Consider the following 55,284-nt stretch of genomic DNA (forward strand, 5'->3'; position numbering starts at 1 on the left):
AGCGCGCCCACCGTGATGCGCGCCTCGCCCGGATCGGTGTACGAGCCGTTTGATCGCGAGACTTCGCTATGCGCGAGGTAAAGCTCCGCATCCTTCTTGGTGCGGAAGCCCTTCTTCTCGACCTGCTTCTGCTGGTCGTTGCGCCACCGGACCCGATAGCGCCGTCCTGCCTCTATCTCGTATGCCGTGATGCTTCCCATAGGTCCCTCGCGGCCAGAGTAGACCTGGGATGGCGGTTGTGGGGCGGCACGAGCGCCAGCTGGGTGTGTCTAGTGGATAACTGTCGCCCGTTGTCGTTTGTGAGGAACAGACCGACCCGCGCTGCGCGAGGACGGCGCGATCGGCAACGTTCCGTTCGGCACTTCGAAGCTGTATCCACCTCCGCTCAGCTTCGTGCGTACTCCACGGTCACCGCACTGCGCAGCGCCGATCGCGCAGGTCAGGCAGGGGCGCCGGCGCGGCACGGTCCCGACGTCGCAGCGTGCATCCTTGCGAGCTGTGGCGAGCTCGTCGGTCACTTCCGCTATGTCCGCCCGAGTAGGTGTCGTGGCCAATTGGCCAACAACGCGTGCCGAACAGACCGTCCGTGAGCAGACGCGCTCATGGACCAGAGTCGCAGGTGGTGGTGGTCCCTGCGCTAGTATCCTGCCTATGACAGGGGGAATCGAGACCACGAAGGACGTGCCTCTGATCGTCGACCGTGCCGGCTACGCGATAACCCTGGATGACTTGGACTTTCTCGGGCTCACTGTAGATCAGGCTGCGGACATGAAACGCGGGGCTTTGCCGTTGGGGATGAGCGCTGCCGTCTATCAGGAGTTTGTAGAATCGTTGCGCGGGGCTCTTCATGACGAAGGGGCGACAGACGCTGACGTTCGAATTCAGGGTAGTTCGGTGAAATTCTTCTCTGGTCACCACAAGGCTATGCCGTGGGACCGCGACGAGATCGAAGATGAGTACCTCAAGGCCAACAGTTCAACGACACCGCTTTCGGCCTATTCTCTGAATTCAATCCTGGAGAACTTGACGGGTCATTGGCCGGACAACTCCAATCGACCTGAGGCGCGGCCGTTCGACGCGTTGTACCGCGTTGGGTTGCACGGCGAGGCAAGCGATTACGACGTTCAGATTTCGAGCCACATCTTGGTGGACAAAGTCAGGGATCAGATCCGCCGCAGAGGGGTGAAGCCCACTGACCTGCGCGTGAACAAGCCGACCTACAACTTCGTGAAGAAGGAATACTCGTCACAGTTGGCCTATCTTGCTCAGTGGGCTGCGAAGGCCTGCGAACTCGCTGGCCGGCCTGTCACCGTCGCGGTGTTCGACGGTGGCGGACCCCCGGACGTCCGGGAAGAATTCGGAGAGTTGTCGAGCCATTTTCGTAACGACGACGACTGGATCATAGTTTCGCCCCGGGACGGCTCGTAGTGGCCGTCGTCACGATCCGCCAGCTGCTCGACAGCGGCGTGCACTTCGGGCACCAGACCCGCCGGTGGAACCCGAAGGTCAGGCGCTTCATCCTCACGGAGCGCAGCGGCATCCACATCATCGACCTGCAGCAGTCGCTGGCGTACATCGACAAGGCGTACGAGTTTGTCAAGGAGACGGTTGCCCACGGCGGCACCGTGCTCTTCGTCGGCACCAAAAAGCAGGCGCAGCAGGTCGTCGCCGAACAGGCCACGCGCGTGGGTCAGCCCTACGTCAACCAGCGCTGGCTCGGTGGCCTCCTCACCAACTTCTCGACGGTGTCCAAGCGCCTCGCGCGCATGAGAGAGCTCGAAGAGCTCAACTTCGACGACCCGGCTGCGAGTGGCTTCACCAAGAAGGAACTGCTCATCAAGAAGCGCGAGCTGGACGGTCTGCACAAGTCGCTGGGCGGCATCCGCAACCTGCAGAAGACGCCGTCGGCGATCTGGGTCGTCGACGCCAAGCGCGAGCACCTGGCCGTCGACGAGGCGACGAAGCTCGGCATCCCGGTGATCGGCATCCTCGACACCAACGCCGACCCGGACGAGTTCCAGTACCCGATCCCCGGCAACGACGACGCGATCCGCTCGGTCGCCCTGCTTACCCGCATCATCGCCGACGCCGCCGCGGAGGGTCTGATCCAGCGCCACCAGCCCGCCGAGGAGTCGGCCGACGCCGAGCCCCTCGCCGATTGGGAGCGCGAACTGTTGGAGCAGGCGACCGCCCCAGGGGTCCTGGACGTTGTCGGCGATGTTCCGGTTCAACGCGCAAGCCCGGACGCGTCACGAACCCCAATGCCTTGGCTCAGCCACCTTGTCGAAGTAAGCGACGAGCCGATCGTCACCCTCTTCCAGTCGGAGTCACCCATCGAAGGCGCTGTGAAGGAGTTGCTCGAGCAACGATTGGGTCTCACGTTCTGGACAATTCATGACCCCGACGAGTGGGTCCTGGGCTCAACTATTTTCGGCCGAGACACCGCGCACCCGGTCGTCGTCAGAGCTACGCGAAGATCAGGTGGTGAATCGGGCTATCAGCTCCAACTAGTAGATCCGCGAGGTTCTAGCCTGCTCCGAACAGAGATCATTCGGCTGTTCAGCTCGTTGCACGAAGAGCTGGAGCCCTGGGGCGTTCAGGCAGGCGAGCTTCCGAGGCACTCTGATCTGAAGGGTGAACTAATCGGCGAAGGTGCTGAGGAAGCCATTGCGGAAGCAGCCGAGGCAGAGGCCGACTGGAGTTGGCAATAGCGAGATCTGCCGAAGTCGATCCGAATGCCGGGACCAGGCGACGGCGTTCGCAACTGGCGACGGAGCGTCGTGGAATAGGCCCGACGCTTCACCGACACGCAGCTCAGCAGTGCCGGAGCCTGGCGACCTGCTAGCTCGCGTCAGAGCCGAAGTCCACGCCGACGGCTACCAAACATCTCAATCCTCGGACGCGGGAACGAGCTACGAGTCCAAAGACTGACCGACCGGCCAGGCGCAGAATCGAAACAACCGCAACCGCAATGCACGCAGGCATCCGTGGATGAGCCTGCCTGACCGAGCGCATTAGGCACCATCTCGCTACACGTACCTACAACGCACAAAAATACCTGGATAACCGGCAAAACGCGACGTACTCTGGCGCCATGCGAGGCGGGTTGGAGCGGTGGAAGCGGGGTGCTGATTCCCGAGGTGTCCGGAACGCGATCTCCTATGCGTTCGAGGGCACCTGCGACGCGCACCTCCACCACGGAAGCGGTGTGGACGCACTCGACCGGTATGGCGAAGCATCCGATTCCAGCGTCTCTCGCTTCATCGTCTCGGATGGTGTGATCACGAGCGACGAACTCGCCGCCGGAGGTCTACGGGTGTGGCTCACCGGCCATGATCCCGTCACAGGGGAGGAGCGGGGGCGCTCACGGCTGAGCCCCGACGCGGACCTCGTTCTGGACGGGACCATCAACCATGCGAAGTCGTACAGCATCGCCGCGCTGCTCCACCCCGACCTCGCCGAAGAGTTCGAAGCACTGCAGGACCGCCTTCGAAGGCGCATCCTGCTCACCTGGCAGCGGGAGCTCAACGTCCGCCGCGGCCACAACGGCCTCGTCCGCGAGGACGTCACGCGCCTCGAAGTCGTCGAGCTGCTGCACCGGCGCTCGCGTGCGCTCGATCCTCACACCCACCGGCATCTGTGGCTCAACGTGAAGGTGTTCGGGGCCGATGGGAAGTGGTCGAATCTCGACTCTCGCGTCGCGATGAAACTCCACACCGTCATCAACGCTGAGGGTGAACTCGCCGCCCGCACTGACCCGAAGTGGCTCGCGGCGCTGGCCCGCCACGGGTACACCGTCAACGAGGCCGGCGAGATCGCCGAACTGTCAGCCGCGGTGCGCCCGCTGTCTCGCCGGTCCGCGCAGATCGAAGCCAGCCGCGCACCCCTCATCGCCGAATGGTCGGCAGCGCACGACGGCGCCATTCCGAGCGCCGAGGTGATGAATCAGATCGACCGGCGGGCGTGGGCGTTGTCGCGCCCGAACAAGCCGGGGCACCTTGATGAGGAGTCCTGGGCGGCGATGGTCCGCGATGAGATCGCCGCGATCGATCCCGATCTTGTTCATGAACGCCCCGCGGTCGCGATCAGGTCGACCCGGCTGGACGAGATCGACGTCGACTTGCTCGCGGCCATGGCGGTCGTCGACGCCGACACTCGCGCCGCCACTTCGGGCGGGCGCTTCAGCGCATTCGACCTGCGGGCCGGCGCGATCCGGGCTCTCTCCCGCTCAGGCGTTGTCAGTCAGCGCGACGGACTGGATGAGTTGATCGCCACACTCGCGGGGCGAGCACTTCGCGGCTGCATGCGACTGAGCGGCGACGCTGATGCGCCCGGTCACGTGAAGAATCTCATGGCGACGGAGACGATGCGGTCTAAGGTCGTCTTGTCGCAGCGGCTCGACCGCCTTGCCACCCCCGGACACGCGTTGATCTCGAACGAACTGCATCGGGGTGCCGGCACGATCGACGGCTTCGACGAGCTGGATGCCTCGCAGCTGGCCGCGGCATCCGCAATCGCTGGCACACACGGGCTCGTGACAGTCACGGGCCCCGCAGGTGCAGGGAAAACCACGATGCTGCGGATAGCGTTCGGCGCCCTGCTAGATCAACGCCGTCGCATGATCGTGGTCGCACCCACCCGAAAGGCCGCGTCCGTCGCTACGCGCGAGGTGGGCGCCCCGGCGACCAGCATCCACTCACTGCTCGCCGATCACGGCTACCGGTGGGGAACGGACGCCGCGGGAGCGCATTCGTGGCGACGACTCTCGTTCGGCGAACGCGACACCGAAAGCGGAGTGATCTACAAGGGCCCGAGCGCGTACCCGTTGCGACCGCGTGACCGGATCGTGGTCGACGAAGCCGGGATGCTCGATCTTCAGACAGCGAACGCCCTTGCCGAACTAGCCCACGAACACGGCGTCGGAGTCGCGATGGTGGGCGACCCGCACCAGGCGCTTCCCGTCGGACACGTCGGTGCGATGGCCGCCGCCGTCCGCCTCGCGGGCGCTGCCGTTGAACTCGACACCGTGCACCGATTCCGTGACCCGGCGTATGGCGCGCTCACCCTTCGCTTGCGGTACCCGGGCGACGCCCAGCACGCCTCCTCAGTGGCCCATGAGCTGGCGAAGAATGGGCACATTGCACGCGTCGACCACCTCGATGCCGCGCGCGAACACATGATCGACGCCTACTTCGCCTGGCATGCCCGAGGCAAACGTGTCGCCCTCGTATCGGCGACGAACGGCGAGGCGAACGCCATCAACGATGCGATCCAACAGCATCGGGTCGACCGTGGCGAGCTCGACGCCAGGCACACGGCCGTGGGGATGGGGGAGCAGCGCATTCTCATCGGGGACACCGTGCAGACCCGCCGGAACGACCCACGCACTGGAGTCGAGAATCGTGCCATGTGGGTGGTGAGCAGCATTCGCGAGCGCACCCTCATGCTCGTCTCCGCCAACGACAGCGGCGAGTTGCGTCAGGTCACCAAGGACTACGCGCTCGAGCATCTGCAGCTCGCGTATGCGTCGACGGTTCACGGCATTCAAGGAGAGACCGTGGATGCTTCATTCGTCGGCCCCGGCGTCGATGCCGCCGGACTCTACGTCGGCCTCACCCGGGGCCGGATACACAACGAGGTGGTCGCAGTGGCCTCGACCGACCGCGCCGCCCAGGCAAAGATCGCTGCCAGCATGCTTCGCGGCGGAACCGAGCTCACCGTGCAGGATGCCGTCCGCGCAGCAGACGTCGAACTGCGGCGTGCGGCGAGAGCGCGCCACGAGGCCGCGATCGCTGGCCCGTTCGTCGCCCCGGGCTCGGCGATCGGGTTGTCCCGTTAGCCAGCGCGCACAGCGGGACGATGAATCGATGGTTCGCCCCGACCGCAGAGATCGTAGCGGTCATCGACGCCTCCGTTCCCGTGCGCTCACTCTTTGCAGACTCCGCTCTCCGCTCCGCTCCGAGCTGCACTTAGCAACCGCTCCCTTCGGGTACTGCGTCCCCGCTGACCGCTATGTTGCTGGTTGTCGGAGCGAACGACAGCTCTGATCTCGTTGGCTTGGAGCCTTGCTCGCGCGGAGCGGGACTCATGGGCGGCCGCCAGCGTCGACGAGCGCTGGAACGTCCTCGGTCGCGCTTGGCCGGGCCCCGTCCAGGAGGGGTGTACCTCCCCGGCTGAGGTTTTGGCCCTGGGAAACCTCGATTCCTGGTGAGATGCCTTGCGAGGAGGAATTGGAGTCCGGCGGGAAGATGTCTAGATCGGTGAACCTGCGATGTCGGTCTGGTGTTGACGGATGTGGTCCGCGACTTCGCGCCGGGAGCTCACACCCCACTTGGCGTATATATGTCGGATGTATGTCACGACGGTGTGGGGGGACACCAGGAGTTCGTTGGCAATCTGCTGGGTTGTGAAGCCAGCGCCGACGAACTCCGCGACTTGACGTTCTCGATGCGAGAGCCCGGTGGCGTCGGCAGCGGAGACGAGTCGCTGGTTTATGCCCTTTGCTCTGAATCGCTGCAGCACTCTGCTGACGTCTCTTGGTGCGCCGCATGCGTTGTAGATGCGCATCGCCTCTGTCAGTGCGCGCGTGCCGACGTCGCGATCTGTCGCGAATAGTCCGGCAGCTTCGAAGAGAAGGGCTGCCACCAGCGGACGGCAACCGCTTCGCACCTGTTCGGCGGCCGCGAGGAGGTCCGCGGAGGAATGGTCGCGCACACCTCGTACCGCCGTTGCAATCGCCGAGACGAAGAGATTGCCGGGGTTGAGTTCGGCGCGTGCCCGCGTGACCTCGACGACGACTTCCAGGGATGATCTGTCTCCAGCGACGTCGCAGAGATACGCCAACATGAAGTCGTCGGCAAAGTCAGATGGCGTCGTCATCGACGGGGCCGCTTCCCGCATCGTGTCGATGGCCGTTGATGCGTATTCGTAGGCCTCATTTGGTCGACCGCGTTCCATGGCTTCCATAGCGAGACTCCACCGGCCGGTGCGGGTCAGACCGACGCCATTGGCAAGCTGCTCGATCAGCGGTCGAGCCCTCTGGCGGATGTCGACGTCGCCTGTGCGGAGACCGATACGGTGCAGAACGACACCCGCGGTGGCGTTCATGAAGTCACCCAGCCCGAGTTGCTCTCCCAGGTCGAGGACGGTTTCGGCTTGCGTGCGTGCGTCTTCAAGACGTCCCAGGTGGTACAGCGCCGTGGATCGGACCATCATCCAGAATGCTTCAGCGATCACATTCTTGGCGGCTCGCGCTTCGGTTAGGCCCTCATCGGTGAGGACGACTGCTTCGTCGCAGCGTCCGGTGGTGTTGCGCATGAACGCCATCCACAGGCCTTCTGGGAGCCAAAGGCCTGTCGGGGTGCCTGTCTGCGCGACCCTTTCCATCGCTTTGCGCTGTAGATCTTCTGCGGCGTCGAAGCGTCCTTGGTAGAACGTCAGCACCGACTCGGTGGCATCGAGCGTGGCGAGAGCAAGCGTGTCGCGCTTCTCGTCGGCCACCTCCCGCGCCAACCCCAGAGTCTCGCGCACGCTTCTTTCATCAGCCTTGTTCGCGAAGTTGAGAGCGCGAACCGAAAGAAGCTGCACTCGCATCTCATCGGAGATCCCGGGAACGGCCAGCCCGGCCGCCGTCTCCCGAATCGCGCCGTCGAAATCGCTTTCAGTGAGTTGGCGGGATACGGCGAGGTTGATGCGGGCCCGGTCGTCGGGGCCCAGCAGAGGCCTGAGTGAGCGGCTGATCTCCATCGCGTCCTCGACGCGTCCGCTGGCAAGGACGAGGGGAAGGAGCGCGGCGGTTCGATCGGCATGGACGGGGTTGCCGGAGGAGAGCTGAGCGCCGAGGATGACGAGGCCAGCCGCACCCGCCATGTCCGTGCGCGAGAGTTGGTTGGCGGCCAGGAATAGCAACTCCAAGGATTCGGCGTCGCCGGCTTCGGCGACAGATGCAATCGTTGACGCGAGCGTGGCTACCCCCTCACCACCGCGAAGACGCCGATGGATGACTTCACGGGCCATTGCCCGCCTGAGCGTGGGGGAGAGACTCTCCGTCGCAGCGGTCTGCACGCTGTCGTGCCGGAAAGACAACGTCCGGCCGGTGTCTACGATGAAACCCAGATCGAGTAGTTCTTGGACCCCTGGCGCAGCCTGAGTCGCGGTCTGACCAAGGACGTCCAAGACGCCACTCAGGGGAAAATCGCGCCCATAGAGGCTTCCGACCTGAGCAATCCGGAGGGCATCTCGACTCACCTGCTGTAGGCGGTCACCTGCGGATGTCCCGAAGCGGACAGGCAGCGAATCGTCGTCAATATCGACCACGCCGTTCGTGGACTGCAGAAGTCCGTCCTCTTCGAGTCCTTGCAGGATTTCGAGGATCAGAAGGGGGTATCCGGCGGCGCGGCCGATGGCATTCGTCACCGACCGCCCCGGCATCGCCCCCAGGGTGTCGCGTGCGATCGCTTCTGCTGCGGTGTCGTCCAGCGGGTTCAGATCGAGTACCGTTCCGAGCTCGCCGATCTGTGCGATGAACCGTTGGTGGGCAGCGCTGTACACACCGCTGCGGGTTGCGAGGATCCAGTACACCGGGACACCCTGCAGGTCGTGGATGAGCGCGGTGACGGAGCCGAGCGAACCTGCGTCGAGCCACTGCAGGTCGTCGACGACGACGAGTACTCCGGACTGAGCCGCAGCCAGCTCCAGGCCCTCGGCAATTACACGTGTCAGCAGATACTTGGGCGCGACGCCCTGCATGATCGGGGCTACTTCTTCTCTGTGAAGCAGCGGGGGACTGGTACGGGTTGCCGCGCCGATGAGCGCGCCGAGAGGTGACAACGCTGAGTCGATATCGGGGGCGACCACCATCGTCGACCAGCCGTGACTATCCACGAGCTGCAAGGCGTGCTGCAGCAGGCGAGTCTTCCCAATGCCCGGCTCTCCGGAGAGCAGCGTGACGGAACCGTCCCCCGAGAGTGCGGCCGTGATCCCACGTGCGATTTCGGTCGACTCCGGCACTCGGCCTCGGAGGGGCGCGAGCGATCGCCCGGCGCTACTTCCTGAAAGCGCATCGAGGCCGGCTCGGCGCGCCGGCCGGCCTTTACCAAGCACCCAGCAACGTTACCGCGCTTCAGACCGCCGTGGATGACGCTTCCGTTGCCACCTCGACAACATGCGATGTCGGTGAGCAAGGCGGGGGATGTAGCGGAATTGGACCCCATCTACCGTTCCAGATGCGGGCCTCAGACCCGATGACGTGGCCCCACGTCACGCATCCTCGCCGGGCACCCGGCACTACTGGAAGGAAAATCCGATGAGCGTTATCGTTCGCGACGACCTCGTGCTTTCGCACGCGGTGGTCACCGCAGATGTCACCGCCCCGTTCGAGCACGTCGACATCGAGCAGTGGCTGAAGACCCTGCCGACCCACGAGTACCAGCGCTGTGCGCCCGGCGACCACAAGGCCGCCGGCTACACGGTCGACGATGACGGCACCCCTATGTCGATCAACGTCGAGATGATCGGCTCCGGCTTGGTGATCCAGCAGTACCGCTACGAGGTCGCCAGCCCGCACTACTGCAAGATGGTCTCCATCTCCGACGTGTACTCGCCCGCCGGCTGGACCACCACCCAGGTGATCTGGGAGCTCGGCATTGAGCAGCTCGAGGGCGACCAGCTGCGCTACGTCAACACCGTCACCTCGCACCCGACCGAGGACTTCCTGAAGTTCATCATCGGCAGCGGCCAGACGTTCGAAGACGCCGCCGCCGCCCGCCAGCACGCCTCCGGCGCGCACTGCGAGGTCGAGACGCCGCACTACGCGCAGAGCATCGCGGCGTTCGCGAACGCCCGTGCCGCCGAAGCCGCCAAGGTCTGACCTGCGTCGAGGGTTCAGCAATGACCACCCACGAGGTACACGCAGAACATCACACCACTGACGCGCACGAACACGGTGATGGATGCGGGCACGAGGCCGTCGATCACGGCGACCACATCGACTACATCCACGACTCCCACCGTCACGCGCGGCACGGGGATCACTACGACGAGCACTGAGTAGCCAGTTGATCGAAGGGGGCCACAAGCCCCCTTCGATCACGGCGGCGCTAGAAGGGACCAGCACCTCGATGTCCTCCGCGATCCGTTTCGCTCACCCGGGCCCACCCGACGTCCTGCACCTGGCGCAAGTCGACCGGCCCGTGCCGGGACCGCACGATGTGCGCATTGAAGTTGCGGCGGCGGGCGTGAACAACGCTGACCTTCTCGAACGGCGAGGTCACTACCCGGTCCCGCCTAACGCGCCGCCTGGCTTGGGGCTGGAGGTTGCCGGGATCATCACCGCGGTAGGCGGTGAGGTCACTACCTGGCGGCTCGGTGACCAGGTCTGCGCTCTCGTCGCCGGGGGCGGTTACGCCACAGAGGCGATCGCGCCGGCGGCGCAGGTGATGCCGATCCCGACCGGGTTGACGATGATCGAAGCAGCAGCGCTGCCGGAGGTCGCCTGCACCGTCTACTCGAACCTCGCCATGATCGCCCGCCTCACCGCCGGGCAGGCCGTCCTCATCCACGGCGCCGGCGGGGGCATCGGATCGTTCGCGATCCAATGGGCCAACGCGATCGGCGCCCGCGTAATCACCACCGCCGGCAGCGCGGCCAAGACGCAAGCCGCGCGGGACCTGGGTGCCATGGAAGCGGTGAACTACCGCACCGACGACTTCGTCGCCGCCACTCTCGACGCCACCGACGGCCGCGGCGTTGACGCGATTCTCGACATCGTCGGCACCACCTATCTGCGCCGCAACATGGAGTGCCTCGCTGACGACGGGCACCTGCTGATCATCGGGGGCTCGGTGGGCCCGGTCACTTTCGACCTGTGGGACCTGCTGTCGCGACGCGCCAGTATCTCAGCCACGCTCCTACGGGCCCGGCCCGCTCACCAGAAAGCGGCCATTGTCGCCGGCGTCACCCGCGATGTGCTGCCTCTGGTCGAGGCAGGCAAGATCCGTGCGGTCGTCGACACCGTCTTTCCGCTGGCTGAAGCGTCACTCGCTCATGAGCTGCTCGAGTCGGGCCGGACGGTCGGCAAGGTCGTCCTCGAGACAAGCCGCCACCAGCCCTGGTGAGAGGACCGAAACCATGGCTGACATCGCGGCCGGCACCAGCGCCGGCACCGACCCTGTTCGGGCGCTCGCGCCGTTGACGGTGCCGATCTTCCGCGCGCTCTGGATCGCGGCCCTGGTGAGCAACATCGGCAGCTGGATGCAGACCGTCGGCGCGCAGTGGTTCATGGTCGAGCAGAACAGTTCTCCGCTGCTCATCGCGCTCGTGCAGACCGCGTCAGCCGCGCCCGTGCTCCTGCTCGGAATCCCTGCCGGAGTTCTCGGTGAGCTCCTCAACCGCCGCCGCCTGCTGATCTGGGTACAAAGTGCGCAGGTGCTCATCAGCGCCGGGCTGGTCGCCTTGACCGCAGCCGGCGAAATGACCCCGTACCTGTTGCTGGTGCTGACACTGCTCCTCGGCGCCGCATCAGCTGTGCAACTGCCGGCTTACGGGGCGATCTCCGCCGAGATCGTCCCGACCCGGATGATCCCGAACGCGGCATCCCTCAGCGCGATTTCCGTGAACCTGGCCCGCGCTATCGGGCCGGCCATCGCTGGACTGCTCCTGTTTCGCCTCGGCGTTGCCTTCGTGTTCGCCCTAAACCTCATATCGTTCGCGGTGTTTCTGCTGGTCCTCATCGGCTGGCGCACCTATCGCCCGGATCCCCACGAGCCGGAAGGGTTTCTCGCTGCAACCCGTGCAGGCGTGCGCTACGTCGCTCACTCAGGCGTCGTTCGCCGGATCTATGTGCGGCTCGGGTCGTTCGTCGTTCCCGGTAGCGTCCTTTACGCTCTGCTGCCCCTGATCGCGACCGATCAGCTCGGGCTGGGTTCTACCGGGTACGGCGTGCTCCTTGCGGGGCTTGGCGTGGGTTCTGTCGCCGCCGCCTTCCTCGCTCCGGTCGTTCGCGACCGTATCGGCCCCAACCGCACCGTGTTCATCTCCTCCGCGGTGTTCGGTGCAGGAACTCTCGCTGTGGCGCTCTCTCCGGTCATCGCCGTGACGTTGCCGGTCCTCGCGGTTGTCGGCGCGGCATGGATCGGAGTCGTTGCCACGCTCAACGGCGCCGTTGAAGCATTCCTTCCCGTGTGGGTGCGGGCGCGGGGCCTATCGATCTACCAGATGGTGCTGTTCGGCTCCTTGGCGGTCGGCGCTGCGGTCAGCGGGGTCATCGCCCTGTGGATCGGCACCGTCCCCACGGCCGCAGGCGCGGGTGTCCTGGTCATCATCGTCGCCGCAACACAACTGGCCTGGCCACTACTGTCCACAGCCGAAAAGAAGCGGCCGACCGCACCGTTACCTCTCGCGGAGAACCAAGGCGCCGACATCGATATGGAACGGCAGACGCTCGTCCTCGTCTGGTACGACGTGACCGCGGCCAACAGACCAGCGTTCATGGACCAAATCACGCTCGTTGAGCGCAGCAGGCGGCGCACCGGCGCGCGCACATGGGCCCTCTACCAGGACCGTGAAAGTCCGCAAGACGTCGTCGAAGTCTTCAGCGTCGGCAGCTGGCAGGAGCACCTGCAGCAACACGCCACTCGTCCCACTCAATATGACGACGAGACAATCCGCGCATCCAGTGAGATCGCCGACTCGATCGCCGTCCACCACCTTGTTCAAATCGATCCCGACCAAACCCCCCGCGCGTCCAGCTCAACACACCGGCGACAGCACAAGAAGCAGGAGAAACCGGCATGACAACCACCATCAACGACCTCATCGGCGCCTGGAGATTTGTCAGCGCAGACGAGATATTCAGCGACGGCGATTCCCGACCACAGTTCGGCCCGGAAGCCAGCGGCTACCTCAGTTACAGCCCCAACGGCATCGTGACCGCAGTCCTCGGCAGCATGCGGCGCCCTGCAGGGAGCGCACCCGACCCGCGTAGCGCGAGCGACGCGGAGGTTACCGCCATGGCGCGCGACTTCATCGCCTACGGCGGACCATTCACTCTCGACCCCGAGACCAACACCGTCACCCACCACATCGACATCGCTCTGTTTCCCGGATGGCAGGGCGGCAACCAAGCACGGCACTTCACAGTCGACGGCAACATGCTTCACGGCTCGACGCCCCCTGCGACCTCCCCCGACGGGCGCACCTTCCACGTCGAGCTGACCTGGGCTCGGTTCTAGCCAAGGCCCTCGCCTTCACGCCGTGCTCGCGCGAGCACCACCCGGGCACCCGCAGCCTCAGCGCCGGCCGACTCCAGCCCTCGCTCGCATCGCAACGCAACTGCAGCACTAACCCCATCGAAAGGAACACCATGCCGTACTTCACCACGACCGACGGTGCCGAGATCTTCTACACCGACCAGGGAACGGGCCAGCCCATCGTCCTCAGCCACGGCTGGCCGCTGTCCTCCGACGCCTGGCAGGTCGAGATCAAGCGCTTCTACGACGCCGGCTACCGCGTGATCGCTCACGACCGCCGCGGCCACGGTCGCTCGTCGAAGGTCGCGACCGGTCATGACATGACCACCTACGCCAAGAACCTCGCCGAGCTGATCGAGCACCTCGACCTTCACGACGTCGTCGTGATCGGTCACTCCACCGGCGGCGGAGAAGTCGTGCGTTATGCCGCGCAGTTCGGAAAGGGCCGCGTGGCGAAGGTCGTGACCGCCGGGGCCGTGCCGCCGATCATGCTCAAGTCCGAGTCGAACCCCGAGGGCACCCCGATCGAGGATCTCGACGGCATCCGCACCAACGTGCTCAAGGATCGCTCGCAGTTCTGGCTCGATCTCGCGGTGCCGTTCTACGGAGGCAACCGGCCGGGCGTCGACGTCAGCGAAGGACTCAAGGAGGACTTCTGGCGCCAGGGGATGCTCGTGAACCTCATCGCCGCGTATGACTGCGTGAAGGCGTTCTCTGAGACCGATCAGGCCGACGACCTCAAAGCCATCGACGTACCCATCTTCATCGCCCAAGGCGACGACGATCAGATCGTGCCGATCGCCGCTGCGGCGAAGAAGTCGATTGAACTTGTCAAGCACGGCACCCTCAAGGTCTACCCCGGCGCCTCTCACGGCATCTGGGGCGCCTACCAGGACGAACTCGACCAGGACATCCTCGCGTTCATCGCGAAGTGACGACCGAGAACCGTCATGAGTACCCCATCCCGCCACGTCGCCTCCCTCGTCGACGCCGCACCCGCCTTCGAAAACGACCTCGGCTTGGTCGCTCAACTCAGCACCGGCAACTTCCCGATCCTCGACGGCATGACCCTCAAGCGGATCGTGCTCGAGCCGGGAGCGATCCGCGAGCCACAGTGGAATGTCAACTCGAACCAGATCGCCTACGTCACCAACGGCACCGTGCTGGTGTCAATGCTCGCCACCGGCAACGAGTTCGCCACCTTCCTCGTCAAGACCGGGCAGATGTACCACGTCGCCTCCGGTGCGGTCTATCACATTGAGAACGTGGGAGAGGAGACGGCCGAGATCATCGCGGCGCTGCGCACCGGCGACCCACAGCATTTCTCCTTCCAGAACAGCGTCAACGTGATGAGCAACGCCGTTCTCGGCAACACCTACGACCAGCCAGCCTCCGCGTTCGACGGCTTCCCGCGCGGTGACGCACCGCAAATCATCCGCCGCACCGGCAGCGCGAGCATCCCCGACAACGTCGGGCTGCCCAACGCCCACCTCTTCGACGCCGAGGGGCAGATCGCACCGCTGGCCTACCCCTACGGGCACGCCAAGCTGGCCCGCAAGCAGTTCTGGGCGGCGCTGGAAGACCTGTCGATGTACTCCCTGAACATCGGCGGCGGTGGCATGCGGGAACCGCACTGGCACCCCATCACCGCCGAGCTCGGGTACGTCAAAAGCGGTCACGCCCGCATGACGATCCTTGATCCGGACGGCACCGTCGACACCTACGAGCTCAACCCGGGACAGGCGTACTTCGTGCCACGCGCCTACCCGCACCACATCGAAGCGCTCAGCGAGGAGGGAATCGAGTTCCTGATCTTCTTCGACCAGTTCGTCCCCGGCGACGTCGGCTACCGCGCTACCGCCACCGCCTTCTCCCGCGAGGTCCTCGCCGCGACGTTCCAGGTGCCCGAACGCGACCTGCCGCAGTTCCCGTTCACCCCCATCGACCCGCTCATCGTGTCGCGGAACAACCCCCGCGACCCGATCGCCTGACCGATGACAACCCCTCCCGCCGCGATGACGCCGGCGCGACGATCAAGCCGCACAGCGCTGGTCGCCGTGGTGCTCTCCTTCGCGGCGGGAGCCACCGACGCCTTCGCGTTCCTCCAGCTCAGCGGCGTCTTCACCGCGAACATGACCGGCAACCTCGTTCTCAGCGGCCTCGTCGACCGGCCCGGCTACGGCTCCACCATCGCCGGAATCATCACCGCCATCGTCGTCTTCGCCGCAACCTTGTTCCTCGCACTGCGGTTCATGCCCTCCGATAGCCCGACAGAACGGACCGTCATCCTGCTCGTGTTCGCCGCCATCGCGCAGGCGGCGATCTTCGGGATGTGGGCGGTGCATCCGGGCGCCGCGTCGACGGTCGCGGTCGTCGCTCTGATCGCGCTGTCCTCGATCGCGATGGCTTGTCAGACCGCCGTCGCGAAGCGCATCGACGGCGCCTCGGGCGTCACCACCACCTACGTCACTGGCACCATCACCAGTCTCATGACCGATGCCGCTGATCGGAGACCTCAACCCGTCGGCATCCGTCTCGCCGTCATCGCCGCGCTTGTCCTCGGGGCACTCAGCGGTGCCGTCCTCATGCGCGCCGACACGCTCTACGGCGCAGCGCTTCCCATCCTTCCCGCGATCGGCGCGGCCGTCCTCACCGCAACGACCATCACGCCTGGCGGGTCCTCCGCCCGCCCTGGATCAGAACATCTGCCGGCCGGTGCGCCAAACGAAGCGGCCCGCGATGAATCAGCCCCGCCGTTATCTGCTCCCGACCCTCCTCCACGGAAGCCGATTCCTCGCCGCCCGGGCCGCACGAGCCCACAACCCTCAGAAGCAGGTCTGAAGTGAACGACAACTCCCATCCGGACATCGACGCAACCGCGCCACCCAGCGGCACGGGGTGCGTCGACTGCGACCGCGAGAGCAGCTGGTGGGTGCATCTGCGACGGTGCGCAAAATGCGGCCACATCGGCTGCTGCGACGAATCCCTGAACCAACACGCCACGAAGCACGCCGCCGCGACCGGGCACGCCGTGATTCAGAGCTTCGAACCGGGCGAGGACTGGTTCTGGGACTACCGCGCCAACGACTACACCGACGGGCCACGCCTAGCCCCGCCAGAAAGTCACCCTCACACCCAGACCGTCCCGGGTCCGGCAGACCGTCTGCCCCGGAACTGGAGAGCGCTCCTGGAAGAGCGCGAAGGCCTCATCTGACCCACCACCACCCACCACCACAGAGGAGGTTCCACCATGAGCACCACCACCATCGACCAGAACCCGCCCGCAGTCTACGCCGACGTCCCCGTGGGGATCGACGCAACCGGGGAGCGCACCGAATTCGACAGCATGGGCACTATCGACGTTCCCGCCGACCGGTACTGGGGAGCCCAGACCCAGCGGTCGCTGCAGCACTTCTCGATCGGCAACGACCACATGCCCATCGAGGTTTACCGCGCCTACGGCATCGTCAAAAAAGCCGCCGCCCTGGTCAACCAGGAAGCAGGAAGGCTCCCGGACTGGAAGGCGAAGGTGATCGTGCAGGCCGCCGACGAGACCATCGCCGGCAAGCTCGACCAGGAGTTCCCGCTGTACGTATGGCAGACCGGCTCGGGAACGCAGAGCAACATGAACATCAACGAGGTGCTCTCCAACCGCGCCATCCAGCTGCTCGGCGGCACCCTCGGCTCGCAGCACCCGATCGGCCCGAACGACGACGTCAACATGGCGCAGTCCAGCAACGACTCCTTCCCGACCGCGATGCACATCGCCGCGATCACCGAGATCGACGACCGCCTGCTCGCGCGGCTGCGGGCGCTGCACGCCGAGATCGACGCGAAGGCGAAGAAATGGATGGGAGTTGTGAAGATCGGCCGCACCCACCTCGAGGACGCGGTGCCGCTCACCGTCGGCCAGGAATGGTCCGGGTACGCCGCGCAACTCGAGGGTGTCATCCGCGAGGTCGAGCACTCCCGCGAGGGCCTGTTGCAGCTCGCCCTCGGCGGCACCGCCGTCGGCACCGGCCTGAACGCCCCCGCGGGCTTCTCGGAGAAGGTCGCCGCGAAGATCGCGGAGCTCACCGGCAAGAAGTACGTCACCGCCCCGAACAAGTTCGAGGCGCAGGGCTCGCTCGACGCCATCGTCCGCGCCCACGCGGCCCTCCGCGGGGTTGCGGTGGCGTTGATGAAGATTGCGAACGACATGCGCTGGCTAGCCTCCGGCCCCCGCACCGGGTTTGCCGAACTCGTGCTGCCCTCCAACGAGCCAGGCTCGTCGATCATGCCGGGCAAGGTCAACCCCACCCAGTGCGAGGCGATCGTGATGATCTCCATCCAGGTGCTCGGCGATGACTCCGCGGTCGCGTTCGCCGGGTCGCAGGGCAACTTCGAGCTCAACGCCATGCGGCCGATCATCATCAACAACTTCCTGCACTCGGCCCGCATCCTCGGCGACGGGGTTGAGAAGTTCCTCACCTACTCGGTCAAGGGCACCGAGCTGAACGAGAAGAAGATCGCTTCTTACGTGGGGGAGAGCCTGATGCTCGTCACTGCGCTCAGCCCCGTGATCGGCTACCAGAACGCCGCGCACATCGCCGAGAGCGCCCTGGCCAACGACCAGACCCTCCGCGAAGCGGCGCTGGCATCGGGGAAGGTCACCGCGGAACAGTTCGACGCGATCGTCGTCCCCGCGACCCTCGTGGGACACGGCGTCGGCGGCGCCTGATGAGCGACGCGACGATGCGGGCTGCGGTACCGGGGACAAGCGAATCCGATCAGGATCTCGTCGCCGGCGCCGCAGCCCTGCTGCAGGCCACCGGGGAGTCCACCTCGGTGGCCCTCGCCGCCGTGCAGCGGATGAACCGAGGTCTGGGAACCACCTTCGAGCTCGTTCCGGCGTGGACGGCGGTGGCCATCACCGACCCGTCTTCTCCGACCGCTCCGCCGCCGCGGATCGTTGCGGCGGCACCAACAGGGATCTCGATGCGCGCCGTCGCCGTGTTGATGAGGACCGTCGACCAACTCAGCGAGACGACCGCGGGCCGCACCGAACTCGTCACGGCCCTCCGCGATGCTCGAGCGTCACGCCCGGCGAACTTCTGGATCTTCCTGCTCGCCTGCGCGACCGGGGCCGGGTCCCTGGCGATCATCTTCGGCGCCCAGGACGCCACAGCGGTGCTCCTCGCCGCCGGCAGCGCCGCCCTCGGTGGTGCCATCCGCCGGCTGCTCAGCCGGGTCCACATCGGACCGATCGGTCAGGTGTTCGCCGCCGCGTTCCTCGCCGGCATCATCGGCGGACTGGCAGTTCAGGCGGACCTCAGCTCGTCGCTCCGGCTGATCGCGGTGTGCCCGGCGATGATCCTGGTACCCGGCCCGCACATCCTCAACGGTGCCCTCGATCTGCTCGCGATGCGCATCCCGCTCGGCTTCGCCCGCCTCGGCTACGCAGGCCTGTTGCTGCTGTCCATCGGCACCGGTCTGGCGATCGCCCTGGCGATCTTCGGCACTGATCTGCCGACCGACCCTGCCGGCCGCACCGTACCGTTCTGGCTCGACGTCGCCGCCGCTGCAGTTGCGGCAGCGTCCTACCCGGTCTACTTCTCGATGCCCTACCGGCTCATTGTCTGGCCGGTGATCGTCGGCGCCATCGCGCACGGGCTTCGCTGGTGGGCGATGAGTGTCTGGGGGATGAACATCGTCATCGGTGCGTTCCTCGCCTGCCTACTGGTCGGGATCGTGCTGGCACCGGTCGCGCACCGGCTCCACATCCCCTTCGCCGGCATCGGCTTCGCCGCCGTGGTCTCGCTTGTCCCGGGCGTGTTCGTGTTCCGGGCGATCGACGCCCTGGACAGCCTGCCGTTCGGCGGCGCCGACCCTCAACTGCTCGGCGGCATCTCCGACGCCACCACCGCCGGCCTCATCATCATCGCCATGGCCGTCGGGCTCGCCATCCCGATGCACCTCTACGGTCAGCTCGGGCAGAAGGCACGCACATGAACCGGGCAATCCTGCTTCCCACCGTGCTCAGTCTGATTGCCGGGGTCACCGACGTCACAAGCTGGCTTCTGCTGGGCGGATTCTTCTCCGCCCACGTCACCGGAAACCTCGTCGTGGTCGCCGCCGACCTTGTGACCGGCACGACGCCCGACATCGTCGCGGTCTTGGCAATCCCGGTCTTCATCCTCACCACAGCAGCTGCGACAGTCGTCGCACGACGCATCGGGGCGCACTCTCCGAACGTCACCACGGTGCTCTTTGCGGCACAGGCCGCATTCCTCGTAGCTGCCGGCATGCTCTCATTCACCACCCACGCGTCTGCTCACCCCAAAGAGGGCATGGCCATCGTCATCGGGCTTTGCGCCGTCTGCGCGATGGCAACGCAGAACGCCTACCTCCACATCGTTCCCCCGCGGGCACTGTCGACCGCCGTCATGACCGGCAACCTCGTCGCCGCGACCGTCGCCGCCACTGACATCCTCCGCACCCGCGGCGAAGCCCCCGCGGCCCGCGCCAAGTGGACGGCCAGCTGGCCGCTCCTCGCCGGCTTTATCGGCGGGTGCCTCATCGGGGCTGTGGGAGCGACACTGTTCAGTGACCAAGCAGCGCTGATCCCCGCAGCACTGGCAGTCATCTTGCTCTCCGCGCAACTTGCTCGGAGGCACATTCATGCGTCTTCACGAACCGTGATCCGGTAGCGCTTCTCGCCGCCCCCATCACCACGCGAGATCGTCGCCGAGTCATCGGATGTGCTGTGCGACCCGCGACTGCCGCCGTCCCATCCGATCACCCGTGACCGGCCCCCATCCGCTGGCTGCTGACTACATCTGGAAGGTGCACGACATGGCCAATCTCACCGAAACTATCGGGGACGCAGCTACTGCACAGCGTCGCACCGGTCCAAACCCGGCGCGCCGGCAAGCGGGAACACGATCAGATCGCTACGGGCTCGCCGCGATGACGATCGTCCTCTTCCTGTTCTTCGCCGCGGCGGCAGCACCGTCACCACTGCTGCCGCTACTGCTGAGGAAGTGGCAGTTCGAGCCCTGGCTACTCACATTCGCGTTCGCGGTCTACGCGCTCGCAATACTCGTGGCTCTGTTGGTCGTCGGGCGACTGTCAGACCACGTCGGCCGCGGACCCGTCATTCTCGTGGCCACGGCCCTCGAGCTCGCCGCGATGATCCTCTTCCTCGTCGCCGACAACATCTGGGTATTCGTCGTCGCACGCACCCTGCAGGGCCTCGCAACTGGCGCCGCCACCGGGGCGATTTCCGCGGCCATCGCCGACTTTGCCGGAGAGCGGCGGGTACGCCTCACCTCGACTCTGGGTAGTGTCGGCCCTCTCGCCGGTCTCGCGACGGGCGCGGTCTTTGCCGGCGCCATCGCCGAGTACTCGGCCGAGCCTAAGCCGGTGATCTTCGCCACGCTCGCCTTCCTTTTCGCCATCGGGCTTGCCGGAGTCGCGATGGTGCGGGAGTCCTCTTCGCGGCGACAAGGGGCGGCCCGGAGTCTCATCCCCCGGGTGGCGGTGCCTCCAGCGGCACGACGCGCGTTCTGGAAAGCCGTCCCCGTCGCAGCGAGCGTCTGGATGGCCGGCGGGTTCTACCTCTCCGTCGTCGGCGAGATCGCCCGCGACCTTTTCGGCATCAGCGACGAGTGGGACACCAGCTTGCTGATCGCCGGGCTGTCTGCCATCGGAGCGGTCACGGTCGTCCTCAGCCAACCGCTGCACGCCCGCACCGGGGCGACGATCGGGGTGCTGCTGATTGGTCTAGGAATGCTGACCGGCATCGTTGCGATCCACACGGCATCCGCTCCACTCCTGATCATCGGGACTGTTGTCAGCGGTGCCGGATTCGGTATGGCATTCGCCGGCGCCGTCGGAATCGTCATCCCACACGCCCACGCCCACGAACGCGGGGAACTGTTCTCCGCTATCTACGTCGTGAACTACCTCGCATTCGGTGTACCGGCGATCGCCGCAGGCCTCCTCATCACACCCTTGGGCCTATCGACCGCCGTACTGCTCTACGCAGCCGCCGTCGTAACTGTCGCCTTGGGCGGCGTCGTCGCGCAATCCCTACCCGCTCGAGGGCCCCGCCGCATCCCACGGCGCGCCCCCCACGCTTCCAGAAAGAGACAGGATTCATGATCGGCACCCACCACCCTGTTCCCACCGCCCCGAAGCCGGCCGCTGCCAGCCATCACCCCGTTATCGGCGGTATCGCGGATCCTGCAGCGTTGGGCCTGGGGGCATTCGGGATGTCGACAGCATTGCTCAGCTTCGGGAACGCCGGGATCGTCCCTACTGCCGCGACGGCCGTCCTCGGCCTTGGGCTGTTCTACGGCGGCATCGCCCAACTCATCGCCGGGATCTGGGAGTTCGTCCAAGCCAACACCTTCGGCGCGTTGGCGTTCGTGTCCTACGGCTCGTTCTGGCTCGCCTACTGGTGGACCATCACCAACCCCGACATCGTGAAAGAAGCCGGGGGAGCGGGGATGGGCACCTTCCTCATGCTCTGGGCCGTATTCACCACCTTCATGATCGTCCCCTGCACCCGCATCTCAAACCTGCTCACTGCACTCTTCACCGCGGCCGCCATCACCTTCATCCTGCTCGCGATCGCCGAGTACACCTCGTCCGAAATCCTCAGCCGGATCGCCGGCTACATCGGACTGGTCGTGGGAGCACTGGGCCTCTACGGCTGCTTCGCATCTGTCGTGAACGCAACCTGGCGTCGATCGATCATTCCCCTCGGCAGCCGCAACACCTGACCACAACCAACACCCATCGAAAGGCACTGACATGACCAACGACCCCAACTGGAAGCTCCCCAGCGTTCCAACGTTCACGCTTTCCAGCCCCGGCTTCACCGACGGTGGAGACTTGCCGCTGTGGGTGCGCGGCTCCGCAGCGGGCGGCAAAGACCGCTCCCCAGAACTCCACTGGCACGGCGCACCATCCGGCACAAAGAGCTACGTGCTCACGGTATTCGACCCCGATGCTCCAAGCGGATCTGGGTTCTGGCACTGGACGCTCATTGACATCCCCAGCGACGTGACATTCCTGCCTAGCGGTGCCGGCACCGATGACACGCTGCTTCCCAAGGGTGCCGCTCGACGCCGAAACGAATACGGTACCGATCTCTTCATCGGCGCAGCCCCGCCCGCCGGCACCGGACCCCACCGGTACGTCTACACCCTGAGCGCTCTCGACATCGCCACGCTCGAGGTCGCGGCTGATGCAACACCCGCGATCATCGGTCTGAGGCTACGACCGCACATCATCGGACGTGCCCAGCTGATCGGACTCACGGAGACCGTATAGAGATCCCCCGCCGATGAGATCAGCACAAGCCTCGTAGAAACCCGGGAGGCCTATCGTGCGCCGCGTTCGATAAGTGCGAGCATCGATCGTCACCCGATCAGAATGTAAGAGCGGACTCGTTGCAGGTGTCGGACGCCTTACCCAGACCCGAGATGCTCGCTTAGCCTGCCCGTGGAGATGCCCGCCCGGGGTGGACGGTGCGCGGCGTAGCCTGGGGAAGAGCCTGTCATGAGCTCCTCGAAGTGCGCCGCGATGCCACTGTCGCCCCGCGAATCGATGTCGAGGTTCCCCTCCGCCGGATCGCCCACAAATCGCCCGCATCTGCTCTGACTGTGGGCGATGGTCGATGCCTCTGCTTGTCACTGCATGGCCCTGCGGGCCGCGTGATTCCGCGGATTTTGCAGGTTGATGTGGAAGGGGGAATCGCCCACAGCGTCATTCGATTCCCCCCATCTCCACAGCCGTTGTCACGGAGTTGAAGCCCCGCGATCCCTTGGAAACATTGGCATCGCGGGGCTTTCCCTTTCCTCGGCAGGTGAGTGCCATGCCGTGGGCACCAGGGGGTGCCGTTTCCATCGGAAGCGCTGAACGGAGGGCGGTCGATCACCGAGCGACCTCCGCCGGCTGACCAAGCTCGGCCGCGGACGGTGTCGCACTTCGCGCCCACCGATTGCGATCTTTCAAACAGACACGTTGTTGCATTCCTCGAGCACCATGTCGTGCGCATCGAGGAACTCCTGATACCTGGCCGAGTCGAAGCCCGCGTCCATCCCCGCCTGGAATGTCAACGCGACGAGCTCGATGATCGCGCCCGCTGTCGGCGCTGCCTCGGCCGCGATGTCCTGCCATGCCGTCAGCAACTCATCGCGCGCGGTTAGGAGCTCGTCTTCGGATCTTCCGGTCGTCCGAGCGATCTCCTGGAACTCTTCGTAGGCTGTCGCGAACCTATCGCACTGTTCCGCAGTCAATCGCTCGTTCGATGGTGAAGGCGTCGGCGCCGGACCCGGGCCCGGTGTCGAGGCGGTGCATCCGGCTATCGACAGCATTGCCAACAGCGTCACTGCGGCGATGGGGCCTCTCACTGCGCAGCACCGATCTGCCGACGATTGAGGACCACAGTGTCGACGCTTGCCTTCGCCACGAGCCGTGCGTCTCGTTGCCAGGCACGCGCCGAGGGGCTACTCAAGCGTCGATGACCAATCACACGTGAAGCCTAGGGGCAACGGCTTCCGAATCGTTCGCAGGTGGGTCGGTCAGCGCGCGGATACCCGTCCGTGTGGGCATTTGGCACCCCGGGGGCGAATTGGAGGAGCCGCACGCATGCATTCGCGGGCTAAGACTCGCGCGCGGCTCGAACTTGAGATTCATCGCTGCGCCTGGGCGGGTTCGCCGCCGGAACGCCATGGATGGGGTCGTATCCTGACGCTGTGTTGGTCATCCTCGACGCGAATGTAATCGTCTCCGACCCCATGTTGAGAGGGTCCATCTGGCCCCAGCTGACCGACGCGATCTCCGGGGGCAGAGTGGAGGTGCTGCTGCCCCGCCTAGCGCTGGAGGAAGCGATCGCCGCCTATCGGAGGCTGCGCGAGGCGAAGGCGGTTGAGATCCAAGCGGCGGGGCGAAGAGCGTCGCGAGGGGTTCAGAAGCACTTGGACCGAGCAGTTGCCGCGGCGTTGAGAGAGGCGAAGAGGTACCCGAAACGAGTGCGGGACGCCCTCTCCGAGGTCGGCGTCACGGTGCTGGATGCGCCGCAAGTTTCTCACTACGAGGTGGCGCGGCGAGCAATTGACCGTAAGCGACCGTTCGACGACGCTGGTTCTGGGTATCGCGACGCTCTCCACTGGATGTCGGTCTTGGAGATCGTGGATCGGCGCTACGAGGACAACGACTCATTTTCATCAGCGCGGATCGGCGGGCGTTCGGTGGGAGCGGAAAGTCGAGCGACCGCCTCCATCCGCACTTGGTCCGGGATCTCGAAGAGCGAGACGCCAAGGAGCCCTGGTTCCGCTGGCTTCAGAACCTCGCACAACTGACAGTCCCGGGCGTCTTCCACGACGAGATCGAGCCTGGGTACGGGATCTCTGTCACGCCTGGAGAGATCAGCGGGTACCTGCACGCTGCCCTCTGGGAGCTCAATCTCGCCCCGCTGCTTCCGCGGCAGATAGGTCCTGACGGCGAAGCCGTAGCGGTTTCCATCTTGGATATCGGAGAGCCACTGGTGGGAGAGATCGGACTTCGCCAGTACTGGGAGCATGGCGACTTCCGCGCGGACTTCTTGACCACTCTGGACATCGAGCTCGCTCTGCAACGCGTGCAATCGTCGGACGTGGCGGTGGACGTTCAAGAGGAGCGACTGACTCTTCCGTTCGTGACAGCGGGTCAAGTCGATATCGCTGCATCTCGCGACGGCCTGACGTTCAGCAATCTCGAGCTCGAGCCCTTCGTCGTGGTGACGCCCGACTAGGGGTCCCCCTGCGCACAGCGTAGAGCGACTGCCACCGGTCGCTGCTTCGCGTGACGGTCCTGGCGCTACCTGAGGAAGAAGTAGCACACCAGGGGTATGGCCGGGAGGCTCGCCTGCCCGATCGCACTGAGGAGAAGGCGTCTCTCCGTGATCCACAACCAGATGCCCAGGAGGACCTGCGCGGCGCAGCAGAAGAGGACGATTGCTACGCCTGCGGTCTGGTCTGCAAGATTGACCATCCAAAGTCCAGCGATGATCCCCAGGGCAAACGTGATGTTGTATGCGCCGATGTTCATCGCCCACATCCGCACCGCGCGAACGTCTTCCGGTTCGATCAGGAACAGTGAATGAAACCGTCGATCGCCGTGGAAGAAGATCTCTAGCACGCCCACACCGAGCAGTGCCACCGCTGTTACACCTGCGAAGATTTGACTCAGGACGTTCATCGCTCCCCGCAACAGTCCGACCCGCCTTCGGGTGAAGGATATTGCTCGGGACGGAAGGCCTCAACACTGCCCATTGGCAGCGGTGCGCGCGCCTCCAGCAGAACAACCGCGGGACCATTCGGGTGTCTTGGTGTACCGAGTCGCTCTGTGCGCTCGTTCGCGTCGACGTGTCAGCGCCCGCAAGCCGGTCCCTGTGCGTGCGGGTCGACGCTGTCGTTGGGCGACTTCCGCCGCGAACGCCCGAGACCTGACAGGCCCCCGACACCGTCTCGCTGCGCCGTAGTCTCGTTGTCATGCGTGCTGTCAGCGGTGTCCTACTGTGGTTGATTGCGACGATCATCGGAATTGTCGGTGCCGCTTGGTTCGCACTGGCCGGTGTGGGATGGTCCGGAGGTTTCACCCAGAAGTACTACTGGGAAGAGGGCGAGAGTGAGATCGGTATCGGCTTCGCCGTGATCTCGCTTGCGGTCTGGGTCGCTGTCCTGGTGTGGTCGGTGTTCGTGCTGCGAGGCGGTTCGCTCGCGGACTCCCGAAGTGCTCGCGCGGCGTCGACGGTCCTGGCTGGGATCAGTGTCGCCGTCGTCCTGGTGCTGTGCGTCACGACCATCGGTTGGCCGGAACCACCGAGCGAGCACCCCTCGCCGCCGTGGAACCGCGCCTAGCCTCGGTCTCGGCTGCGCCGCTCCAGCCAGTTGCCTTCCCAGATCACTCGAGCAGCGCCGTCGCGCGTTCAGATCGGGTCTGCTCGTGGGGACGTAAGAGAGTCGCGCTTCCGGACAGAGGGAAACGATCGCTAAGCGGTCGCTCAGCGCGCGCTCCCGATGGTTCGTAGCTCATCGAGCAGTTCCGTGGTGGCGTTTGGACGCCCGAGGTCGGGATGGCGCGCGATCGAGGGTTCTGTTTCGGCAGCAACCCGGAGAGCCGCGTCGGCGTACCCCCGCGCCCGGGGCGCGTCGCCACGGGCGATCGCGACGCGAGCCCTGGCGACAAGATGGCGTAGGACGAGATTGCGGAATATGGCTGCTTGCTCGACGGATTGTTCGCTTCGGTCTAGCCAGCGATCGGCCTCTTCAAGGGCAGCCGGAGTTCTGCGGAGAAGCAGCATCTCTGCCATGGTCAAGTCGAGGTCCGTGCGAGCTCCACGCCATGATTCGGGGTCGGCGTCCCGGCGCCGGACCAGTTCCCGCGTAGCGCTCTCCGCGCTCTCGAAGTCTCCCTCCAGCGCGAGCGCTTCCGCGAGGTTTTCGGCTGCCCAGGTCGCCTGCAACCGATCTGCCTCACCGTACTCGTCAATCACGCGCTGCAAGAGTGCGCGGCCGGCGCCCCGCGTCGCTGTATCGTCCTGCGCGATCAGGTGCACACCTTGGATCCGCAGATACTGTGCTCGACTTGTCGACCGAGCGCGTCGAAGCTTTGACTCGAACGCAAACTCGACCGACTCGTCCCAGGTCGACGAACGAAACCAGTCAGAGTCGTCATACTGCGAAGCCATCTGCCTATTGTCCCGCGTCGAATGCGATCAGCCGAGTACCCGTCAAGCGCCCCTGACGGTCGGGGAGCGGGCGCCGTAGGTGCCATGAATCCCCTAGACGTGCGGCTCACGGCTGGGGTGATTCGACGACGAGTGGGACCTCGTGCTCGTAGTCATCTCCAACGATGCGAAGAGTCACGTCTCCCTTGACGGCGTCTGCGGGGACGGTCACGTCGCCTCGGAACTCAAAGTTCTCGATCGCGATCGTCCCTATCTCAACGCTCTTGCCGGATTGCTCCCATTCGATGGTCACGAACGCCCAAGGCGCGAGCGTGGCTTGATTGGTGTCATTGCATGGTCCCCAGTTGACTCCCGCGACGGTGAGCGTCTGGTCGGGCGCGACCGCCTTGGGGAGTTCCTCCACAATTGGTGCGGCGCACGCCGCAGCTGCGCCTCCGCCGCCAATTGACGGTGGTGATGTGCAGCCCGCAATGCTCACCGTTGCCAGGGCGAAGGCGACGATCATGGCGGGAGTTCTCACGTGCATGCCCCATTGCTACGGCAACAGTGTGGTGATTGCTGAGGTCGACGCCAATCCGTGACCCGGCGGCATGGCGCGCCCGCATGTCGGTCCGGTCAGGGGCAGTGCGCGAAAGCGGTCCGGCAGTGGGCGGTTTCTGGCAGGATCCGTCTATGGTTGGCCAGCTCCGCGCTTCCTTCGACGAATGCTCTCTGGAGATCGCTCGTCGTCGCGAGGAGGCGGAAGGGCTTGGCCTATGCTCGATCGCCCCATTCGGCCAGGAGAGCCCTCACCGTTCCTTCGTATTGGGCGCGATCGAACGTGATGCTGAACGATGGCACCTCCTCGACGTTGACAGCCTCGGTCATCCCGTCATCACTGATGCCACCCCCCTGGTAGGCAATGTCGCGCCACTCAACTGTGGTTTCCGTATACCTCACGTCCGCGCTCACAGCCCCGCAGGCGAGGTCGCCGCACCCAGCACAGAAATAGATTCCCGCCCTGCCGTCCGTGAACTGCACCCATGGATCAAACCCCGACTCACTCTCGAGCAGGAGCGCTCGCAGGCTTTCGATAACGAACGGGTCGCCCTCGCCGCCCTCGGTCATAAAGGTGATGTCAGGGCACTCGGTGCCGTCCGGAAGCGTTAGTCGGTCACGCAAAGGTACGCCGTCAATCGTCCAGTCGAGATACCGCAGCGGAGGAGTTCGAACGAACTCCGGACGCATGCGGAGGAAACCCCGCCACTTCGTTTCCCACTGTTCACACTCTGTCCAGTGGGTGCCGAGCACCGCCAACGGTGCGGTCGTGTCGGCGGGCATGCCCTGAAGCGTAGCTCGCCTTTCCCGGTGTCCAAGCGTCACAGGGTCGGGGTCGCCAGCGATCCTCGTGACGTTCCCAGAAGGCATACCAACCCGCCATGTCCTCCGAAAGTCCTGCGACGGGCAGACGCTAAGCGTTCACTTTCGGCGGACGTTAGTGAGGAAGCGGGTCACGCGGTTCCCCAGCAAGGACCTCACGAGACCACGCACGGCCCGGGAAAGCCCGCCCGCTGTGAATAGTTGGGTGGCTCCAGAGCGGTCCTGGCCGAGAATGGACGACGTGACCCAAGCGCCCGACGTGTACCGCTCGAAGACGTGGCGGGTGCGCCTCTGGATTCAAGCGGGCTGCGTGCTCCAGGCGGTTGGCTGGGTCGCGTTGTTCGGCGTCCTCGGCATCAGGGGCAACGAGGGCCTGCTGACGTGGGCGGCCGCGGTGGGGTTCGTCGTCGTTGTGCCGTTCCTCGCGCTGTGGCCCGCCATTCGCCTGCGGCGAGACGGTGCGCTTGTCCTCCGTGGCTGGACGCAGGTGAGACGGGCCCACGTAGCGGAGATAGCGCGGCTGTCGATGACCGAGTACGGGCTGCGCTTCGAGTTCGAGGACGGCAGGACGTTCACCAGCGTCATCTTCCAGGCGACGCACTATTTCAGGCGGCCGCGCGTCCTGGAGTTCATCGACGCTCTGCGGGGTGACGGTGAGACGCTCTACGACCCCTGGGACGTGCTGAAGCCCGGCGGAATCGAACTGTACTCGCTGCCCGGTGATGACCGTCCCGGTGATTAGGAATCGTCTGCGGGCGCCCTGGTGAGCATCGCGCAATTCTCGGCGTGGCCTTTCGCACCGAGCGTTCGTCGGTCCTTCATCGAGGCGAAGTGAGTTCAACACCGAGCGCTCCGAGGAGCGCATAGATCACACCCATCGCCATCACCACGTAGCTGCCGATTCGAAGCATTAGCGCGACCTGGTCAACCGACTGGCCTCGCCAGAATGCGGTTCTGTAAACCCTGCGTGCGACCCAAAGGGCGCGCCAGCGGAGCAGCGTGCCGATCGCAACTATCGCCAGGCCGTAAAGGAGCGCGGCAAGGTGCTCCGGGTCCATGCGGCAACTCTAGGTCTAGCCGCGGGATCAGGCATCCAACTTGCTGTGCTGCGAACCTCGCTCGATGGCGGTCCCTCATTGCCGTCCCACGGTGATTTTCGAGCTTTCGGCGTGCTACCTCGGGTAGCTGACGTAGAACGAGCCCGGCGCGCATGAGTAAGTCGCGTTGCCGATGGTGTGAACGCCGTCGCCGAGGCGTGCACAGGTTTGGGCGGCGTCAACGAGCGCGCCGCCCGCTACAGCAACGATGACCAGCGTCAGCAGCACGCCCAGGCCAGCGACCACAACACCCGCTAGCGCGAACCGATTCCGGAATCCAGCGCGCCTGGAGCGGACCAGGGCGATGATGCTGATGACCAAACCGGCGAAGTTGAGGATCGCGAACAGCGACAGCACGAACCCGACGATGCCGAACACGCGGAACGGATCGCTCCCACCAGGAACCGCGACGAAGTCGGTGCTCGACGGAACATCCGTGTTGGCAGTGTCATCTCCAGCAAGCGTCGACATAGCCAAGACCCTAGTGGGCCCTCACTGCCCACAATTGTTATCCACAGGCTGGCGATGATGCCCCCGTGGGGTCGCCAAGCGGTCCATGCGCGGAAGCGGCCCGTCGATGTTCGCGGTTCGCGACGCGCGATCACCGGTCGACGAGCGGTCAGCCAGGGCCTCAGGTGTGTTGGCGGCGCGCTGGACCATCAAGGGCAGGACGCGGTCTCGAGGATCGGAAGGCCGAAACCGGGACCGCCGGGATACGAGATGCCGATCTCTCCGCCGCTGGCTTGGACCGAAGCTGTCCCGGTGGAGAACGGCATGCCGAAGTCATCGGCCCAATACTCGCGCACCTTCACCATCTGGACGCCCTCGCGTACGCCTACGAAGTTGCCGACCCCGCCGAACCGCTCGACCGCCACGTACCCCGTCTCGCATCCACCAAGCTGGATCGGAACAAGCGTGGTTGCGGTAGGGGAAGCAAGACCATCGCGAGCACCAGGATCAGGCCCGCTCCCACGCTGCTAGGGATTGCGACAATCAACCACCAGCGGCTCGACGACACGTTCCATAGAAGGACGACGAACGCGACGACCACGGCCATGCCGGCGACAAGACCGATCTGGAAACCGGAGGCATCGCCGAGCAGGAGCAAGGACGTCGACGACTCGGCAGCAGCCCAGCTGAAGACGGCGATCGGGACCGCTTCCTTCGCGGCACTGCGCCGCCGTCAACCGCTGAGCGGGGCTGATGTCGCGGAAGAGGGCCCGAGAGCCGCTGAATCACGCGGATCTCGGGCTCTTTTCGGTTGTCGGGAGAGAGGCGATCGTGTCCATGTCGCGTGGACCGAGATCTCCTCGCCGTCCGGCGTGCGGCGTACGCTACCAATGCGGCCGACGGAAGGAATGCCCGTGTCCAGCTACGACGCACACGCCGCTCCGAATCACGTTCCTGCTCCTGGCGAGTCGAGCATCCCGGAACTCGAGGTCGACGAGACCGTCGCCCCGCGCCCGGAGGAGGAACTCGCAGACATCATGCGCGCGCAACCTGACGTGAAAGACCACACACGCGGGGATTGACCGACTTCTCGCCACTCGGACGCGGCACGTCTCGTACTGCGCGCGGTCCCGTGGCGTGCGCGTTCACATGGGGTGATGTCCGACCCGCCACGGGTGTATCGTGCGGCTGTCTGCGCCCCTCGTTGCTGACGAGCCCGGCGTCGGCGGGGGAACTGGGGGTACGACATGGCTGCCAAACTGCCGTCGTCGGGAGCACTGCCTGAAGGCCAGCACGCGGGGTGCGACACGTCGGGTCTGATTCTCGTGCATCGCATCCTGCGTTGGCTCTACCGCGAGCTGCCGCTGCTGATCCGCGAGGTGGATGCTGGGGATGTCGAGCGTGCGGCGATCGTCGGCCGCTACGCGCATCTCGATTTCTACGCGCTGCACATGCATCACGAGACCGAGGACATCGCGCTGTGGGACCGGCTCACGTCGCGGGATCCGGGGTGTGCGCTGCATGTCGATCAGATGCGCGCCCAGCATGCCGAGGTCGCTGCACAGCTCGCCCGCATCGAGCCGCAGCTGGCGCCCTGGGTCGCCACCGCCGATCCCGGTCTTCGAGATACGTTCGCCGGCGACATCGAGACGCTGCGCGACACCTTGAAAGCGCACCTCCAGCAGGAGGAGGACGACATCATGCCGGTCGCCGGCGTCGTGATGTCGCAGCAGGAGTGGGACTGGATGGAGAAGCACACGCGCGAGACCCTGGCCGCCCACCGGAAGGAGCTCGGCAAGGACGTGATGGCGCTGCAGGTCGGGCTGCTCATCGCGAGTGTGCCGGAGGACGAGCGCGAAGAGTGGATGCGCGAGAACATCCCCGCGCCGATCCGCCTGCTGTATCTCGTGCTGATGAAGCGCAAGTACGACCAGGCGATGCGGGAGCTCTATCCCGACCGCCCGGTGCCCGAGATGGTGTGACGACGATGTGGCGGCGCGTGAGCCTGGACGTGCGGCTCTCCCATCCTCCAGCGCGGGTGTTTCCGTACCTTGCCGACCCGGCACGCTGGCCGGAGTTCGCACCGGCCGTGGAGTTCCGACAGCGGATCGGCGAGGGGCTGCCCGAGATCGGGAGCCGCTGGTGGGCGGTCGACCGCATCTTGGGCCCGTTCAAGGTGCGTTTCGCCGACGTGCTCGAGGTGATCGAGCCCGAACACCGCGTGGTCTGGCACTCGACGTCACCGTGGAACTCGCGCGTCGAGTACGTGTGCGTGGCAGAGGGCGAGGGCACACGCGTTCTCGCCGACTACGCGGGCGACGTCGCCGGCTGGCTCCGGCTGGTAGCCCTGCTGCCGACTTTCGTCCTCAGGCGCATTCTGCTGCGGGACTTCCGCGGGCTGACGCGGGTGCTGGAAGCGGAAGACCGAACGACCGCCGCTTCGTCGGCGGAGATCAGCTCAGCGGGGCTACGGCCAGCGTGAATCGGTGAGCCCGCAACCGCTCCGCCAGCCTCTCGCCCATGGCGACCATCGGTGTCAGCACGCCGGCGCGATCGGGCAGTTCGTCGAGCGTCAGGCTCAGCGCAGACTCTGCCAGCATGATGCCCGTTCCGCCGTAGCCCGGATCGAACGGCGCCGCGACCCGTGCGCGTACCGGCTCGCCTTCCACGGGATAGACGTCCACATCGAGGACGAAGCGCCCGCGCTCGACGGCATCCGAACCAGGGCCGGCGCCCGGTGCGGGAAGCGCACGAGCGAGGATCGCGCGGGTCGGTGCGAACGACATGGCGCCCACGAAGGCCGCCGTGCCGAGACCGATCGCCCCCGCCGAAGCGAAGCCGGCGACGCCGCGTCCCGTCGTCACCACCTCGCGGTACCGCATGAGCTGGCCATAGCTCCACCCCGTCAGGTAGTTGCTGCGCTGGACGATCTGCTGGTTGTAGGCGCCCATGATGAAGGGTGCCTGCCAGGTGCCTCGCTCCTTGCCCCACCCGCTGCCGGCATGGCCCGGCAGGCGGACGGACGGCCCAGGTGTCAGCGCGTAGGGGTTCCCGATGAGGCGCCGGACGGAGGGATCCGTCTTCGCCTCTCTCATCTGCTGACGCAGCGATTCGATCGTCCCGCCGCTGATGCCCCCGCGCAGGGACCGCACCCGCAGCGTCGCTGCGACGATCGGCACGCCGCCGGCGGCTGCATGGGCGAGGCCGACGCCGAGGTCGGACGGGATCGAGTCGAAGCCGCACGAATGGACGATCCTCGCGCCGGTCTTCTCTGCAGCGTCATGGTTGCGCTGGATGCTGCGCGCGACGAAGATGCTCTCGCCGGACAGGTCCGCGTATGAGGTGCCCTCGCGTGCGCACGCGGCCGCGACCTCCATGCCGTAGCGCAGGTAGGGGCCGACGGTCGTCGCGACGACGGACGTCGACGCAGCCATTCGCGTGACGGCCGTCTCGTCGGTCGTGTCCACCTCGATGATCGGCCAGTCGACGCCCAGCTCGCGGCGTACGTCTTCCAGGCGGGAGCGTGATCGCCCGGCGAGCGCTATCCGCACGCCGTCGGGCGCCGATCGTGCCAGGTGTCGCGCGGTGAACGTGCCGACGAATCCCGTGGCGCCGAGCAGGACGATGTCGTGGTCGCGGACGTTCACGCTCATGTCACGCGAGCCTAGGTGCGCTCGAACGGCGCCGACACCCGGTTGCGCCCGCCCGACGAGCCACCTACGACGGCCGACGGATGCCGCGCCCTGCGGCGTTCCTCACCGACCGAAGCGAGAGACCAGCCGGATCACCGTCGGCAGCCCCCGAGAAGTCGCCCGGCGCCCCGTGAGGCTCTCGAGCACGGGGGTCGCGTGGCCTTCGCCCTCGACGACGTTGCGGACGAGAGCCCATCCCTTCCCGGCCGCGACGATGGAGCACCGATGCTCCGTGGCGAGGCTGACGACTCCGGCATCGTCCGGGTCGATGATCGCGCCGCTGTGCAGCGTGAACTCGAACCGGCGGGGTTCCGGCGTGGCGCAGTAATCGTCGACGATCGCCGCCAGTTCGGACAGCGGGATCCAGAGGATCTCCCGCTCATGGCCCGACCGCGCCGCGACGGCGTCCGCTGCCTGTTCGACCACCGATGCGGGCTCGTCGGAGTCGAACAGGATGGTGCCGTTGCTCTGGAAGGTCTGGACGTCGGAGCATCCCGCGTCGGCGAACCCCGCCACGATGTCGCTCGTCGAGGGATGGCCGCGCTGACCCTGATTGACGTTCCGCATGAAGGCGACGCACCGCATGCCCCGAGCGTAGACGGCGGCAGCGACGGAACAGACGACGAGAGCCGTGACGCCCCGATGCCGGTGTCGGTGTACGCCGTGGCACGTGATGCCTCAGATCGTGCCGCTCATGAGCGCACCTGGTCGGTCGGCCGCACCAGGATCTCGTTCACGGAGATGTGAGCCGGCTGGCTCAGTGCGTATACGACAGCCTCGGCGACATCCTGCGGGGCAAGCGGGCGCATCGACTGACCGATCTCCGCAGCCGCAGCCCGCATGACGGGATCGGTGATGTGGTCGGTCAGCTCGGTGGCGACGAAGCCGGGCTGGATCACGATCACCCGCACGCCCAGCGCGGTCACCTCTTGCCGGAGCGACTCCGAAAATGCAGTGATGCCGAACTTGGTGGCGGCGTAGGCGCCGCTGCCGAGAGACGCCGTGCGGCCCGCCGTCGAAGAGACCTGCACGACCGCGCCCTTCGAGGAGATCAGGTGAGGGAGTGCCGCGTGCACAGCGAACATCGAGCCGAGCAGGTTCGTCTCCACCATTCGCACCCACTCGCGGGTGTCGGCACCGACGATCATGCCGCTCTGCATCAGCCCGGCGTTGTTGACGAGGGCGTCAAGGCGGCCGAACTTCTCGACGACAGCGGCGACGGCATCCGTGATCGACTGCTCGTCGGTGACGTCGAGATGCACGGCGAGCATCTCCCCAGGCGCGGACTCGACGAGTTCCTTCAGCCGGTCGACCCGGCGAGCCCCGACGGCGACCGTCGCCCCGGCGCGTGAGAGGGCGAGCGCGGTGGCACGACCGATTCCAGAGGAGGCACCGGTGACGAGTGCGACCTTTACGTGCAGATCCGATGACATTGCTTCTCCTTCGTGGTCAGGGGGTTCCGGCGCCGTCGCCCGGCGGCTCGGCGACGTCGAGGACCGCCTCGGCGAATGCGTGCGGTGCTTCGGCGGGCAAGTGGTGTCCCGCTTCCGGGATCTGCCGATGCCGGCGTGGGCCGGTGAAGAACCGGTCGTGCTGCGAGCCGTCGGTCGCAGGGAAGTTGCCGTCGGCGGTGCCGTCGAGCGTGATCGTCGGAACGGCGATCGGTGGCAGCGCGGCGAGGCGGCGCTCGAGGTCGACGTGCTGAGGGGCACCTGGTTCGAGGCCGAGCCGGTGGCGGTATGAATGGATGACGACGTCGACGTAGTCGGGATTGTCGAACGCAGCAGCGGCGCGCGCCAGGGCGGCGTCGTCGAACGTCCACGCCGGCGAGTTGCGGCGCCAGATGACGTCGGCGATCCCGCTCGGGTCCTGTGAGAGGCCGGCGCGGCCTCGCTCGGTCGCGAAGTACCAGAAGTACCAGAATCCGGCTTCGAGACCCGGCGGGAGCGGAATGCCGGCTGCCGAGATGTCCTGGATCAGATAGCCGTTGACCGACACCAGTCCTGCCACACGCTCGGGCCAGAGAGCGGCCACGACGCAGGCCGCGCGGGCGCCCCAGTCGTAGCCGGCGAGGATCGGCTGCTCCAGGTGGAGGGCGTCGATGAACGCGAGCAGGTCGGCCCCGAGGGCTGCCTGCTGCCCGGAGCGGATGGTGCGGGCCTCGCGGAACGCCGTCGCACCGTGCCCGCGGAGATAGGGGACGAGCACGCGGTAGCCGGCATCCGTCAGCAACGGCACGACGTCCACGTAGCTGTGGATGTCGTACGGAAAGCCGTGGAGCAGAACGACCGGCTCGGCGGCGGGGTCGCCGCCGTCGATGTAGCCGACGGTGAGCTCGCCGGCGTCGACGGTGCGCAGGGGAGTGCGGAATGGGGTGAGCATGCGGGTGCCTCTCGAGTGGGGCGGCGCCCCGGAGACCGGACCGTCATCCGGGGCGCCGCGGATCTGTCACGCCGCCGCGGAGAGGCTCGCGACGTAGGCCTTGGCCGCCTCGGCGATCGTCGCCGCGACCGCAGCGGGCTCCGACACCGAGATCGCGTGCGAGGCGCCGGCGATCTCGTGCGTGCCTCTGGAGGCTGCGCGCTCGGCGCCGGCGCGGTGCACGGCGACCGGGATGTTGAGGTCCTTCTCGCCGAAGACGTGCCACGAGGGGATGTCGCGCCACGCCGGGCGCTCGGTCGGCAGACCCTCCGACAGTGCGGCCTGGGTGACCGGGCGCTGCGTCGCAGCCATCAGAGCGGCGACCTCCGCCGAGACGTCGGCGGCGAACTGGTGGTGGAAGAGCTCCGGACGGATGGCGAACTCGTTGCCCCCGCTCGACACCGGGTACGCGACGAGCGCGTCGCCGAGGGTGCTGCCGGGCGCGCTGTTCGAGAGGTCGAACGCGCTCTGGCCGGTCTCGGGCACGAACGCGCCGACGTAGACGAGACCGACGACGGCGTCGTTGCCCGCGGCCGCCTCGGTGATGACCAGCCCGGCGTAGGAGTGGCCGACGAGGATGATCGGGCCGTCGATCGATGCGAGCACATCGCGCACGTAGCCGGCGTCGCCCGCCAGACTGCGCAGCGGGTTGGCCACCGCGACCGCGTCGACGTCGTGCTGCTGCAGCTGCGCGATGACGCCGTTCCACGAGGATGACTCGGCGAACGCGCCGTGGACGAGGACGATGGTGGGCTTCTGCTCGGACATGTCTGTTCCTTTCGAGGGTGGACGTGCGGTGTTGTCAGCCAAGACCGACCGCCGTGGGCGGATGTGACCGTTGAACCGAAATCCGCCGAAACGCGCAGAACGTGTCACAGATGGTCGTGGCATCCGGTCTCAGTTGGAGACGTGCGCCTCCCGCGCGCGATGAACAGAGAGGGTTCGACATGAGGATCGCTGTCATCGGGGGAACCGGGCTGATCGGCTCACGGGTCGTGGCCGGACTGCTGGCGACCGGGCACGACGTCGTCGTCGTCGCACGCGCGGTCGGCGTGAACTCGTTCACGGGGGAGGGACTGGCCGACGCGCTCGCCGGAGTGGAGACCATCGTCGACGTGTCGAACTCGTCCTATACCGACGAGGCGGGCGCCCGCGAGTTCTTCAACGGATCGACGCTGAATCTGCTCACCTACGGCGCGGCGGCCGGCGTGCGGCACCACGTCGTCTTGTCGGTGGTGGGCACCGACCGCCTCGCCCTCTCGGAAGGCGGGTACTTCCAGGCCAAGGCCGAGCAGGAGCGCCTTCTGACAGCCTCGGGTCGCCCGTTCTCGATCGTGCACGCGACGCAGTTCTTCGAGTTCATCCGCAGCATCACGGATGCCGCCACCCGCAGTGGCATCGCTCACGTCTCCGATGCCCTCATCCAGCCGATGGCCGCCGACGATGTCGCCACGGCGGTCGCCCGCGCCGCCCTCGCGCGCCCGACCGGCGGGGTCACGGAGCACGCCGGTCCCGAGGTGTTCGAGCTCGGCTATCTCGCCGAGCGTGAGCTGCGGTTCCGGCGCGACGAGCGGGAGGTGGTCGCCGACCCGCTTGCGACCTACTTCGGCGCGCAACTCGATCGCTGGGAGCTGCTTCCCGGCCGCGATGCGGCCATCGCCCAGACGCGCTTCCACGACTGGCAGGTGGCTCCGCGTGCGGGGGACGAACTGCTGCTGCCGTCCGCCGCGGGCGTACGCTGAGCGCGGCGAAAGGGACGGCGGATATGACGGGACAGACGGCTGGAGCCGAGGGCGACGTCGACGGCATCGCGGCGGCGGTCGCCGTGTTCGACGAGCACCGGCGCCGGATCTTCGGCATCGCCTACCGCATGCTCGGGACGGTGGCAGACGCCGAAGACATCGTCCAAGAGACCTGGATCCGATGGCAGAACGCCGATCGCACCGACATCCGTGAACCGGCCGCGTTCCTCGCGACGGTCGCGACGCGGTTGTCGATCAACGCGACCCAGTCCGCACACGCTCGTCGTGAGACGTACATCGGGCCGTGGCTGCCGGAGCCCGTCAACACCGACGCCGACCCGGCCCTCGGCGCCGAACGCGGCGAAGCACTGCAGTTCGCGATTCTCCTCGTGCTCGAGAAGCTCACGCCGACCGAACGCGCCGCCTACATCCTGCGGGAGGCACTCGACTACCCGTACGAGCGCATCGCCGACGTCATCGGCGCCACCGTTGCGAGCGCCCGCCAGCTCGTCAGCCGTGCGCGCAAGCACCTCGCGTCCGCCCGCAAGGCGGAAGTCGCCGCCGCCGAACAGCGGCGCCTGCTCGAGGCGTTCCTGGTCGCCGCGCAGAAGGGCGACGTGACCGATCTCGAGCGACTCTTCGCCGAGGACGTCATCAGCTACACCGACGGCAACGGCGTCAAGCTGGCGGCACGCATTCCGGTCGCCGGACGAAGCCGGGTCGCCAAATTCGTGGCGGCGTTCTCCAGTCATTTCTGGAGGGGCAAGACCATCGACTGGGTCGAGGTGAACGGCCAGCCCGCAGCGTCCCTGTCGGAGAACGGTGAGGTCACGACGATCGTCACGGTGACGGCGGCGGAGGACGGCATCCGTCAACTGCTCTGGGTGATGAGCCCGGACAAGCTCGGGCACGTCGCCCAGGTCGGAGTGTGAGAAGGCGACCCGGCGCGTCGTGGCTGCATCGCTCACCGCGGGGCTCGAGGTCGAGCGCCGTGCAGCACGAGCGCGTCGTTCGGGCGCTCTTCTCGACCGCTGAGGCCGAAGACACACGCGGAGTGGAAAGGATGCTCCATCCCGGAGTGAGGCTCACTGTCGACGGTGGCGGCGTCGTGGCCGCGCCACCCGTCGCGCTGGAGGGAGCATCCGCCGTCCGGGCGTACCTGGTGGAGGTGCTGGTGGATCCCGGCTGTGTGCTGCGCGTCGATTCGGTGAACGGTGCGCCGGGCATCGTCGTATGCCGGGAGGGACGGGTGACAGGAGTGCTCAGCATCTGTGTGCGCGGGCGCCGCATCGTAGAGGCCTGGCTCGTCGTGAACCCTGAGAAGCTGACCCGCTGGAGCTGTTGACGGCTGGCTGTCACAGATCGCACGCCTGCCCTGTCGTAGCTGATGAGCGCACAGCTCCCCGCGCTCCTCGAACGAAAGGCACATCATGGCAAAGATCGTCGTCATCGGAGGCTCCGGGCTCATCGGCTCGAAGGTCGTCGCGAAGCTCACCGAGCACGGGCACGACGCTGTGCCGGCGTCGCCGAACTCCGGCGTGAACACGATCACCGGCGAGGGTCTCGCCGACGTGCTGCGGGGTGCGGATGTCGTGGTCGACGTGTCGAACTCGCCCTCGTTCGCGCCCGACGACGTGATGGAGTTCTTCACCACCTCTACGAACAACCTCGTCGCGGCATCGCGTGAGGCGGGCGTCGGACACTACGTGGCCCTGACGATCGTCGGTACCGACCGGCCCAACGACATCGACTACTTCGCGGCCAAGGCGGCGCAGGAGAAGCTCATCCGCGAATCGGGCATCCCGTACTCGCTCGTGCACGCGACGCAGTTCTTCGAGTTCATCGGCGGCATCGCCGCGGTGTCGGGCAAGAACGAGGGCATCCACCTGCCGAACAACCTCATGCAGCCGATCGCCGCAGAGGACGTCGCGACGGCCGTCGCGCGCACCGCCGCCGGTGCGCCGCTGAACGCCGACGTGGAGATCGCCGGTCCCGAGGTCATGGGACTCGACGAGCTGGTCCGGCGCGGCCTGGCGTTCCGCGGCGACCCGCGCGAGGTCGTGACCGATCCCGAAGCCCCCTACTTCGGCGCGCGCATGCAGGAGCGCACGCTCATGCCGGTGGAGGGTGTGCAGGTGTTCGACACGACTCTGGACGAGTGGCTGCCGGCGAACCCGCCGCGCGACTGATCCCCGGCGGCCGGTCGTTCGACCGCAGGCAGACGAAACGCCCCGATCATCGGGGCGTTTCGTCTTGCCCGTCCCTCAACGGGCGGGGCGACGTCTCAGCGGCCCGCCGAGAGCTGCTGCGTGCCGATCACCGAGAGCAGCTGCAGCCGGTCGTAGCTCTCGGTGCCCGGCGTGGCGGTGAGCACCAGGAGGGTCTGACCTTGCTCGGGATCGACGAGGAACTGGCACTGCATGTCCATCACCCCGACTTCGGGGTGCTGCAGCCGCTTCTCGCGCGGGTGCGTGGAACGCACCTCGTGCGCCTCCCAGAGCTGCGCGAACTCCGGACTCTGGGCGAGCAGCGCGTCGACCATCGCACCGGCGCGTGATGCGGCGCCGAACTTCGCGTAGGCGCTGCGGATGTCGGCGGTGAAGGCCCGCGAGTGCATCGGGTGGTCTTCGACGGGGTAGACGTCTCGTGCCGACGCATCCAGGAACCAGCGGTAGCCGACACTGCGCATGTACCCCTCGAACCGCGTCTCGTCGCCGAACAGCGCGCGGGCGGCGGGCGTCTGGGCGAGGGTCTCGCCGAACTCGGTCATCACCTGGGCCGGCGTGTCCGCGAGGCGGTCCAGTACGCGCATGAGCCCGGGGGACACGTGCTCGCTGCGCAGAGTCCGGGTCGGCGCGGTGTGACCGGCGAGCCGGAACAGGTGATCGCGCTCGTCGAGGGTGAGCCGCAGGCCGCGTGCGATCGCCGCGAGCATCTGCTCCGATGGCTGGGGTCCGCGGGCCTGTTCGAGCCTGCTGTAGTAGTCAGCAGACATGTCGGAGAGCGCGGCGACCTCCTCGCGGCGCAGGCCCGACGTCCGCCGTCGGGGCCCCCGCCGCAGCCCGACGTCTTCGGGCTGAAGGGCTTCGCGCCGTCGACGCAGGAAGTCGGCGAGCTGTGCTCTGTCCATCATCCGAGTCTGCGGCATCCGTCGCTGCGCAGCCAGGGATCGCGGATCCCTCTCTGAGAGGCGTTCACGCCGGGACCCGCACGCCCGTGAGCTGCTCCGACAGCTCCCAGACGCGGTGGCCGTCCGCCTCGCTCTGCAGCCGTGAGTACAGCGGCTGCTCCGCCGGCAGTCCGCTCAGGTGGCGGAATCCCTGCGGCCCGTACAGGTGTCCGCCTCGCGCATCGGGGCTCGTCGCCGCGTAGACCGCCGACAGCGCCGCGGAAGACGGCGTGCCGAAGAGGATGCCGCGGCGCGACAGCGCACGGATGAACCTCACCGCGGCGGTGTCGTCCGGCCGGCCCAGTCCCGGCTGCGCTGACAGGAGGTTCGTCGGCGTGATGCCGGGGTGCGAGAGGTTGCTGCGGATGCCCCAGCCGGCGGCATCCGACCGCCGCTGCAGCTCGGTCGCGAACAGGCCGAACGCGATCTTCGACGAGCTGTACGCCTTCATCGGGTCATAGCCGTGTTGCCAGTTCGGGTCGTCCCAGTTCACGGCGCCCTGGTCGGCGGCGATACTCACCTGGCTGGTGACGTGCGCGCGTCCGGCGCGGAGGAGCGGCAGCAGCTGAGCAGTCAGGGCGAAGTGCCCGAGGTGGTTGGTCGCGAGCTGCAGCTCGAATCCGTCGGCCGACAGCCGGCGGGTCGGCGGATCCATGACGCCCGCGTTGGCGATGAGGAGGTCGATCGGGCGGCCATCGCCCAGGAGCCGAGCGGCGAGGGCCGACACCGAGTCGAGCGACGACAGATCCAGCGGCAGGACACGGATGCCGGCATCCGGCGTCCGCTCGCGGATCCGCGTCGCGGCGCTCTCGCCCTTCTGCGGGCTGCGCACCGGCATGACGATATCGGCGCCGGCGCGCGCGAGGCGCGCGGCGATCTCGAAGCCGACGCCGTCGCTCGCGCCGGTGACGAGGGCGAGTGTGCCGGTGAGGTCGGGAACGGGAATGTCGAGGTTCTTCGGCATGGTGGCGGCTCCTTGTTCGAGGGTCGCCTCCATGCTCGGGCGTCCGCCGTGGCGGATTCAGGGCGCCGTCATCCCGGGACTGTGGATCCCTGGGTATCGACGTGGATCCGACCGGGGAGGAAGGGCAGCGCCGGTGCCTGGTAGCGCAGAGCCGGCGCGTGGTGGGGCTCGAGTGCGAACTCGGCCTGACCGAAGCGCCACATCCGGTTGAACAGGAACACCCCGACCACGACGGTCTCATCGGCCGGGACCTGCCAGGTGCCGAGTCCCCACTGGGCGGGCTGGCCGCGGCCGGCGACCACGAGCGTCGGCTTGATGCGGGCGTAGAGGGCGAACCAGGGCTTGTGCAGCGTCAGCTCGATGCGGCGCGTGGCGTTGGCAGGTGCGCTCATGCGATCAGGCCGTGCGCAAGCTCGTGCGCGTGCTGCCATGGGTGTCTCGTGTGCTCATCCCGGGTTGCCTCTCGTGGTTCGCTCTCAGGCTAACCTTCCGCCGGGCGGGCGGTGTCCGCAGCGCAGGTCGACGGCTCATCCCGATGGCGAGGGAATGAGTTCGAGGGAGGCTGGGCTATAACACCGAGTGGCTGCTCATCCGGCGGTCATGGATCTCGTTAGGAGCACCACCGTGCGCGCACTCATCCATTCCACCTTCGGCGATGCGACCGACGTCCTCGAGGTCGCGGAGCGACCGCTTCCCGAGCCGGGCGCGGGTCAGGTGCGGGTGCGTACGGTGCTCTCTCCGATCCACAACCACGACCTCTGGACGATCCGCGGCACCTACGGCTTCAAGCCCGAGCTGCCTGCCGGCGCCGGGACCGAGGCCTACGGCGTCATCGATGCGCTCGGCGAGGGTGTCGAGCAGCTGCAGGTCGGGCAGCGCGTGGCCACGGGCGGCACGTTCGGCGTGTGGAGCGAGTACTTCGTCGCCAAGGCGGCCGGCCTCGTGCCCGTCCCGGACTCCATCGATGACGAGACCGCCGCGCAGCTCATATCCATGCCCTTCAGCGCGCTGAGCCTGCTCGACTTCCTCGATGTGAAGCCGGGCGACTGGATCGTGCAGAACACCGCCAACGGCGCCGTCGGCAGGCTCGTGGCGCAGTTCGCCGCGGCGCGCGGCGTGCACGTCCTCGGGCTCGTGCGGCGCGACGCGGGAGTGGCGGAACTGGCGGGGCTCGGCATCCATGATGTCGTATCGACCGAGTCCGGCGGATGGCGCGAGCGCGCCGCAGAGATTCTGGGCGCGAATGCGCCGCGCGCGGCGGTGGACTCGGTCGGCGGCGACGCGGCCGGCGACCTCCTGTCGCTCCTCGGCGAAGGCGGAACGCTCGTCTCGTTCGGCTCCATGGGGTCGAGCACCCTGAAGCTGTCAGCCGGCGACCTGATCTTCAAGCAGGCGACGGTGAAGGGCTTCTGGGGCAGCACCGTGAGCCGGACGATGGATGCCGCCACTCGGGGCGCGCTGTTCGCCGAGCTCGTGCAGCGCATCGGGTCGGGCGAGGTCGCGCTTCCGGTGGACGCCGTCTACCCCTTCGAAGAGGCGCGGGCCGCCGCGGCCGCGAGCGCCGTGCCGGGACGCGCCGGCAAGGTGCTGCTGCGCTTCTGAGCGAAGGCGTCCGTTACAGCGCTGCCGCCCGTCGAGGCGCGGGCGGCGGCGGCACTTCCTTCGCCGCGATGATGGCGCCGCGTGGGATGCGCTCGACGCCGCGCTTGCCGTCGACGACCACGGTCTCGGCATCCGCGCTCAGCAGCTCGCCGAGCGCATCCGTCGCCTGCCCGGTCGGCAGCAGATACCGCACCACCACGCGATGACCCGGCTCGGGCAGATTCACCATGCGCCGGGGGCGTAATCCTTGAGGAACACGCCGAACAGGTCTTCGCCCGCCTCGCCGCGCACGATCGGGTCGTAGACCCGCGCGGCGCCGTCGACGAGATCGAGAGGCGCGTGGAAGCCCTCCTCGGCCAGGCGCACCTTGGTCGGGTGCGGGCGCTCGTCGGTGATCCAGCCGGTGTCGACGCTCGTCATCAGGATGCGATCGGTCTCGAAGAGCTCGCGCGCACTGGTGCGGGTGAGCATGTTGACGGCAGCCTTGGCCATGTTGGTGTGGGGATGCCCCGGACCCTTGTACCCGCGATTGAAGACGCCCTCCATCGCGCTCACGTTCACGATGTAGGTGCGGCGCGCCGGGCTGGCCGCCATCGACGGCCGCAGCTTCGAGACGAGCAGGAACGGCGCGGTCGTGTTGGCCAGCTGCACCTCGAGCATCTCGAGGGGGTCGACCTCGTCGACGCTCTGCACCCACGAGTTGGTGTGGTCGAGATCGGGGATAAGCCCGCCGGCGTCGATCGCCGTGCCTGCGGCAAGGCGCTCGAGCGAGCTGGATCCGGCGGCCATGGCCTGCTCGGTCAGTTCGTCGGCGCGCGCGGCTGCCGCGGCGAGGATCGGGTGGGCGGTCACAGAGCGCTCCAGCGCCTGCGGGTGCCGGTCGTTGGTGTGGCCGAACGTGACGAGCTCGGGGAGCGGCCCGTCCGGCAGGGGCGCGAGCTCGGCGTCGACGAGCGGCTGATAGGCGCCCGGCGAACGGCGCACGGTCTGCGTGGCGTTGTTGATGAGGATGTCGAGCGGTCCCGCGGCCGCGACATCCTCCGCCAAGCCGATGACCTGGGCCGGATCACGCAGGTCGATGCCGACGATCTTGAGCCGGTCGATCCACTCCGGCGCGTCGGGCAGGCTGCTGAAGCGGCGCACGGCATCGCGGGGGAAGCGGGTCGTGATCGTCGTGTGCGCGCCGTCGCGGAGCAGACGCAGGGCGATGTACATGCCGATCTTCGCCCGGCCGCCCGTGAGCAGCGCGCGCTTGCCGGTCAGGTCGGTGCGGGCTTCGCGCTTGGCGTGGCTCATCGCGGCGCAGGCCGGGCAGAGCTGGTGGTAGAACGCGTCGACCACGGTGTACGGCTGCTTGCAGATGTAGCAGCCGCGGGCCTTGAGGAGGGTGCCGGCGGTGGGGGCGGTGGTCGCGGTCGAGATCGGGATGCCGCGGGTCTCGTCGTCGATCCGGTCGGGCGCTCCGGTGGCGGTGGCGGCGACGACCGCACGGTCGGCCTGCGCGATCGCCTCGCGGATCTCACGCCGCCTCACCTTCTTGACGGCCTTGAACATCGCCGCGGTCGCGCGGCGCACGGCGACGAAGTCGGGGTGCGTCTCGTCGAGGCCGGCCATGTTGTCGAGCACGCGGAGGGTGGTCGCCAGATCGTCCGGGTCGATGCCACTGGGGGGCAGGTCGGAGGGGGCGGAGGAATCGGGAAGCACACGTGATTCTACGCCGGGCGCCATGCACGGGAGCTGTTAGCGTGCCTTCGTGACCACTTCGGACGCCGCCCCGACCCGCGCCCGCAGCATCCATGTCTCGGCTGCGGTGATCGTCAACGAACGCGACGAGCTGCTGCTGGTGCGCAAGGCCGGCACGACGGCGTTCATGCAGCCCGGCGGCAAGCCCGAGCCGGGGGAGTCTCCGAGCCAGACACTGAGCCGCGAGCTGCTGGAGGAGCTCGGGATCTCGGTGGATGCGGAAGCGCTGCGGCCGCTCGGCTCGTACACCGCCGCCGCGGCCAACGAACCCGGATTCTTGGTGGTCGCGGATGTGTTCGCGACCGACATCGGTGCGCAGCAGCCGGTGATCGGCGCCGAGATCGAAGAGCTGCGGTGGGTGACGCGAGCCGACGCAGACGGGCTCGAGATCGCGCCGCTGGCCCGGGAGAACTTCCTCCCGGACTGAGCCGCGATACCGAGATCAGGCGGCCGGCTGCGTGTGGACGTCCGTCTCGAAGCTCGTCGCGTTGAGATCGAGGTAGATCCGGCGCTCGGTGATCGACACCGTCATGGTGTTGCGGCGCTCCAGCACGGCCGTGACGGCGTCCACGAAGCCGGGGTCGAAGCTGTGGAGCAGGATCTCGTCGCTGCGATGGATCCGCTTCCCGGCCCATGGCGCGGCGACCTTCGCCGGGTCCCGATGCGTGTAGACCCTGGTCCGCTCGGCCTGCACGCTGCCGGTGTGCAGGCGCGCGGCATCCGGAGCCCCCACCTCGATCCAGGCGACCAGGGCACCGGTGAGATCGCGCACGAGCACCGCCGGTTCGTCGGTGGCCGAGACGCCCTCGCTGAACGCGATGCCCTCCTCGTACTCGAGGCAGTAGGCCATCACCCGGGTGAGCATGAAGGCGTCGGTCTCGGACGGATGCCGCGCCACACGGACCGACAGGTCCTCGTAGACACCCCGATCGACGTCGGCCAGCTGAACCGCAAAGGTGTACATCGTCGCGCCGACTGCCATAGCGTCCGAGCCTACGCGGTGCAGAGGCTCAGGCTCGCCCGTCAGCGGCCGAGGGGCGGCGGCGGTGTTACAGTCGGCGGATGCCGGACTGGGCGATCGCGGTACTGGCGGTGCTCACGGGTCTTCTTGTGCTCTGGGCGGCGCTGCTGCTGATCCTGTGGGTGCAGGCCCGTCGCGCCGGACGGGATGTGGACTGGCGGCAGGTCGTGCGGCTCGTCGCCGACGTCGTCGTGCTGCTGCGCCGGCTGGTCGCCGATCCGCGGGTGCCGCGGGGGACTCGGTGGTGGCTGGGCGGGCTGCTGGTCTACCTGCTGCTGCCGATCGACCTCGTGCCCGACTTCATCCCGGTACTCGGCTACGCCGACGACGCCATCATCGTCGCGATCGCGCTGCGCTACACCATCCGCACCGCCGGGCGACCCGCGATCGAGCGGCATTGGCCAGGCACGCCCGAGGGCCTCGAGAGCCTGCTCGCGCTGGTGGGGGTGCGTTGAGCCGGCTTCGGAGACGACGCGCTGTCTGTGCAGCGGGTGCTGCTCGATTGCTGCGCGGGGGAGTCAGCTCTTCGGCCACTCGATCAGCAGCAGGCCCTGCTTGGTGTCGGAGACGGTCACGTAGCCGGCCGCGAAGAAGTACGTCATGCCGTACCCCTCGGCATCCGGCGCGATCGCCGTCTCGGAACTCTCGGTGATGTAGACACCCGCGGCGTCGTCCTCGCGCACCCAGCCCTGGGCGACGAGCTCGTCCTGCGCGTCGGCGGCCTCATCCTCCGAGATCGGGGCCCAGCCGAACAGCGCGCCGTGGTCGCCGGCGGGGCCCTCGAAATCGGCCCACATGCACTGCAGTCCGTCCTCGATCTCAGTGCTGCCGATGTAGAGCGGCGACGCCTGCGATGTCCAGCCGACACTCTCGTAGTCGGCGACGACAGAAGACCCGATGAGGGTGTCGCACGTGGGGGCCTCGGCCGCCTCGGGCTCGGCCTCCGGATCGGCCGTGGCCGAGGGTTCGGGAGCGGCCGACGTCGGCGTGGCAGCGTTCCCCGTCTCTTCGGGTGCGGGGTCCGGATCGGCGGCGCACGCCGACAGCAGGACCGCAGACAGGACGAGGGCGGCAGCGGTGCCGAGGATGCGAGGGGCAGGCATCGGTGAGGTCTCCGTGGGGGAAGGGAGGCGGGTGGGTGTCAGGGGGAGTGGAGCAGGTCGAGATACGCGTCGTGGAGGACGCCGTTCGTGGCGAGGGAGGAGCCTTCGGCCAGGGAGTCACGGCCGTCGAAGGACGTGAACCTGCCGCCCGCCTCGGTCACGATCGGCACCAGAGCGGCGATGTCGTACTCCTTGACACCGAACTCGGCGACGAACTCGAGGCGTCCCTCGGCGAGGAGCATGTACGGCCACGCGTCTCCGTAGCCGCGGTCGCGCCATACCGCCGACGTGAGGCGTTCCAGAGCGTCGAGCTTGCCGGCATCCCGCCACTGTCCGATGCTCTGGAAGCTCACGCTGGAATCGGCGATCGCATCGACCGCGGACACACCCAGACGCCGGGTGCCGCCCGACGGCGTGGTGGTCCATGCGCCGAGCCCCGTGGCCGCCCACCAGCGCCGACCGATCGCGGGCTGGCTCGCCACGCCCACGCGCGGGACGCCGTCGATCGCAAGGGCGATCAGGGTCGTCCACATCGGAATGCCCTTGAGGTAGTTCGCGGTGCCGTCGATCGGATCGATGATCCACTGCCGGTTCGAGTCGCCCGTGACCCCGTACTCCTCGCCGAAGACACCGTCGGCGGGGCGCTCGCTCTGGAGCAGCGCGCGCAGCGCCCGCTCGGTCGCGAGATCCGCCTCGGTCACGTGGCTCGCGTCGGCCTTCAGCCGGACGTCGAGATCCGCGGCATCGAAGCGGGACATGGAGGCCGCGTCCGCCGCGTCGGCCAGCTGCAGCGCCAGCTCGAGGTCGGGCCCCAGATCGCCCTCGAACGGCGTGTCGAACGTCGACGAGGGGGGAGGGGTGGTCACGGGATCAAGGATAGCCGGGGCGTTCCCGTCTCGATTTCACGAGACGCGATCGTGATGCTAATGTTGGTCCTCGGTTCGCCACGTTGTGAACTACGCACCTCTAGCTCAATCGGCAGAGCAACTGACTCTTAATCAGTGGGTTCTGGGTTCAAGTCCCAGGGGGTGCACCAACAGAAGAGCCGCCTCCCGCAGAACATGCGGAGGCGGCTTTTTGCTGCGGGCGGCATCCGCGCCATCGATGTGCGCGATCACCGAATCCATCTTCGCTGATGCCTTCGGACCCCCTTCAATGAGGGTGGAGTCGAAGGAGATTTCAATGACGAAGCCCAACCTCGAGGTCGCCCAGACGACGACCACTCGACGCGCCGGAGCCTGGCAGGCGACCCTCCTGCTGGCCGGCAGCTGCATGCCCGTGATGGGGTCCGTCCTCATCACTCCGGTCCTGCCCCAGCTCTCCGCGCACTTCGGCGACGAGCCTGGCGCGGACGTGCTGGTGCCGATGATCGTCGCGATCCCGGCGCTGATGATCGCGCTGTTCGCGCCGTTCGCCGGGCAGATCATCGACCGCACCGGTCGCAAGACCCTGCTGGTCGTGGCGATGTTCGCCTACGCCGTGGCCGGCACGGTGCCGGCGTGGCTCGACAACCTGACCGGCATCCTGATCAGCCGTGCCTTCGTGGGCCTCTTCGAAGCGGCCATCATGACCGTCTGCACGACGCTCATCGTGGACTACTTCCACGAGGAGCACCGCCGCAACAGGTACCTCAGCCTGCAGACCGTCGCCACGACCCTCGGCGCGACCGTGTTCATCGCCCTCGGCGGCGCGGTCGGCTCGGCGGGCTGGCATGCGCCGTTCTGGATCTACGCCATCGCGATCCCGATCGCCGTCGCCATGGTGTTCTCGCTGTGGGAGCCTGGCCGCGGCGACTCCACCGACCTCCACGTACCCGCCGGCGAGAAGGCCCGCGTGCCGTGGCGCATCCTCGGCCTGCCGCTCGTGGTCACCGTCTTCGCCGGCTTCACCTTCTACGTCATGGTCATCGAGGTCAGCTACCTCGTCGTCGGCACCGGCGTGGCCGCCGACGACACGGCCACGATCGGCCTGGTCGCCGCGATCGCCTCGCTCGCCACGGCGGGCGGCGCCTTCACCTTCCCGCGGATCGCGAAGGCCGGCACGCGGCTGCAGCTCCCGCTGGCGTTCGGGCTCCAGGCCGTCGGCATGATCATCGTGTGGCTCTTCGGCGGCTTCGCCGGGGTGCTGGTCGGCGCGATCGTCGCGGGCTATGGCTCGGGCATCCTGCTGCCTTCGCTCGTCACGTGGGTGGTGGCGCGGACCCGGTTCGAGGAGCGTGGCCGGGCGACCGGCTGGTGGACCGCATCGTTCTTCTTCGGGCAGTTCCTCACGCCGCTGCTGATGGGCGCGATCACGGCCGCCACCGGGGCCCCGTTGCCTGTCGCCGTGGGCATCGTGGGTATCGCGGCCGCGATCGTCGCCGCGATCCTCGCCGTCGTCCTGCGCCGGCAGCGGCCTGCTCCCGTCGCAGCCGCCTGATCGACGCGGAAGGGCCGGATCGTCCGTGGACGATCCGGCCCTTTCCCGTTCCTGCGGGTACTCGGCATCGGCGGTGACGGCCGCTGGCCCGACGGGGTCCGTGTCACTGCGCGTCGGCCTAGCGGTGTCGAAGCCGCCGCCTCGACCGGGAACGCGTCAGTGCGTGTCGGACTCGCGGTGCCGAAGCCGCGGGCGCGGGCGTGCGTGGGAGACGGCGGGGGCAGGCACCGCTGCGCCGACCGTGCCGACGAGTTCGCCGATGCCCTCCACCACCATGCGCACCTCATCGCCCTCCTGCAGCGGCGGCGGCACGAGACCGCCGTTGCGGCCCCACAGCTCGCCGAGGCAGCCGCCGTTGCCGACGGTGCCACTGCCCAGCACGTCGCCGGGAACCACGCGCGAGTTGCGCGACGCGTAGGCGACGAACTCGGGGAACGGCCACCCGGCGTTCGAGACGAGGTCCTCGCCGATCAGCGCGCCGTTGACGTAGACCTCGGCGCGGATGGCGAGGAAGCCGTCGGCGTCCAGGTAGGGCTCGAGCTCGTCGGCCGTGACGATCCATGGACCGAGCGCCGTGCCGAAGTCCTTGCCCTTCGCCGGCCCGAGGCGCACCTTCATCTCACGGCCCTGCAGGTCGCGGGCGGACCAGTCGTTCATGATCGTGTAGCCGAAGACGACGGATGCCGCATCCTCGACGGTCAGGTTCGACTCGCCGAGGTCGCGCGTTCCGCCGACGACCACGGCGACCTCCAGCTCGAAGTCGAGCCGGTCGGTGACCGGAGGGTGCAGCACGTCGTCGGGACCGAGGATCGTGTGAGGGTTCGTGAAGTAGAACGTCGGCGCCTCGTACCACTCGTCGGCCACGTGGCTCTTGCCCTCGACGCCGGCGCTCACCCCTTCGACGTGCTCCTCGAAGGCGACGAAGTCGCGGACGGATGCCGGCACCAGGGGCGCGAGCAGCCGCACGTCCGCGAGCGGTGCGCCGGTGCTCGCCTCGACCCGTGCGAACGCCGCGTGGGCGGCATCCAGGCCCTCCGTCAGCACATCGGTGACCGTCAGGCCATCGGGGAAGGCGACGACCCGATCGCCGACGACGAACCCCTCGTCGACGATCCCGTCATGACTCCAGCGGGCGATTCTCATTCGGGTGTCCCCTCTGTCGGCCTGAGCGCGTCAGGCGTGGCACTCCAGCGGCTGTGCGCCGTTGTACTCGTACATGTCCTGCCAGGCGGCCGGGATATCGGGCTCCCCACCCTCTGCTTCGGCGATCGCGCGATGAAGATTCCCCACGATCCGCTCCTTCTCCGCCAGTTCCGCGAAGCGACCCAGGTCGAGGCGGCGTGCCGCCTCGAGCGGGGAGAGTCCGCGAGCGCGGGCGTCCGCCGCAGCGTCGATCAGGAACCGCAGATAGTCGGCGACCGGAGCGAACAGCTCCGGCCCGCCGACCGGGCCGTGGCCGGGCACGACGATCTCGGGTTCCAGCGCCGCCATCTGCTCCAGGGCGCGCAGCCAGCCGGCGGGCGACCCCGACACCGCGAACGGCGTGCCGCCGTGGAAGACCAGGTCGCCGGTGAAGAGCACCCGCTCCCCGGGCAGCCAGACGTACGAGTCGCCCGTCGTGTGCGCCGGCGTCCCCGGGTGCCGCACCTCGATCCGCCGCCCTTCGGGCGCGATCGTCAGCCGATCGTCGAACACGACGGTCGGGAGCCGCGGCGTGACGTCGCCCTGCACGAACGGCGTGAAGATGTGCGGTGCGAGCCGGTGGGGAGCGCGCAGGTCATCGGCGACCCGGCGATGCGCGATGATCTCGGCGTCAGGCAGCAGCGAGGCGCCGTTGCAGTGATCGGGGTGGGAGTGCGTGAGGACCACCCGCCGGATGGGCGAAGACGCGACCTCCGCGGCCGCATCCAGGTACGCGCGCGTCCTCTCGGCCGTCGAGGTGACGTCGATGCTCGTGGCGCCGTTCGCGTCGTCGACGAGCCCCGTGTTGTTGATCATCCACCCGCCGTCGGGCTGGACATACGCCCAGACACCTTCCGCGAGCTGCTGCATCTGCGGGGCGTCGGTCATTCGGTCTTCTCCTTGGCGAAGCGCGGCAGCGTGAGGAGGATGACGGTGGCGACCACCATCATCGTCGCGGCCGTGATGAGCGGGATGTCGTAGCTGCCGGTGGCGTCGAACGCGAAGCCGGCGGTGACCGGGCCGAACGCGCTTCCGATCATGAACACGCTGTAGACGATGCTGTACAGGATGCCGAAGGCTCGCGGGCCGAAGTACCGCGAGCTCAGGTACCCCATCAGGTCGATCTCGGCGCCGAATCCGATGCCGATGAGGAGCGCGGTCAGGGGAGCGGCGCTTGGGCCTGCCCACAGCAGGAGAAGGCATCCGAGCGCGGCGGCGAGGAAGAGGGGAACGGCGACGTACGTGGCGTAGAACCGGTCGAACAGCCAGCCGATCAGCGGCCGGGCGATGACGGTTCCCACGCCCACCAACGACGACAGGAACGCGGCCCGCACGGGGTCGACCCCCGAGTCGATCAGCAGCGGCACGAAATGCGGCACCATCGTGAGCAGCGCCCAGCCGAGCAGGAAGAACACCACGCACAGGCTCCAGAAGGCGCGGTTGCGCAGCGCTGCGGCGACGGTGAGGCCCGGCAGGGTGGAGCGGTCGACGGCGGCGACGGACGCCGGCGCGCTCAGACGGGCGAAGAAGACGAGCACGAACGGCAGCGCGCCGAGCAGAGCCATCGTGAGGTAGGCCGCGCGCCAGCCGTTGTCGGCGATCACGATGCCCATGAGCGGTGGCAGGAACAGGCCTGCTGCGCCGAGGCCGCCCGCGACGATGCCGAGCGCGATGCCGCGGCGCCTGTCGAACTTGTCGACCACGGCCTTGGAGTACGTCACCGCCGAAGTGCCGGCGCCCAGGATTCCCGCGAGAGCGTAGAACGTGAGGAACGTCGCGAGATTCGAGGTGAACAGGCCGATCATGACCAGCACCAGCACGAAGAGCGGGATCGAGACGAGGGCGACGCGCTTGACACCGAGCCGATCCAGGAACCGACCGACGAAGGGAAGGGCCGCCGCGAGTCCGAGAGAGCTGACCAGCGACGCGAGGTTGATCTCGCCTCGGCCCCATCCGAACTCCGCCTGCAGCGGCACGACCATCGTGCCGAGGATGTAGCCCAGCGAGCTGAGCCCGACCGCCGCGCCGATCGTGCTGAACACGAGCGTCGGCCATCCCCGTCGGAATTCAGCGGTCGGCGCCGCCTGGGCTGAAGTGTGCGTACTGATCGTCTCGGCCATGAGGGTGCTGGTTCCTTCACCGGTGAAGTGGATGCCGCGCCCCGGCGCGCGACGCTCCATGGTTTCAGCGGCGTAGTATTCATGCAATCTGCAATCGAGCATGCGTGGTATCCATGCGATGGATAGTTGGAGCCCAATGGCGACGTTCGACCTGAACCTGCTGCGTCCGCTCCTGGTGCTGCTCGAGGAGCGGAACGTGACCCGCGCGGCCGAGCGGCTGCATCTCAGCCAGCCGGCGACGTCGGCCGCGCTGGCCAGGCTGCGCCGGCACTACGACGACGACCTGCTGGTGCGCGCCGGCCGCACGATGCAGCTGACGCCGTTCGCGCGGGATCTGCTTCCTGCGGTGAGTCGCGCCGTTGCCGAGTTGGAACCGGTGATCGACCGGAAGGAGTCGTTCGACCCCGCTGAGACGGAACGCCGCTTCGTCATCGGCGCCACCGACTACATGACGGCGATCCTCGCCGGGCCTTTGCTGCGGACCTTCTCGGCAGAGGCGCCGCGGGCGTCCGTCGACTTCGTGCCGCAGCCGGAGCGCGACGGAACGCTCAGCCCGTACAGCCGGGTGGACCTGATCGTCGGCCCGGTCGGGTTCAACATCTCGGGTCACAGCCAGGAACTGTTCACCGACGATTTCGTCCTGATCGCCGATCCCGACAATGCGGCTCTGTCCGCACCGGAGCCGAGCATCGCCCGCCTGTCAGAACTGCCTCACGCGATCGCGTATCTGAACGACCCCGACCGCGACAACGTGCAGGACCTTCTCCGCCGTGCCGGCATCGAGCACGTGGTCGGAGCACGTCTTTTCGGTCTCGCGTCACTCCCGCTGCTCGTGTCGGGCACCGAGATGGTGGCGCTGGTGCCCCGGATGCTGGCCGCCAAGGCGTCTCGCACGCTGCATCTCTCGATCTTCGAGCTGCCCCAGGGCTTCACGATCCCGATGACGGAGTGCGTCTACTGGCATCCGCGGGACGACGAGGATGCCGCCCTCGTGTGGCTGCGCGCGGCGCTGATGCGCACCGTTCCCGCCCTGTCGCGCGAACCCAGCGGGCCGCTCCCGAAGCGTCTGCGCATGACGGGATAGGCCCGAACGGTGAGCACCAGGAAGGGCGGTCCTCACGAACCGCCCTTCTGCCGTCGCGGTGGCGTGCGCTGCGACCGGTGGACGTCTCAGGCAGCGTCGCCGACGAGCACGGCGGCGGCCTCGTCGGCGGCATCCGCTTCGCGCTCGTCGATGCGGGCGAGGGCCCGTCGGCCGAAGAGGATCGTCGCGGTGGCGACCACGATGGATGCCGCGGCGAACAGGTACGGCACCGTCGGACCGTAGGCGTGCCACAACCAGGCGGCGAGCGGGGGAGCGGCGGCACCACCGAGGAACCTGACGGCCGAGTACGACGACGACGCGACGGAGCGGGGGAGGTCGGTCGCCTCCATGACGGACTCCGTCAGCACGGTGTTCATGATGCCGAGCAGCAGCCCGCCGACGATGATGCAGACGACCAGCGCCGTCGCGTCATCGACGAGGATGCCGGCAACGACGAGATCGATCGCCAGCAGCGGCAGAGTCAGCAGCATCACGGTCGTCCGTGCCAGCAACCGCAGCAGCAGGGGCGCGACCCACACGCTCGTGATCGCCAGCGCCACACCCCAGCCGAAGAATGTGAAGCCGATTCCCATGGCGCCGAAGCCGAGCGGGAACGGCGAGAACGCCAGCAGCACGAAGAAGCCGATGTTGTAGAACAGCGCGGTCACGGCGAGCACCGCGAGCGATGGGATGCGCAGCGCCTTGAACGGCGCGGACAGCGGCACGGGGACGGGCTTCTCGGCGGGTCCGCGCAGCAGCACGAGCACCGCGACGAAGGCGACCGCCATGAGCACGACGACGCCGAAGAACGGGCCGCGCCAGCTCAGCTCGCCGAGGACGCCGCCGAGGAGCGGGCCGATCGCGATGCCGAGACCGAGAGCCGCCTCGTACAGGACGATGGCGGCGCTGCTCCCGCCGGATGCCGCACCGACGATGGTCGCGAGCGCGGTCGAGATGAACAGTGCGTTGCCGAGGCCCCAGCCTGCCCGGAAGCCGATGATCGCATCGACGCTGCCGCTCAGGGAGCACAGCAGCGCGAACGCGACGATGAGGGCGAGACCGATGAGGAGGGTCGCCTTCGCGCCGATGCGGCTCGAGATCCAGCTGGTGACGAGCATCGCCAGGCCGGTCACGAGCAGGTAGCTCG

Annotated in this window: 58 protein-coding genes, 1 tRNA gene and 1 pseudogene (2 of these 60 only partly in view); 33 read left to right on the forward strand and 27 right to left on the reverse strand. The window is 67.3% G+C overall.

Features of this window, described 5'->3' with window-relative positions:
- Positions 1–200, reverse strand: partial view of a tyrosine-type recombinase/integrase gene (locus tag Q9R08_RS05410; RefSeq protein ID WP_308866849.1) — the start only. The gene continues 967 nt to the left of window position 1, outside the view; 200 of the gene's 1,167 nt are visible here — the first part of the coding sequence; it begins with the start codon at positions 198–200; its stop codon lies beyond the left edge, outside the window.
- A gap of 451 nt (positions 201–651) precedes the next feature.
- Here Q9R08_RS05410 and Q9R08_RS05415 point away from each other — a divergent pair, with 451 nt between their 5' ends.
- From Q9R08_RS05415 to Q9R08_RS05425, 3 genes and pseudogenes are all read left to right on the forward strand, one after another.
- Positions 652–1,428, forward strand: a complete 777-nt coding sequence (locus Q9R08_RS05415; protein WP_308866850.1) for a hypothetical protein — start codon at positions 652–654, stop codon at positions 1,426–1,428.
- Positions 1,428–2,249: pseudogene (gene rpsB / locus Q9R08_RS05420) on the forward strand (30S ribosomal protein S2); the annotation flags it as partial. The gene Q9R08_RS05415 and the pseudogene rpsB, both read left to right, overlap by 1 nt.
- A gap of 959 nt (positions 2,250–3,208) precedes the next feature.
- Positions 3,209–5,839 (forward strand): AAA family ATPase, encoded by a 2,631-nt coding sequence (locus Q9R08_RS05425; protein ID WP_308866851.1) that lies wholly within the window; start codon positions 3,209–3,211, stop codon positions 5,837–5,839.
- Between the two features lie 413 nt (positions 5,840–6,252).
- Here the strand turns inward: Q9R08_RS05425 and Q9R08_RS05430 are convergent, their stop codons facing one another.
- Entirely contained in the window at positions 6,253–9,009 is a 2,757-nt protein-coding gene (locus Q9R08_RS05430; RefSeq protein WP_308866852.1) for an ATP-binding protein, read from the reverse strand.
- A gap of 295 nt (positions 9,010–9,304) precedes the next feature.
- Here Q9R08_RS05430 and Q9R08_RS05435 point away from each other — a divergent pair, with 295 nt between their 5' ends.
- The 14 genes from Q9R08_RS05435 (at position 9,305) to Q9R08_RS05500 (ending at position 22,568) form a co-directional block, all read left to right on the forward strand.
- Entirely contained in the window at positions 9,305–9,868 is a 564-nt protein-coding gene (locus tag Q9R08_RS05435; protein WP_308866853.1) for a hypothetical protein, read from the forward strand.
- A gap of 250 nt (positions 9,869–10,118) precedes the next feature.
- Positions 10,119–11,114 (forward strand): NAD(P)H-quinone oxidoreductase, encoded by a 996-nt coding sequence (locus tag Q9R08_RS05440; RefSeq protein ID WP_308866854.1) that lies wholly within the window; start codon positions 10,119–10,121, stop codon positions 11,112–11,114.
- A gap of 13 nt (positions 11,115–11,127) precedes the next feature.
- A complete protein-coding gene (locus Q9R08_RS05445) occupies positions 11,128–12,792 on the forward strand; it encodes an MFS transporter (protein WP_308866855.1) in 1,665 nt (554 codons plus the stop codon).
- Positions 12,789–13,229 (forward strand): lipocalin-like domain-containing protein, encoded by a 441-nt coding sequence (locus Q9R08_RS05450; RefSeq protein ID WP_308866856.1) that lies wholly within the window; start codon positions 12,789–12,791, stop codon positions 13,227–13,229. The genes Q9R08_RS05445 and Q9R08_RS05450 overlap by 4 nt, the downstream gene beginning before the upstream one ends.
- 131 nt (positions 13,230–13,360) lie before the next feature.
- The gene (locus Q9R08_RS05455) at positions 13,361–14,182 is read left to right on the forward strand and encodes an alpha/beta fold hydrolase (RefSeq protein WP_308866857.1); all 822 of its coding nucleotides are present in this window, start codon (positions 13,361–13,363) and stop codon (positions 14,180–14,182) included.
- Between the two features lie 15 nt (positions 14,183–14,197).
- Complete coding sequence (locus Q9R08_RS05460) at positions 14,198–15,238, forward strand: cupin domain-containing protein (protein ID WP_308866858.1); 1,041 nt, start codon at positions 14,198–14,200, stop codon at positions 15,236–15,238.
- 3 nt (positions 15,239–15,241) lie between these two features.
- Entirely contained in the window at positions 15,242–16,093 is an 852-nt protein-coding gene (locus Q9R08_RS05465) for a YoaK family protein (RefSeq protein ID WP_308866859.1), read from the forward strand.
- The gene (locus Q9R08_RS05470) at positions 16,090–16,461 is read left to right on the forward strand and encodes a UBP-type zinc finger domain-containing protein (RefSeq protein ID WP_308866860.1); all 372 of its coding nucleotides are present in this window, start codon (positions 16,090–16,092) and stop codon (positions 16,459–16,461) included. The genes Q9R08_RS05465 and Q9R08_RS05470 overlap by 4 nt, the downstream gene beginning before the upstream one ends.
- 36 nt (positions 16,462–16,497) lie before the next feature.
- Complete coding sequence (fumC, locus tag Q9R08_RS05475; protein ID WP_308866862.1) at positions 16,498–17,967, forward strand: class II fumarate hydratase; 1,470 nt, start codon at positions 16,498–16,500, stop codon at positions 17,965–17,967.
- Complete coding sequence (locus tag Q9R08_RS05480) at positions 17,967–19,238, forward strand: threonine/serine exporter family protein (protein ID WP_308866863.1); 1,272 nt, start codon at positions 17,967–17,969, stop codon at positions 19,236–19,238. The genes fumC and Q9R08_RS05480 overlap by 1 nt, the downstream gene beginning before the upstream one ends.
- A complete protein-coding gene (locus Q9R08_RS05485; RefSeq protein ID WP_308866864.1) occupies positions 19,235–19,936 on the forward strand; it encodes a YoaK family protein in 702 nt (233 codons plus the stop codon). The genes Q9R08_RS05480 and Q9R08_RS05485 overlap by 4 nt, the downstream gene beginning before the upstream one ends.
- A 259-nt stretch (positions 19,937–20,195) precedes the next feature.
- The gene (locus Q9R08_RS05490) at positions 20,196–21,392 is read left to right on the forward strand and encodes an MFS transporter (protein ID WP_308866865.1); all 1,197 of its coding nucleotides are present in this window, start codon (positions 20,196–20,198) and stop codon (positions 21,390–21,392) included.
- Positions 21,389–22,015, forward strand: a complete 627-nt coding sequence (locus Q9R08_RS05495; RefSeq protein ID WP_308866866.1) for an acetate uptake transporter — start codon at positions 21,389–21,391, stop codon at positions 22,013–22,015. The genes Q9R08_RS05490 and Q9R08_RS05495 overlap by 4 nt, the downstream gene beginning before the upstream one ends.
- Positions 22,016–22,046: 31 nt before the next feature.
- Positions 22,047–22,568, forward strand: coding sequence for a YbhB/YbcL family Raf kinase inhibitor-like protein (locus Q9R08_RS05500; RefSeq protein WP_308866867.1), 522 nt, complete (start codon positions 22,047–22,049; stop codon positions 22,566–22,568).
- A 680-nt stretch (positions 22,569–23,248) separates the two neighbouring features.
- Here Q9R08_RS05500 and Q9R08_RS05505 read toward each other — a convergent pair.
- Entirely contained in the window at positions 23,249–23,629 is a 381-nt protein-coding gene (locus Q9R08_RS05505; protein ID WP_308866868.1) for a hypothetical protein, read from the reverse strand.
- Between the two features lie 366 nt (positions 23,630–23,995).
- Between Q9R08_RS05505 and Q9R08_RS05510 the strand changes: the two genes are divergently transcribed.
- Positions 23,996–24,601 (forward strand): PIN domain-containing protein, encoded by a 606-nt coding sequence (locus tag Q9R08_RS05510; RefSeq protein ID WP_308866869.1) that lies wholly within the window; start codon positions 23,996–23,998, stop codon positions 24,599–24,601.
- 185 nt (positions 24,602–24,786) lie between these two features.
- Positions 24,787–25,032 (forward strand): hypothetical protein, encoded by a 246-nt coding sequence (locus Q9R08_RS05515; protein ID WP_308866871.1) that lies wholly within the window; start codon positions 24,787–24,789, stop codon positions 25,030–25,032.
- Positions 25,033–25,097: 65 nt separating this feature from the next.
- Here Q9R08_RS05515 and Q9R08_RS05520 read toward each other — a convergent pair whose 3' ends face one another.
- Entirely contained in the window at positions 25,098–25,478 is a 381-nt protein-coding gene (locus Q9R08_RS05520; protein WP_308866873.1) for a DUF1304 family protein, read from the reverse strand.
- Positions 25,479–25,771: 293 nt separating this feature from the next.
- On the opposite strand from Q9R08_RS05520, the gene Q9R08_RS05525 reads away from it, so the two are divergent.
- The gene (locus tag Q9R08_RS05525) at positions 25,772–26,140 is read left to right on the forward strand and encodes a hypothetical protein (RefSeq protein WP_308866874.1); all 369 of its coding nucleotides are present in this window, start codon (positions 25,772–25,774) and stop codon (positions 26,138–26,140) included.
- 143 nt (positions 26,141–26,283) lie between these two features.
- Here Q9R08_RS05525 and Q9R08_RS05530 read toward each other — a convergent pair whose 3' ends face one another.
- The 3 genes from Q9R08_RS05530 to Q9R08_RS05540 all read right to left on the reverse strand — a co-directional run bounded on the left by Q9R08_RS05530 (position 26,284) and on the right by Q9R08_RS05540 (position 28,290).
- Positions 26,284–26,970 carry a hypothetical protein gene (locus tag Q9R08_RS05530; protein WP_308866875.1) on the reverse strand — a complete coding sequence of 229 codons (687 nt, stop codon included), beginning with the start codon at positions 26,968–26,970 and terminating at the stop codon, positions 26,284–26,286.
- 106 nt (positions 26,971–27,076) lie between these two features.
- Positions 27,077–27,475, reverse strand: coding sequence for a hypothetical protein (locus Q9R08_RS05535; RefSeq protein WP_308866876.1), 399 nt, complete (start codon positions 27,473–27,475; stop codon positions 27,077–27,079).
- A 248-nt stretch (positions 27,476–27,723) separates the two neighbouring features.
- Positions 27,724–28,290: a hypothetical protein gene (locus Q9R08_RS05540; RefSeq protein WP_308866877.1), complete on the reverse strand. Its 567-nt coding sequence runs from the start codon at positions 28,288–28,290 to the stop codon at positions 27,724–27,726.
- Positions 28,291–28,570: 280 nt separating this feature from the next.
- Here Q9R08_RS05540 and Q9R08_RS05545 point away from each other — a divergent pair, with 280 nt between their 5' ends.
- Positions 28,571–29,071 (forward strand): hypothetical protein, encoded by a 501-nt coding sequence (locus Q9R08_RS05545; RefSeq protein ID WP_308866878.1) that lies wholly within the window; start codon positions 28,571–28,573, stop codon positions 29,069–29,071.
- 76 nt (positions 29,072–29,147) lie between these two features.
- Here Q9R08_RS05545 and Q9R08_RS05550 read toward each other — a convergent pair whose 3' ends face one another.
- The 3 genes from Q9R08_RS05550 to Q9R08_RS05560 all read right to left on the reverse strand — a co-directional run bounded on the left by Q9R08_RS05550 (position 29,148) and on the right by Q9R08_RS05560 (position 30,301).
- On the reverse strand, positions 29,148–29,387 hold the full coding sequence (locus tag Q9R08_RS05550) for a hypothetical protein (RefSeq protein ID WP_308866879.1): 240 nt from the start codon (positions 29,385–29,387) through the stop codon (positions 29,148–29,150).
- Positions 29,388–29,501: 114 nt separating this feature from the next.
- Positions 29,502–29,897 carry a hypothetical protein gene (locus tag Q9R08_RS05555; RefSeq protein WP_308866880.1) on the reverse strand — a complete coding sequence of 132 codons (396 nt, stop codon included), beginning with the start codon at positions 29,895–29,897 and terminating at the stop codon, positions 29,502–29,504.
- 188 nt (positions 29,898–30,085) lie between these two features.
- Positions 30,086–30,301 (reverse strand): hypothetical protein, encoded by a 216-nt coding sequence (locus Q9R08_RS05560; RefSeq protein ID WP_308866881.1) that lies wholly within the window; start codon positions 30,299–30,301, stop codon positions 30,086–30,088.
- Between the two features lie 822 nt (positions 30,302–31,123).
- On the opposite strand from Q9R08_RS05560, the gene Q9R08_RS05565 reads away from it, so the two are divergent.
- Both Q9R08_RS05565 and Q9R08_RS05570 read left to right on the forward strand, forming a co-directional pair.
- Positions 31,124–31,858 (forward strand): hemerythrin domain-containing protein, encoded by a 735-nt coding sequence (locus Q9R08_RS05565; protein WP_308866882.1) that lies wholly within the window; start codon positions 31,124–31,126, stop codon positions 31,856–31,858.
- A gap of 17 nt (positions 31,859–31,875) precedes the next feature.
- The gene (locus Q9R08_RS05570) at positions 31,876–32,358 is read left to right on the forward strand and encodes an SRPBCC family protein (protein ID WP_308866883.1); all 483 of its coding nucleotides are present in this window, start codon (positions 31,876–31,878) and stop codon (positions 32,356–32,358) included.
- Here the strand turns inward: Q9R08_RS05570 and Q9R08_RS05575 are convergent.
- From Q9R08_RS05575 to Q9R08_RS05595, 5 genes are all read right to left on the reverse strand, one after another.
- Positions 32,330–33,529, reverse strand: a complete 1,200-nt coding sequence (locus tag Q9R08_RS05575; protein WP_308866884.1) for a saccharopine dehydrogenase family protein — start codon at positions 33,527–33,529, stop codon at positions 32,330–32,332. The genes Q9R08_RS05570 and Q9R08_RS05575 overlap by 29 nt on opposite strands.
- 102 nt (positions 33,530–33,631) lie before the next feature.
- On the reverse strand, positions 33,632–34,153 hold the full coding sequence (locus Q9R08_RS05580) for a DUF1697 domain-containing protein (protein ID WP_308866885.1): 522 nt from the start codon (positions 34,151–34,153) through the stop codon (positions 33,632–33,634).
- Between the two features lie 107 nt (positions 34,154–34,260).
- Positions 34,261–35,001: an SDR family NAD(P)-dependent oxidoreductase gene (locus tag Q9R08_RS05585; RefSeq protein ID WP_308866886.1), complete on the reverse strand. Its 741-nt coding sequence runs from the start codon at positions 34,999–35,001 to the stop codon at positions 34,261–34,263.
- 16 nt (positions 35,002–35,017) lie between these two features.
- Entirely contained in the window at positions 35,018–35,950 is a 933-nt protein-coding gene (locus Q9R08_RS05590) for an alpha/beta fold hydrolase (protein ID WP_308866887.1), read from the reverse strand.
- A 66-nt stretch (positions 35,951–36,016) separates the two neighbouring features.
- Positions 36,017–36,757 carry an alpha/beta fold hydrolase gene (locus Q9R08_RS05595; protein ID WP_308866888.1) on the reverse strand — a complete coding sequence of 247 codons (741 nt, stop codon included), beginning with the start codon at positions 36,755–36,757 and terminating at the stop codon, positions 36,017–36,019.
- 179 nt (positions 36,758–36,936) lie between these two features.
- Between Q9R08_RS05595 and Q9R08_RS05600 the strand changes: the two genes are divergently transcribed.
- The 4 genes from Q9R08_RS05600 (at position 36,937) to Q9R08_RS05615 (ending at position 39,920) form a co-directional block, all read left to right on the forward strand.
- Entirely contained in the window at positions 36,937–37,731 is a 795-nt protein-coding gene (locus Q9R08_RS05600) for an SDR family oxidoreductase (RefSeq protein WP_308866889.1), read from the forward strand.
- 23 nt (positions 37,732–37,754) lie between these two features.
- The gene (locus Q9R08_RS05605) at positions 37,755–38,663 is read left to right on the forward strand and encodes an RNA polymerase sigma-70 factor (protein WP_308866890.1); all 909 of its coding nucleotides are present in this window, start codon (positions 37,755–37,757) and stop codon (positions 38,661–38,663) included.
- Positions 38,664–38,809: 146 nt separating this feature from the next.
- The gene (locus Q9R08_RS05610) at positions 38,810–39,076 is read left to right on the forward strand and encodes a sigma-70 family RNA polymerase sigma factor family protein (RefSeq protein WP_308866892.1); all 267 of its coding nucleotides are present in this window, start codon (positions 38,810–38,812) and stop codon (positions 39,074–39,076) included.
- 85 nt (positions 39,077–39,161) lie between these two features.
- Complete coding sequence (locus Q9R08_RS05615) at positions 39,162–39,920, forward strand: SDR family oxidoreductase (RefSeq protein WP_308866894.1); 759 nt, start codon at positions 39,162–39,164, stop codon at positions 39,918–39,920.
- A gap of 95 nt (positions 39,921–40,015) precedes the next feature.
- On the opposite strand, the gene Q9R08_RS05620 is transcribed toward Q9R08_RS05615, so the two are convergent.
- The 3 genes from Q9R08_RS05620 to Q9R08_RS05630 all read right to left on the reverse strand — a co-directional run bounded on the left by Q9R08_RS05620 (position 40,016) and on the right by Q9R08_RS05630 (position 42,256).
- The gene (locus tag Q9R08_RS05620; protein ID WP_308866895.1) at positions 40,016–40,864 is read right to left on the reverse strand and encodes a helix-turn-helix transcriptional regulator; all 849 of its coding nucleotides are present in this window, start codon (positions 40,862–40,864) and stop codon (positions 40,016–40,018) included.
- Between the two features lie 61 nt (positions 40,865–40,925).
- Positions 40,926–41,864, reverse strand: a complete 939-nt coding sequence (locus Q9R08_RS05625) for an SDR family oxidoreductase (protein ID WP_308866897.1) — start codon at positions 41,862–41,864, stop codon at positions 40,926–40,928.
- A 68-nt stretch (positions 41,865–41,932) separates the two neighbouring features.
- A complete protein-coding gene (locus tag Q9R08_RS05630; RefSeq protein WP_308866898.1) occupies positions 41,933–42,256 on the reverse strand; it encodes a hypothetical protein in 324 nt (107 codons plus the stop codon).
- Between the two features lie 232 nt (positions 42,257–42,488).
- On the opposite strand from Q9R08_RS05630, the gene Q9R08_RS05635 reads away from it, so the two are divergent.
- Positions 42,489–43,466: a zinc-binding dehydrogenase gene (locus tag Q9R08_RS05635; RefSeq protein WP_308866899.1), complete on the forward strand. Its 978-nt coding sequence runs from the start codon at positions 42,489–42,491 to the stop codon at positions 43,464–43,466.
- 13 nt (positions 43,467–43,479) lie between these two features.
- On the opposite strand, the gene Q9R08_RS05640 is transcribed toward Q9R08_RS05635, so the two are convergent.
- A complete protein-coding gene (locus tag Q9R08_RS05640; RefSeq protein WP_308866900.1) occupies positions 43,480–43,695 on the reverse strand; it encodes a putative acetyltransferase in 216 nt (71 codons plus the stop codon).
- On the reverse strand, positions 43,689–45,194 hold the full coding sequence (locus Q9R08_RS05645; RefSeq protein ID WP_308866901.1) for an SDR family NAD(P)-dependent oxidoreductase: 1,506 nt from the start codon (positions 45,192–45,194) through the stop codon (positions 43,689–43,691). The genes Q9R08_RS05640 and Q9R08_RS05645 overlap by 7 nt, the downstream gene beginning before the upstream one ends.
- Before the next feature lie 25 nt (positions 45,195–45,219).
- Between Q9R08_RS05645 and Q9R08_RS05650 the strand changes: the two genes are divergently transcribed.
- On the forward strand, positions 45,220–45,636 hold the full coding sequence (locus Q9R08_RS05650) for an NUDIX hydrolase (RefSeq protein WP_308866902.1): 417 nt from the start codon (positions 45,220–45,222) through the stop codon (positions 45,634–45,636).
- Positions 45,637–45,651: 15 nt separating this feature from the next.
- On the opposite strand, the gene Q9R08_RS05655 is transcribed toward Q9R08_RS05650, so the two are convergent.
- A complete protein-coding gene (locus tag Q9R08_RS05655) occupies positions 45,652–46,191 on the reverse strand; it encodes a YaeQ family protein (protein WP_308866903.1) in 540 nt (179 codons plus the stop codon).
- 80 nt (positions 46,192–46,271) lie between these two features.
- Here Q9R08_RS05655 and Q9R08_RS05660 point away from each other — a divergent pair, with 80 nt between their 5' ends.
- The gene (locus Q9R08_RS05660) at positions 46,272–46,685 is read left to right on the forward strand and encodes a YkvA family protein (protein ID WP_308866904.1); all 414 of its coding nucleotides are present in this window, start codon (positions 46,272–46,274) and stop codon (positions 46,683–46,685) included.
- A 63-nt stretch (positions 46,686–46,748) separates the two neighbouring features.
- Here Q9R08_RS05660 and Q9R08_RS05665 read toward each other — a convergent pair whose 3' ends face one another.
- Both Q9R08_RS05665 and Q9R08_RS05670 read right to left on the reverse strand, forming a co-directional pair.
- The gene (locus tag Q9R08_RS05665) at positions 46,749–47,333 is read right to left on the reverse strand and encodes a hypothetical protein (protein WP_308866905.1); all 585 of its coding nucleotides are present in this window, start codon (positions 47,331–47,333) and stop codon (positions 46,749–46,751) included.
- A 38-nt stretch (positions 47,334–47,371) separates the two neighbouring features.
- Entirely contained in the window at positions 47,372–48,199 is an 828-nt protein-coding gene (locus Q9R08_RS05670) for an inositol monophosphatase family protein (protein WP_308866906.1), read from the reverse strand.
- Between the two features lie 94 nt (positions 48,200–48,293).
- Between Q9R08_RS05670 and Q9R08_RS05675 the strand changes: the two genes are divergently transcribed.
- Both Q9R08_RS05675 and Q9R08_RS05680 read left to right on the forward strand, forming a co-directional pair.
- Positions 48,294–48,369 (forward strand) — tRNA-Lys (locus Q9R08_RS05675).
- Between the two features lie 146 nt (positions 48,370–48,515).
- Positions 48,516–49,751 carry an MFS transporter gene (locus tag Q9R08_RS05680; RefSeq protein ID WP_308866908.1) on the forward strand — a complete coding sequence of 412 codons (1,236 nt, stop codon included), beginning with the start codon at positions 48,516–48,518 and terminating at the stop codon, positions 49,749–49,751.
- A 156-nt stretch (positions 49,752–49,907) separates the two neighbouring features.
- Here Q9R08_RS05680 and Q9R08_RS05685 read toward each other — a convergent pair whose 3' ends face one another.
- The 3 genes from Q9R08_RS05685 to Q9R08_RS05695 are packed head-to-tail and all read right to left on the reverse strand — an operon-like array spanning position 49,908 to position 53,113.
- Positions 49,908–50,894, reverse strand: a complete 987-nt coding sequence (locus Q9R08_RS05685) for a fumarylacetoacetate hydrolase family protein (protein WP_308866909.1) — start codon at positions 50,892–50,894, stop codon at positions 49,908–49,910.
- 30 nt (positions 50,895–50,924) lie between these two features.
- Positions 50,925–51,821, reverse strand: a complete 897-nt coding sequence (locus Q9R08_RS05690) for an MBL fold metallo-hydrolase (RefSeq protein ID WP_308866910.1) — start codon at positions 51,819–51,821, stop codon at positions 50,925–50,927.
- Positions 51,818–53,113, reverse strand: a complete 1,296-nt coding sequence (locus Q9R08_RS05695; protein ID WP_308866911.1) for an MFS transporter — start codon at positions 53,111–53,113, stop codon at positions 51,818–51,820. The genes Q9R08_RS05690 and Q9R08_RS05695 overlap by 4 nt, the downstream gene beginning before the upstream one ends.
- 76 nt (positions 53,114–53,189) lie before the next feature.
- Between Q9R08_RS05695 and Q9R08_RS05700 the strand changes: the two genes are divergently transcribed.
- A complete protein-coding gene (locus Q9R08_RS05700) occupies positions 53,190–54,137 on the forward strand; it encodes a LysR family transcriptional regulator (RefSeq protein ID WP_308866912.1) in 948 nt (315 codons plus the stop codon).
- Between the two features lie 86 nt (positions 54,138–54,223).
- Here the strand turns inward: Q9R08_RS05700 and Q9R08_RS05705 are convergent, their stop codons facing one another.
- Positions 54,224–55,284: the 3' portion of an MFS transporter gene (locus Q9R08_RS05705; protein ID WP_308866913.1), read on the reverse strand. It continues 172 nt past the right edge of the window; the window shows 1,061 of its 1,233 coding nt (coding positions 173–1,233); its start codon lies beyond the right edge, outside the window; its stop codon occupies positions 54,224–54,226.

Origin of the sequence: Microbacterium psychrotolerans, assembly GCF_031085295.1 — a bacterium.
GTDB classification, from domain to species: domain Bacteria; phylum Actinomycetota; class Actinomycetes; order Actinomycetales; family Microbacteriaceae; genus Microbacterium; species Microbacterium psychrotolerans.

Coding starts and splice junctions, on each gene's coding strand:
- Q9R08_RS05415 (WP_308866850.1), top strand. CDS start 652: ATGACAGGGGGAATCGAGACCACGAAGGACGTGCCTCTGATCGTCGAC.
- Q9R08_RS05435 (WP_308866853.1), top strand. CDS start 9,305: ATGAGCGTTATCGTTCGCGACGACCTCGTGCTTTCGCACGCGGTGGTC.
- Q9R08_RS05440 (WP_308866854.1), top strand. CDS start 10,119: ATGTCCTCCGCGATCCGTTTCGCTCACCCGGGCCCACCCGACGTCCTG.
- Q9R08_RS05445 (WP_308866855.1), top strand. CDS start 11,128: ATGGCTGACATCGCGGCCGGCACCAGCGCCGGCACCGACCCTGTTCGG.
- Q9R08_RS05450 (WP_308866856.1), top strand. CDS start 12,789: ATGACAACCACCATCAACGACCTCATCGGCGCCTGGAGATTTGTCAGC.
- Q9R08_RS05455 (WP_308866857.1), top strand. CDS start 13,361: ATGCCGTACTTCACCACGACCGACGGTGCCGAGATCTTCTACACCGAC.
- Q9R08_RS05460 (WP_308866858.1), top strand. CDS start 14,198: ATGAGTACCCCATCCCGCCACGTCGCCTCCCTCGTCGACGCCGCACCC.
- Q9R08_RS05465 (WP_308866859.1), top strand. CDS start 15,242: ATGACAACCCCTCCCGCCGCGATGACGCCGGCGCGACGATCAAGCCGC.
- fumC (WP_308866862.1), top strand. CDS start 16,498: ATGAGCACCACCACCATCGACCAGAACCCGCCCGCAGTCTACGCCGAC.
- Q9R08_RS05480 (WP_308866863.1), top strand. CDS start 17,967: ATGAGCGACGCGACGATGCGGGCTGCGGTACCGGGGACAAGCGAATCC.
- Q9R08_RS05485 (WP_308866864.1), top strand. CDS start 19,235: ATGAACCGGGCAATCCTGCTTCCCACCGTGCTCAGTCTGATTGCCGGG.
- Q9R08_RS05490 (WP_308866865.1), top strand. CDS start 20,196: ATGACGATCGTCCTCTTCCTGTTCTTCGCCGCGGCGGCAGCACCGTCA.
- Q9R08_RS05495 (WP_308866866.1), top strand. CDS start 21,389: ATGATCGGCACCCACCACCCTGTTCCCACCGCCCCGAAGCCGGCCGCT.
- Q9R08_RS05500 (WP_308866867.1), top strand. CDS start 22,047: ATGACCAACGACCCCAACTGGAAGCTCCCCAGCGTTCCAACGTTCACG.
- Q9R08_RS05520 (WP_308866873.1), bottom strand. CDS start 25,478: ATGAACGTCCTGAGTCAAATCTTCGCAGGTGTAACAGCGGTGGCACTG.
- Q9R08_RS05525 (WP_308866874.1), top strand. CDS start 25,772: ATGCGTGCTGTCAGCGGTGTCCTACTGTGGTTGATTGCGACGATCATC.
- Q9R08_RS05530 (WP_308866875.1), bottom strand. CDS start 26,970: ATGGCTTCGCAGTATGACGACTCTGACTGGTTTCGTTCGTCGACCTGG.
- Q9R08_RS05535 (WP_308866876.1), bottom strand. CDS start 27,475: ATGATCGTCGCCTTCGCCCTGGCAACGGTGAGCATTGCGGGCTGCACA.
- Q9R08_RS05540 (WP_308866877.1), bottom strand. CDS start 28,290: ATGCCCGCCGACACGACCGCACCGTTGGCGGTGCTCGGCACCCACTGG.
- Q9R08_RS05550 (WP_308866879.1), bottom strand. CDS start 29,387: ATGGACCCGGAGCACCTTGCCGCGCTCCTTTACGGCCTGGCGATAGTT.
- Q9R08_RS05555 (WP_308866880.1), bottom strand. CDS start 29,897: ATGTCGACGCTTGCTGGAGATGACACTGCCAACACGGATGTTCCGTCG.
- Q9R08_RS05565 (WP_308866882.1), top strand. CDS start 31,124: ATGGCTGCCAAACTGCCGTCGTCGGGAGCACTGCCTGAAGGCCAGCAC.
- Q9R08_RS05575 (WP_308866884.1), bottom strand. CDS start 33,529: ATGAGCGTGAACGTCCGCGACCACGACATCGTCCTGCTCGGCGCCACG.
- Q9R08_RS05580 (WP_308866885.1), bottom strand. CDS start 34,153: ATGCGGTGCGTCGCCTTCATGCGGAACGTCAATCAGGGTCAGCGCGGC.
- Q9R08_RS05585 (WP_308866886.1), bottom strand. CDS start 35,001: ATGTCATCGGATCTGCACGTAAAGGTCGCACTCGTCACCGGTGCCTCC.
- Q9R08_RS05590 (WP_308866887.1), bottom strand. CDS start 35,950: ATGCTCACCCCATTCCGCACTCCCCTGCGCACCGTCGACGCCGGCGAG.
- Q9R08_RS05595 (WP_308866888.1), bottom strand. CDS start 36,757: ATGTCCGAGCAGAAGCCCACCATCGTCCTCGTCCACGGCGCGTTCGCC.
- Q9R08_RS05600 (WP_308866889.1), top strand. CDS start 36,937: ATGAGGATCGCTGTCATCGGGGGAACCGGGCTGATCGGCTCACGGGTC.
- Q9R08_RS05605 (WP_308866890.1), top strand. CDS start 37,755: ATGACGGGACAGACGGCTGGAGCCGAGGGCGACGTCGACGGCATCGCG.
- Q9R08_RS05615 (WP_308866894.1), top strand. CDS start 39,162: ATGGCAAAGATCGTCGTCATCGGAGGCTCCGGGCTCATCGGCTCGAAG.
- Q9R08_RS05620 (WP_308866895.1), bottom strand. CDS start 40,864: ATGATGGACAGAGCACAGCTCGCCGACTTCCTGCGTCGACGGCGCGAA.
- Q9R08_RS05625 (WP_308866897.1), bottom strand. CDS start 41,864: ATGCCGAAGAACCTCGACATTCCCGTTCCCGACCTCACCGGCACACTC.
- Q9R08_RS05630 (WP_308866898.1), bottom strand. CDS start 42,256: ATGAGCGCACCTGCCAACGCCACGCGCCGCATCGAGCTGACGCTGCAC.
- Q9R08_RS05640 (WP_308866900.1), bottom strand. CDS start 43,695: ATGGTGAATCTGCCCGAGCCGGGTCATCGCGTGGTGGTGCGGTATCTG.
- Q9R08_RS05645 (WP_308866901.1), bottom strand. CDS start 45,194: ATGGCGCCCGGCGTAGAATCACGTGTGCTTCCCGATTCCTCCGCCCCC.
- Q9R08_RS05655 (WP_308866903.1), bottom strand. CDS start 46,191: ATGGCAGTCGGCGCGACGATGTACACCTTTGCGGTTCAGCTGGCCGAC.
- Q9R08_RS05660 (WP_308866904.1), top strand. CDS start 46,272: ATGCCGGACTGGGCGATCGCGGTACTGGCGGTGCTCACGGGTCTTCTT.
- Q9R08_RS05665 (WP_308866905.1), bottom strand. CDS start 47,333: ATGCCTGCCCCTCGCATCCTCGGCACCGCTGCCGCCCTCGTCCTGTCT.
- Q9R08_RS05680 (WP_308866908.1), top strand. CDS start 48,516: ATGACGAAGCCCAACCTCGAGGTCGCCCAGACGACGACCACTCGACGC.
- Q9R08_RS05685 (WP_308866909.1), bottom strand. CDS start 50,894: ATGAGAATCGCCCGCTGGAGTCATGACGGGATCGTCGACGAGGGGTTC.
- Q9R08_RS05690 (WP_308866910.1), bottom strand. CDS start 51,821: ATGACCGACGCCCCGCAGATGCAGCAGCTCGCGGAAGGTGTCTGGGCG.
- Q9R08_RS05695 (WP_308866911.1), bottom strand. CDS start 53,113: ATGGAGCGTCGCGCGCCGGGGCGCGGCATCCACTTCACCGGTGAAGGA.
- Q9R08_RS05700 (WP_308866912.1), top strand. CDS start 53,190: ATGGCGACGTTCGACCTGAACCTGCTGCGTCCGCTCCTGGTGCTGCTC.